Origin of the sequence: Pseudonocardia halophobica, from assembly GCF_027922425.1 — a bacterium.
Classification (GTDB): Bacteria; Actinomycetota; Actinomycetes; order Mycobacteriales; family Pseudonocardiaceae; genus Pseudonocardia; species Pseudonocardia halophobica.
In genome coordinates, this window is the sequence record NZ_BSFQ01000001.1 from 226,062 (window position 1) to 283,003 (window position 56,942).

Annotated in this window: 50 protein-coding genes and 7 pseudogenes (2 of these 57 cut by a window edge); 23 read left to right on the forward strand and 34 right to left on the reverse strand. The window is 74.3% G+C overall.

The annotated features are described in order from the left end of the window. From trxB to PKE99_RS01130, 6 genes are all read right to left on the reverse strand, one after another. Positions 1-91 carry the start of a thioredoxin-disulfide reductase gene (trxB, locus tag PKE99_RS01105; RefSeq protein ID WP_037042094.1) on the reverse strand. It extends 911 nt beyond the left edge of the window, so the window shows 91 of its 1,002 coding nt (coding positions 1-91); its start codon is at positions 89-91; its stop codon lies beyond the left edge, outside the window. A gap of 95 nt (positions 92-186) precedes the next feature. Next, the gene (locus PKE99_RS01110; protein WP_037042084.1) at positions 187-840 is read right to left on the reverse strand and encodes an RsmA family anti-sigma factor; all 654 of its coding nucleotides are present in this window, start codon (positions 838-840) and stop codon (positions 187-189) included. After that, positions 837-1,391, reverse strand: a complete 555-nt coding sequence (sigM, locus tag PKE99_RS01115) for an RNA polymerase sigma factor SigM (RefSeq protein ID WP_063739676.1) — start codon at positions 1,389-1,391, stop codon at positions 837-839. The genes PKE99_RS01110 and sigM overlap by 4 nt, the downstream gene beginning before the upstream one ends. Positions 1,392-1,471: 80 nt before the next feature. After that, on the reverse strand, positions 1,472-3,232 hold the full coding sequence (locus PKE99_RS01120; protein ID WP_037042082.1) for a protein kinase family protein: 1,761 nt from the start codon (positions 3,230-3,232) through the stop codon (positions 1,472-1,474). Between the two features lie 64 nt (positions 3,233-3,296). Then, positions 3,297-5,774 carry a DUF6049 family protein gene (locus PKE99_RS01125; RefSeq protein WP_037042080.1) on the reverse strand — a complete coding sequence of 826 codons (2,478 nt, stop codon included), beginning with the start codon at positions 5,772-5,774 and terminating at the stop codon, positions 3,297-3,299. After that, positions 5,771-6,265, reverse strand: coding sequence for an NUDIX domain-containing protein (locus PKE99_RS01130; protein WP_037042079.1), 495 nt, complete (start codon positions 6,263-6,265; stop codon positions 5,771-5,773). Before PKE99_RS01130 ends, PKE99_RS01125 begins: the two co-directional genes overlap by 4 nt. 142 nt (positions 6,266-6,407) lie before the next feature. On the opposite strand from PKE99_RS01130, the gene PKE99_RS01135 reads away from it, so the two are divergent. Beyond that, on the forward strand, positions 6,408-7,874 hold the full coding sequence (locus PKE99_RS01135; RefSeq protein WP_051736964.1) for a CCA tRNA nucleotidyltransferase: 1,467 nt from the start codon (positions 6,408-6,410) through the stop codon (positions 7,872-7,874). A gap of 16 nt (positions 7,875-7,890) precedes the next feature. On the opposite strand, the gene PKE99_RS01140 is transcribed toward PKE99_RS01135, so the two are convergent. Then, entirely contained in the window at positions 7,891-9,207 is a 1,317-nt protein-coding gene (locus PKE99_RS01140; protein WP_231498086.1) for an MFS transporter, read from the reverse strand. Positions 9,208-9,250: 43 nt separating this feature from the next. Here PKE99_RS01140 and PKE99_RS01145 point away from each other — a divergent pair, with 43 nt between their 5' ends. Both PKE99_RS01145 and PKE99_RS01150 read left to right on the forward strand, forming a co-directional pair. After that, entirely contained in the window at positions 9,251-9,844 is a 594-nt protein-coding gene (locus PKE99_RS01145) for a YqgE/AlgH family protein (protein WP_037042078.1), read from the forward strand. 262 nt (positions 9,845-10,106) lie between these two features. After that, positions 10,107-10,445 carry a DUF4333 domain-containing protein gene (locus PKE99_RS01150; protein ID WP_037042077.1) on the forward strand — a complete coding sequence of 113 codons (339 nt, stop codon included), beginning with the start codon at positions 10,107-10,109 and terminating at the stop codon, positions 10,443-10,445. Positions 10,446-10,944: 499 nt separating this feature from the next. Here the strand turns inward: PKE99_RS01150 and PKE99_RS01155 are convergent, their stop codons facing one another. Then, complete coding sequence (locus PKE99_RS01155) at positions 10,945-11,388, reverse strand: SdpI family protein (RefSeq protein ID WP_051736963.1); 444 nt, start codon at positions 11,386-11,388, stop codon at positions 10,945-10,947. A gap of 277 nt (positions 11,389-11,665) precedes the next feature. Here PKE99_RS01155 and leuS point away from each other — a divergent pair, with 277 nt between their 5' ends. Next, positions 11,666-14,512, forward strand: coding sequence for a leucine--tRNA ligase (gene leuS, locus PKE99_RS01160; protein ID WP_051736962.1), 2,847 nt, complete (start codon positions 11,666-11,668; stop codon positions 14,510-14,512). A gap of 7 nt (positions 14,513-14,519) precedes the next feature. Here leuS and PKE99_RS01165 read toward each other — a convergent pair whose 3' ends face one another. From PKE99_RS01165 to PKE99_RS01190, 6 genes are all read right to left on the reverse strand, one after another. Next, entirely contained in the window at positions 14,520-14,993 is a 474-nt protein-coding gene (locus tag PKE99_RS01165; protein ID WP_231498085.1) for a hypothetical protein, read from the reverse strand. Continuing rightward, complete coding sequence (locus PKE99_RS01170; protein WP_037042076.1) at positions 14,990-15,766, reverse strand: UPF0158 family protein; 777 nt, start codon at positions 15,764-15,766, stop codon at positions 14,990-14,992. The genes PKE99_RS01165 and PKE99_RS01170 overlap by 4 nt, the downstream gene beginning before the upstream one ends. An 81-nt stretch (positions 15,767-15,847) precedes the next feature. Next, positions 15,848-16,531 carry an SDR family oxidoreductase gene (locus PKE99_RS01175; protein WP_037042497.1) on the reverse strand — a complete coding sequence of 228 codons (684 nt, stop codon included), beginning with the start codon at positions 16,529-16,531 and terminating at the stop codon, positions 15,848-15,850. Positions 16,532-16,561: 30 nt separating this feature from the next. After that, positions 16,562-17,143: a C40 family peptidase gene (locus PKE99_RS38800; protein ID WP_063739675.1), complete on the reverse strand. Its 582-nt coding sequence runs from the start codon at positions 17,141-17,143 to the stop codon at positions 16,562-16,564. Positions 17,144-17,665: 522 nt separating this feature from the next. After that, positions 17,666-18,745: an inositol-3-phosphate synthase gene (locus PKE99_RS01185; protein WP_037042075.1), complete on the reverse strand. Its 1,080-nt coding sequence runs from the start codon at positions 18,743-18,745 to the stop codon at positions 17,666-17,668. A 30-nt stretch (positions 18,746-18,775) separates the two neighbouring features. Further along, positions 18,776-19,354 (reverse strand): PadR family transcriptional regulator, encoded by a 579-nt coding sequence (locus tag PKE99_RS01190; RefSeq protein ID WP_037042494.1) that lies wholly within the window; start codon positions 19,352-19,354, stop codon positions 18,776-18,778. Positions 19,355-19,550: 196 nt separating this feature from the next. Here PKE99_RS01190 and PKE99_RS01195 point away from each other — a divergent pair, with 196 nt between their 5' ends. From PKE99_RS01195 to PKE99_RS01210, 4 genes are all read left to right on the forward strand, one after another. Continuing rightward, on the forward strand, positions 19,551-19,955 hold the full coding sequence (locus tag PKE99_RS01195; protein WP_037042074.1) for a DUF5318 family protein: 405 nt from the start codon (positions 19,551-19,553) through the stop codon (positions 19,953-19,955). Between the two features lie 423 nt (positions 19,956-20,378). Further along, positions 20,379-22,622, forward strand: coding sequence for a transglycosylase domain-containing protein (locus tag PKE99_RS01200; protein ID WP_156067303.1), 2,244 nt, complete (start codon positions 20,379-20,381; stop codon positions 22,620-22,622). A 93-nt stretch (positions 22,623-22,715) separates the two neighbouring features. Continuing rightward, positions 22,716-24,206: a glycosyltransferase family 87 protein gene (locus tag PKE99_RS01205; protein WP_425566470.1), complete on the forward strand. Its 1,491-nt coding sequence runs from the start codon at positions 22,716-22,718 to the stop codon at positions 24,204-24,206. After that, a complete protein-coding gene (locus PKE99_RS01210) occupies positions 24,193-24,828 on the forward strand; it encodes an NUDIX hydrolase (RefSeq protein ID WP_081923862.1) in 636 nt (211 codons plus the stop codon). Before PKE99_RS01205 ends, PKE99_RS01210 begins: the two co-directional genes overlap by 14 nt. A 1,455-nt stretch (positions 24,829-26,283) precedes the next feature. On the opposite strand, the gene PKE99_RS01220 is transcribed toward PKE99_RS01210, so the two are convergent. Beyond that, positions 26,284-27,054 (reverse strand): deoxyribonuclease IV, encoded by a 771-nt coding sequence (locus PKE99_RS01220; protein ID WP_037042487.1) that lies wholly within the window; start codon positions 27,052-27,054, stop codon positions 26,284-26,286. 370 nt (positions 27,055-27,424) lie between these two features. Here PKE99_RS01220 and rpsF point away from each other — a divergent pair, with 370 nt between their 5' ends. The 5 genes from rpsF to dnaB all read left to right on the forward strand — a co-directional run bounded on the left by rpsF (position 27,425) and on the right by dnaB (position 31,148). After that, positions 27,425-27,763 carry a 30S ribosomal protein S6 gene (gene rpsF, locus PKE99_RS01225; protein ID WP_037042071.1) on the forward strand — a complete coding sequence of 113 codons (339 nt, stop codon included), beginning with the start codon at positions 27,425-27,427 and terminating at the stop codon, positions 27,761-27,763. 10 nt (positions 27,764-27,773) lie between these two features. Beyond that, a complete protein-coding gene (locus PKE99_RS01230; protein WP_037042069.1) occupies positions 27,774-28,292 on the forward strand; it encodes a single-stranded DNA-binding protein in 519 nt (172 codons plus the stop codon). A gap of 56 nt (positions 28,293-28,348) precedes the next feature. Then, positions 28,349-28,585, forward strand: coding sequence for a 30S ribosomal protein S18 (gene rpsR / locus PKE99_RS01235; RefSeq protein WP_037042067.1), 237 nt, complete (start codon positions 28,349-28,351; stop codon positions 28,583-28,585). Between the two features lie 20 nt (positions 28,586-28,605). Next, on the forward strand, positions 28,606-29,055 hold the full coding sequence (rplI, locus tag PKE99_RS01240; RefSeq protein WP_037042065.1) for a 50S ribosomal protein L9: 450 nt from the start codon (positions 28,606-28,608) through the stop codon (positions 29,053-29,055). A 671-nt stretch (positions 29,056-29,726) separates the two neighbouring features. After that, positions 29,727-31,148, forward strand: a complete 1,422-nt coding sequence (dnaB, locus tag PKE99_RS01245; protein ID WP_037042063.1) for a replicative DNA helicase — start codon at positions 29,727-29,729, stop codon at positions 31,146-31,148. A gap of 115 nt (positions 31,149-31,263) precedes the next feature. Here dnaB and PKE99_RS01250 read toward each other — a convergent pair whose 3' ends face one another. Then, a complete protein-coding gene (locus PKE99_RS01250; RefSeq protein ID WP_037042061.1) occupies positions 31,264-32,181 on the reverse strand; it encodes a cation diffusion facilitator family transporter in 918 nt (305 codons plus the stop codon). A 209-nt stretch (positions 32,182-32,390) separates the two neighbouring features. Between PKE99_RS01250 and PKE99_RS01255 the strand changes: the two genes are divergently transcribed. Next, complete coding sequence (locus PKE99_RS01255) at positions 32,391-32,723, forward strand: DUF3040 domain-containing protein (RefSeq protein ID WP_037042058.1); 333 nt, start codon at positions 32,391-32,393, stop codon at positions 32,721-32,723. Positions 32,724-32,737: 14 nt separating this feature from the next. On the opposite strand, the gene pcaD is transcribed toward PKE99_RS01255, so the two are convergent. The 3 genes from pcaD to PKE99_RS01270 are packed head-to-tail and all read right to left on the reverse strand — an operon-like array spanning position 32,738 to position 34,966. Then, positions 32,738-33,499 carry a 3-oxoadipate enol-lactonase gene (gene pcaD, locus PKE99_RS01260; protein ID WP_037042056.1) on the reverse strand — a complete coding sequence of 254 codons (762 nt, stop codon included), beginning with the start codon at positions 33,497-33,499 and terminating at the stop codon, positions 32,738-32,740. A gap of 13 nt (positions 33,500-33,512) precedes the next feature. Further along, positions 33,513-34,184, reverse strand: a complete 672-nt coding sequence (locus tag PKE99_RS01265; RefSeq protein WP_231498084.1) for a CoA-transferase — start codon at positions 34,182-34,184, stop codon at positions 33,513-33,515. Then, positions 34,181-34,966 (reverse strand): CoA transferase subunit A, encoded by a 786-nt coding sequence (locus PKE99_RS01270; protein ID WP_037042054.1) that lies wholly within the window; start codon positions 34,964-34,966, stop codon positions 34,181-34,183. Before PKE99_RS01270 ends, PKE99_RS01265 begins: the two co-directional genes overlap by 4 nt. Positions 34,967-35,084: 118 nt before the next feature. Here PKE99_RS01270 and PKE99_RS01275 point away from each other — a divergent pair, with 118 nt between their 5' ends. Further along, the gene (locus PKE99_RS01275; protein WP_037042052.1) at positions 35,085-35,984 is read left to right on the forward strand and encodes an aldo/keto reductase; all 900 of its coding nucleotides are present in this window, start codon (positions 35,085-35,087) and stop codon (positions 35,982-35,984) included. Between the two features lies 1 nt (position 35,985). On the opposite strand, the gene PKE99_RS01280 is transcribed toward PKE99_RS01275, so the two are convergent. Together PKE99_RS01280 and PKE99_RS01285 are read right to left on the reverse strand one after the other, a co-directional pair. Further along, positions 35,986-37,479 (reverse strand): SDR family oxidoreductase, encoded by a 1,494-nt coding sequence (locus PKE99_RS01280; protein WP_081923861.1) that lies wholly within the window; start codon positions 37,477-37,479, stop codon positions 35,986-35,988. Positions 37,480-37,536: 57 nt separating this feature from the next. After that, positions 37,537-38,841 carry an AI-2E family transporter gene (locus PKE99_RS01285; RefSeq protein ID WP_081923860.1) on the reverse strand — a complete coding sequence of 435 codons (1,305 nt, stop codon included), beginning with the start codon at positions 38,839-38,841 and terminating at the stop codon, positions 37,537-37,539. Positions 38,842-39,631: 790 nt separating this feature from the next. Here PKE99_RS01285 and PKE99_RS01290 point away from each other — a divergent pair. After that, positions 39,632-40,201 (forward strand): hypothetical protein, encoded by a 570-nt coding sequence (locus PKE99_RS01290; protein WP_197040503.1) that lies wholly within the window; start codon positions 39,632-39,634, stop codon positions 40,199-40,201. Positions 40,202-40,489: 288 nt separating this feature from the next. Here the strand turns inward: PKE99_RS01290 and PKE99_RS01295 are convergent, their stop codons facing one another. The 3 genes from PKE99_RS01295 to PKE99_RS01305 are packed head-to-tail and all read right to left on the reverse strand — an operon-like array spanning position 40,490 to position 43,702. Beyond that, the gene (locus PKE99_RS01295) at positions 40,490-41,746 is read right to left on the reverse strand and encodes a D-arabinono-1,4-lactone oxidase (RefSeq protein ID WP_037042049.1); all 1,257 of its coding nucleotides are present in this window, start codon (positions 41,744-41,746) and stop codon (positions 40,490-40,492) included. Between the two features lie 19 nt (positions 41,747-41,765). Next, positions 41,766-43,088: an amidohydrolase family protein gene (locus tag PKE99_RS01300; RefSeq protein WP_037042048.1), complete on the reverse strand. Its 1,323-nt coding sequence runs from the start codon at positions 43,086-43,088 to the stop codon at positions 41,766-41,768. Continuing rightward, positions 43,085-43,702, reverse strand: a complete 618-nt coding sequence (locus PKE99_RS01305) for an NYN domain-containing protein (protein WP_037042046.1) — start codon at positions 43,700-43,702, stop codon at positions 43,085-43,087. The genes PKE99_RS01300 and PKE99_RS01305 overlap by 4 nt, the downstream gene beginning before the upstream one ends. 86 nt (positions 43,703-43,788) lie before the next feature. On the opposite strand from PKE99_RS01305, the gene paaI reads away from it, so the two are divergent. Continuing rightward, positions 43,789-44,250: a hydroxyphenylacetyl-CoA thioesterase PaaI gene (paaI, locus tag PKE99_RS01310; protein ID WP_037042045.1), complete on the forward strand. Its 462-nt coding sequence runs from the start codon at positions 43,789-43,791 to the stop codon at positions 44,248-44,250. A gap of 7 nt (positions 44,251-44,257) precedes the next feature. On the opposite strand, the gene trmB is transcribed toward paaI, so the two are convergent. Genes trmB through PKE99_RS01325 form a run of 3 tightly spaced genes read right to left on the reverse strand, consistent with a single transcriptional unit; the run spans position 44,258 to position 46,792 of the window. Further along, positions 44,258-44,944, reverse strand: coding sequence for a tRNA (guanosine(46)-N7)-methyltransferase TrmB (trmB, locus tag PKE99_RS01315; protein ID WP_037042044.1), 687 nt, complete (start codon positions 44,942-44,944; stop codon positions 44,258-44,260). Next, positions 44,937-45,965: a glycosyltransferase family 2 protein gene (locus tag PKE99_RS01320; RefSeq protein WP_231498083.1), complete on the reverse strand. Its 1,029-nt coding sequence runs from the start codon at positions 45,963-45,965 to the stop codon at positions 44,937-44,939. Before PKE99_RS01320 ends, trmB begins: the two co-directional genes overlap by 8 nt. Before the next feature lie 47 nt (positions 45,966-46,012). Then, positions 46,013-46,792 carry a glycosyltransferase family 2 protein gene (locus PKE99_RS01325; RefSeq protein ID WP_051737013.1) on the reverse strand — a complete coding sequence of 260 codons (780 nt, stop codon included), beginning with the start codon at positions 46,790-46,792 and terminating at the stop codon, positions 46,013-46,015. 412 nt (positions 46,793-47,204) lie between these two features. Here PKE99_RS01325 and PKE99_RS01330 point away from each other — a divergent pair, with 412 nt between their 5' ends. Next, complete coding sequence (locus PKE99_RS01330) at positions 47,205-48,602, forward strand: DUF2339 domain-containing protein (protein ID WP_051736960.1); 1,398 nt, start codon at positions 47,205-47,207, stop codon at positions 48,600-48,602. Beyond that, positions 48,569-49,036 (forward strand): annotated as a pseudogene (locus PKE99_RS01335) (DUF2339 domain-containing protein); the annotation flags it as partial. The gene PKE99_RS01330 and the pseudogene PKE99_RS01335, both read left to right, overlap by 34 nt. Here the strand turns inward: PKE99_RS01335 and PKE99_RS01340 are convergent. After that, positions 48,950-50,683, reverse strand: coding sequence for a PH domain-containing protein (locus PKE99_RS01340; RefSeq protein ID WP_051736958.1), 1,734 nt, complete (start codon positions 50,681-50,683; stop codon positions 48,950-48,952). The pseudogene PKE99_RS01335 and the gene PKE99_RS01340 overlap by 87 nt on opposite strands. A 318-nt stretch (positions 50,684-51,001) precedes the next feature. On the opposite strand from PKE99_RS01340, the gene PKE99_RS01345 reads away from it, so the two are divergent. Together PKE99_RS01345 and PKE99_RS01350 are read left to right on the forward strand one after the other, a co-directional pair. Beyond that, a complete protein-coding gene (locus tag PKE99_RS01345) occupies positions 51,002-51,808 on the forward strand; it encodes a hypothetical protein (RefSeq protein ID WP_037042043.1) in 807 nt (268 codons plus the stop codon). Further along, positions 51,798-52,115, forward strand: coding sequence for a hypothetical protein (locus PKE99_RS01350; RefSeq protein WP_037042042.1), 318 nt, complete (start codon positions 51,798-51,800; stop codon positions 52,113-52,115). Before PKE99_RS01345 ends, PKE99_RS01350 begins: the two co-directional genes overlap by 11 nt. 265 nt (positions 52,116-52,380) lie before the next feature. On the opposite strand, the pseudogene PKE99_RS01355 reads toward PKE99_RS01350, so the two are convergent. The 6 genes and pseudogenes from PKE99_RS01355 to PKE99_RS01380 form a co-directional block, all read right to left on the reverse strand. Beyond that, a pseudogene (locus PKE99_RS01355) lies at positions 52,381-52,788 on the reverse strand (transposase); the annotation flags it as partial. A gap of 21 nt (positions 52,789-52,809) precedes the next feature. Further along, positions 52,810-54,066 (reverse strand): annotated as a pseudogene (locus PKE99_RS01360) (IS110 family RNA-guided transposase). Positions 54,067-54,304: 238 nt separating this feature from the next. Further along, a pseudogene (locus tag PKE99_RS01365) lies at positions 54,305-55,192 on the reverse strand (IS3 family transposase); the annotation flags it as partial. Positions 55,193-55,636: 444 nt separating this feature from the next. Continuing rightward, positions 55,637-55,960 (reverse strand): annotated as a pseudogene (locus PKE99_RS01370) (transposase); the annotation flags it as partial. Continuing rightward, complete coding sequence (locus tag PKE99_RS01375; protein WP_231498082.1) at positions 55,957-56,124, reverse strand: hypothetical protein; 168 nt, start codon at positions 56,122-56,124, stop codon at positions 55,957-55,959. The pseudogene PKE99_RS01370 and the gene PKE99_RS01375, both read right to left, overlap by 4 nt. Before the next feature lie 6 nt (positions 56,125-56,130). After that, a pseudogene (locus tag PKE99_RS01380) lies at positions 56,131-56,196 on the reverse strand (hypothetical protein); the annotation flags it as partial. Positions 56,197-56,248: 52 nt separating this feature from the next. Between PKE99_RS01380 and PKE99_RS01385 the strand changes: the two are divergent. After that, positions 56,249-56,391, forward strand: a pseudogene (locus tag PKE99_RS01385) (transposase); the annotation flags it as partial. Between the two features lie 379 nt (positions 56,392-56,770). Next, positions 56,771-56,942, forward strand: partial view of a JmjC domain-containing protein gene (locus tag PKE99_RS01390; protein WP_306470721.1) — the beginning only. It continues 851 nt past the right edge of the window; 172 of the gene's 1,023 nt are visible here — the first part of the coding sequence; it begins with the start codon at positions 56,771-56,773; the stop codon falls past the right edge of the window.

Genomic DNA, 56,942 nt, shown 5'->3' on the forward strand with positions numbered 1-56,942 from the left:
GCTGGGCGCGCGCGGCGTAGACCGCTGCGGTGTACCCCGCCGGTCCGGAGCCGATGATGATCAGCTCGTGGATCTTCTGCTCGGTGCTCACCGATGCCTCTCCTCCCGCTCTCCGGCCCAGTCAACACGATCCTAGGAGCGGGCATTCCCCCGGCGGAGCGGCGCACGGCAGGGCTGTGGCTCCGGTCACCCACCCGTGGTGAGGTCGGCCAGGACCGCGCCGCAGCCCTCGTCCGGGACGACGGCGCGCACCCGGCCGAGCACGCCCGTGCCGAGCACGAGCAGGGTCCCCCGCCGCCCCTCGACGACGACCGGGCGCCCGGCGAGGAGCGGGCCGCGAACGGGCGCGGCGCCGGCGCGGTCCAGGCAGGCCGCGAGGGCCGCCGGCTCCCGCAGCTCCCCGACGTCGAGGGTGCCCTCCGCGAGCACCCGTGCGGCGGCGGAGGCGGGGTCGACCGCATCGCCCGCCGGCTGAGCGGACGGCCCGACGATCGCGACGGCGACCAGCGCGGCGGCCGCGGCCGTGAGCAGGAGCGGACGCCGCCGCGGACCCCGTCGTGAGTGGTAATCGTCGCTATGACGACTATTGCCACTCACGGGGTCGTCCAGCGCGTCGAACCCCGCCGCCAGCCTCGCGGCGACGGCGGTGGGCAGGCGGACCGGCGGTACGGCGGCCAGTTCGGCGCGGGTCGTCGCGAGCGCGGCCAGCACCCGGTCGCTGCCCGGTCCGGCCGCCGCGATCACGCGGCTCGCCGCGTCCTCGTCGGGCAGACCGGCCTCGGCCTCGGCCAACCGGGTGAGCCAGCCGCCACCGGCCGCGAACCCCTCCGGACCGCTCATGCGCCCTCCTCCCGCAGGTGCCCGAGCAGCCCGGCGAGCCGGACCCGGCCGCGGGCGCAGCGACTCTTCACGGTGCCCGCCGGCACCTGCAGGATCGCCGCCACGTCGGCGACGGGATATCCCATCACATCGACGAGAACGACGGGAACGCGCTGGTCGGCGGGCAGATGGGCCAGCGCGTCGAGCACCGCCAGCCGGGTCGTGGCGCCCTCGGCGGGATCGCGCCCGACCGGCACCCGGTGGGTGCCCCCGTACCCGGAGGGCGGCCGCGCGCGGTCGTACCGGATCCGGTCGACGCACTTGTTCACCACGATCCGGTGCAGCCACGTGCTCACCGACGCCTCCCCGCGGAAGCCCGCCGAGCGGCGGTAGGCCGACTCGAGCGCGTCCTGCAGGACGTCCGCGGCGTCCTCCGGGTCGCGGAGCACCCGCAGCGCCACCGCCCACAGCCGGTCGCCGTGCCGGCGCACCAGCTCGTCGAACGCGCGGCGCTCGCCGGACCGGTGCGCCTCCAGCAGCTGCAGGTCGGACCGCGCGTCGAGCAGGGGCACGCGGCGGACGCTAGGAGCCGGGTGCCCCCGCGTGGTCCGGAACGGCGCAACCGTTCACAGGAGTGACTTCAGCAGCCTCCTCAGAGGCCCGCGCGGTAGAAGGTGAGCTCGTCGATCTGGCTCACGTTCGCGTCGCCCCCGCCGCCGAGCTTGGTGATCCACACCAGCACGTGCTGGGTCGGCTGGCTGTCGGCCAGCGAGATCGTGCTGGTGCCGGTGGTGAGGGTCTGCCTGGTCAGCAGCTGGGTGTCCTTGAGGTCGGCGTCGGCCGACGGCGCCGACCGGATCTCGACGACCGTCCCGGCGCTCGGCGACTGGACCGTGATCCGGGACAGCTGCTCCACCGAGGCGAAGGAAGCCATCAGGCCCACACCCGGCTTGAGCGCCGGCAGCTGCTGCTTGTACGTGAAGGTCGACCAGCTTGTGGTCGGGTTCCCGTCGACCGCCCGCTCGACGTCGACGGCGTTGTCCCGGTCCCCGGTGCGGTCGTACACCTCGAGCGAGACGCCGCTGACCGCCACGCTCGCGGCGGGGCCACCGGGGGCGGTCGGGTTGGGTGCGGCCGCCGCGTTGTCACCGACGACGATCGCCGGGCCGCTCGACTCCCCGAACATCGAGCCGAGCTGCACACCCAGGTACCCGAGCACCACGAGCACACCCGCGGCGAGCACGCTCAGCCCGATCAGCAGCTTTCGCCGCCGGTCCGGGTCCTGCGGCGTGGCCTTGCGCGTCTTGTTCTGCCAGACGTCGCCGGGCTCGGCGGGCACGCCGTCGTGCTCCGGCGGGAAGATCGCGCCCCGGTCGTCCTCGAGCACGACCTCGCCGATCATCTGCTTCACGGCGGCAGCGGTGTGCACGCGACCGACGGCGGGCCCCACGGCGTGCGACCCGAGTGCGGCCGTGCAGACGGCGTCGAGCTCGACGGGCACGCCGGGACGCAGCGCCGACGGCGGCACCGGGGCGCCGTGCTCGTCCCGCTCCGGGGAGGGCAGGCCGGCGCGCGCGGCGTCGGAGCCCGACAGCGGCCACCGCGAGGTCAGCAGGGTGTAGAGGACGGCGCCGAGCCCGCGGACGTCGTCCTCGGGCGTGAGGCCGGGCCGGGGCAGCACGAACGCGACCTGCGCCCGCCCGTCCCGGGTGACCCGGATCCGCTGCGGGTGGTCGGTGCCGAGGACCAGGCCCCGGCCGTGCGCCTCCTCGGCGGCCGAGGCGAGCTGCTGGACCATGCGGGCCGCGCGCAACGGCTTGATCAGCCCGCCCGCGACGGCCTCGGTCAGGCTGTGCTCGGCGACCCACTCGGTGACGGCCGCGCCGAGCACGTCCGACGGGACGCCGGGCGAGCCCGCGGCCAGGACGTCGAGCAGCCGGGCGCAGCCCGCGTGCTCGAAACCGCCGGAGCGCAGCGCACGGACGATCATCTCGCCGGCGCGGGCGGTGCCCTCCGGGTCCTCGTCCGCCTCGTCGGCGGGGAGCCGGCGCAGCACGGTGACGCCGACGTCCCGCTGCAGGATCGTGTCCTCGGCCCGCCAGAACTCGGCACCCGCGCTGAGGTCCGAACCGACGCGCAGGACGAGCCGGTAGCGGTTGCCGAGGACGGTGCCGGGGCCGGTCGCCGCCGTGGACCGGACGGCGCTCTCGGCGCGTCCGAGCGAAGCGCCGTTGACCGGCGGCGCGGACTGGACCGAGCGGACCGTGGCCGCGTCGGGCGGGACGGCGGGGCTCGGGATCGCGGTGCCGGGGACCGTGGGTGCGGCGGCGGTGGTCGAGGTGACGGATGCGGCGGATGCGGTGGCACCGGTGCCCGGGCCGGGCACAGGGCTCTCCTCCGTCTGCCCGCTCACCGGTCGCGACCTCCACCCCGTGCGCCACGCGCGACTGTCTGCCCCCTGCCGCCAGGTCGTCAGCCTACGGCAGATCGCCGTCCGGCGCGGTCACCCCGCGCCGTGACGCGCGCGGGAGTCCGGGCGGGAACTCCGCGGACCCGACGGACGTTCCCGCCGGCCGCTCGCCGGGACGAACCGCAGGTCGGGGACCTTCCGGACCGCCCGTGACCGGCGACTCGGGCACTCCGGCCGCGGGGCCGGCCGGCGGTCCGCCGTGCGGCGCGCGCACCGGGACCGGAGGTCGGACGGGCCCGGTCGGCGGGCCCGTGCCGGTTCCGTGCGGTCCGGTTCCCCCGTCCGGACCTGACCGGTCGCCCCGGATCCGCCGGACGATCCGACGGGCGGCGAGCAGCACGAGCAGCACGCCGGCGACCGCGGTGAGCCAGATCGTGACGGTGCCGTAGACCGTCGAGCGGACCTGCAGCCGGGTCGGCTCGCCGAGCGCGCCGCCGTCCGGCGTGCGGACCGAGGCCTCGACGGTGAACTGCCCCGCGCGCAGCACCTCGGCGCTGACCCGGACCTGCACCCGGCCGAGTGGGGGCACGCGCTGCACCGGGATCGGGGCGACCCGCAGCCCGGCCGTGCTGGCCAGCTCCACCCTGACCGTCATCGTGATGGGAAGTCCGTTGGCCACGGTCAACGGCACCGGAGCGTCCCGTGTACCCAGCGAGAACGGCCCCGGCGGCTCCAGCACCCGCACCGAGCCGACCAGCTCGTCGATCCGCGTCCCGACCAGGCCGGCCTGCACCCGGGCCGCGGCCGGGTCGCCGCGCCACCAGCCGGAGACCGCGCGCAGCATCCCGCGCAGCAGGGGGTCGAAGACCTGCTCCGGCGGCGCCCCGACACCCGTCTCGTAGTCGGCGGCCGCCCGCAGCCGCTCGACGTCGTCGCGGTCCTCGGCCACCGAGGCGACGACCGCAGGCGGGATCTCTAGTGCCCCCATCCGCACGGGGTAGGTGAGCCGCCGCCGATTCGCCCCGGGCGGGGCGCCCGCCGCGACCGAGGCCCCGAGCGCGCGCGGCTCGGCCAGCCCGGCCGTGATCAGTCGGGACGCGCCGTCGAGCAGGGTGTCCGCGCCGCGGCCGTCGATCGCCCACCGGTGCGGCGGGGCGAGGACCAGCGGCCCGCCGGCGCGGGCGCCGGACAGTGCCCGGAAGGCGAGCGCGCCGAGCGCGTCCTGCGTCCCGAGGGCCCCGGGACCGCCGGCCGGGCTGGTGCTGGTGGTCGACGCGCTGCTGCCGCCGGCCGCGAGGGTCAGCAGCGGGTCGGTGAGCACCCCGACCGTCGACGTGCCGCCCGCGGTCGGGTCGGCCAGCGGGACGACGCCGGAGACCTGCGTGGCGCCGGGCTGCTCGACCGAGTCGGCGGAGAGCACGGCGGCCGACGACCCGTCGCCGGCCTGGCCCACGTCCGCCAGGGTGGCCTCGTCGAGTGCCCCGTCGACCGGCCAGACGGTGTCGGCGAGCACCGGCGTCCCGAGCAGCCGCCCGGTGAGCTGCCGGCCGTCGTCGACGGCCCGCCGGGCGAGGTCCGACGCGCCGGACCGGACCAGGGCGACCAGGTCGGCGTCGTCCTGCGCGAGGGCGAGCACGCAGCTGCCCCGCAGGGTGGCGGAGAGCCGGGCGAGCCAGGCCCGGGCCGCGTCGGCGCCGGCCCCCGGCGTGACGGTCCCGTCCGGGGCGCGCACCTGGTAGCCGTCGGCCATCTGCGCGGCCGTCTCGACGAGGTCCGGGTCGATCGCGACGCACAGCCCGGCCCGCAGCGGCGAGCCGACGGGGGCGCGGGCGGCCAGCGCCTCGACCAGGCCGGCGAGCCGGCCGCCGGGGGCGAACGAGGCGGCGAGGCCGTCGTCGGTGAGGGTGACCGGCTCGCCGGGCACGGTCGGCAGCCGCCGCGGCGGCTCGACCATCGGATAGAGCAGCGTGAACGGCGTCGAGCCGGTCGGTGGCGCGGCCGGTCCCGCCGGGGCGCCCCAGGGCAGCGAGAGCACCGGCAGCAGCAGGCGCACCGCCGCCATCCGGGACCGGAGGCCGTCCCGGGTGCCGTTGACGTTGACCAGCAGGGCGTGCACCCCCGTGCGGGCCAGGGCCAGCGACGAGGTGGGCGGACCGGTGAGCGGCACCGAGAGCGTGACCGGCTCGGACGCGCCGGCGGCCAGGTCGGGCAGGTCGGTGAAGACGGGGGTGACGGCGTCGGCGGCGTCGTCGCCGGCCAGGGCCTCGCGCACCGCGGCCTCGCTGCGCAGCGGGTCGCTGCGCTGGACGCGGGCGCCGAGGCCGGTCACCGGGCTCGACCCGGTGTTGGTCAGCGTGCCGGTGAGGGTCAGGGTCGCGGGCCCGTCCGCGGTGACGACGCGGGGCGAGGCGGCCGTGACGTCGAGACGCAGGCCGGTGTCCGCGGCCGGGGGCGCGTCGGGCTGCGCCGCGGCCGTCCCCGCCGCCGCCCCGACCAGGGTCGCGAGCAGGGTGAGGATCGCGGCGGCCGCCGCGACCGCTCTCACGCGGTCTCCTCCAGCAGTTCGGTCGCCCGCCGGATCAACCGTCGCTCGTCGGCGTAGGCGAGCCGGCCCTCCAGCTCCCCGAGCGGCACCCACGCGACCTCGGCGACCTCGACGTCGTCGTCGCACAGGTCGCCGCCGAGGGCCCGCATCAGGAAGTGGTGCACGGTCTTGTGCACCCGGCGGTCCTCGGCGACGAACCAGAAGTCGATCGTGCCCAGCGGTGCGACCACGCGCCCGATGATGCCGGTCTCCTCCTCGACCTCCCGCACCGCCGCCTCCTCGGCGGTCTCCCCGGCCTCGATGTGCCCTTTCGGCAGGGACCACAGGAGCCGGCCGCGGCGGTCCAGACGGCCGATCACGGCCGCGCGGCCCAGCTCGTGGTCGACGACGAGGCCACCCGCGGACGTCTCGTCGACCGTCCGCAGGCGACGGCGCCGGTCGGCGGGCCTCCCCGCGCGGCGCCCCCCTGAGCGGCCGCGGGAGGAGGACATGTGGCGATGGTAACGAGGGGACGGTCCCGGGGCGGGGTTCTGCAGGACGCGCGTGCGTCACGCCCCGTTCGTCCCGCCGTCGGATCCCCCGGGCGGCGCCCACGGGCGCCGCCTACACTGGCCCGCCGTGTCTTCCCCGCTCGTGATCTCCGGTACCGCCGTGGCCGCGGCACCGGATCGGCCGGACGCACTCCGGCGCGCCCAGGAGAATGCGCTCGTGGAGCTGCTCGACATCCCCGCCGTCGCCGACGAGCTCGGCGACCGCTTCCGTGCGGCCGGGCACACGCTCTACCTCGTCGGCGGCAGCGTCCGCGACGCCCTGCTCCGCCGCGGCGGCGCGGACCTGGACTTCACCACCGACGCCCGGCCCGAGCGCATCCTCGAGATCGTCGCCGGCTGGGCGGACGCGACCTGGGACACCGGCATCGAGTTCGGGACCGTCGGCGTGCGCCGCGGCGACGACACCCTCGAGATCACGACCTTCCGGGCCGACGCCTACGACCGCGTCGGCCGCAAGCCGCTCGTCCGGTTCGGGGACTCGCTCGAGGGCGACCTGGTCCGCCGCGACTTCACCGTGAACGCGATGGCCGTCGAGGTGCACACCGCGCCCGGCGACCGCCGGTTCGTCGACCCCTACGGCGGCCTCGCCGCGCTGGCCGCCGGGGTCCTCGACACCCCGGCCGCGCCACAGGAGTCCTTCGCCGACGACCCGCTGCGGATGCTGCGGGCCGCCCGGTTCGTCTCCCAGCTCGGGTTCACCCCGGCCGCGCGGGTCACCTCCGCGATGTCGGCGATGGCCGGCGAGCTCACCCGGATCACCAAGGAGCGGATCCAGGCCGAGTTCTCCAAGCTGCTGCTCGGCGCGCACCCGCGGCGCGGGATCGAGCTGCTGGTCGACACCGGGTTGGCCGAGTACGTGGTGCCCGAGGTGCCGGCGATGCGGCTCGCGATCGACGAGCACATGCAGCACAAGGACGTCTACACGCACTCGCTCGTCGTCATGGAGCAGGCGATCGAGCGGGAGGAGAAGCCCGACCTGGTGCTGCGCCTCGCGGCCCTGCTGCACGACGTCGGCAAGCCGCCGACCCGGCGCAAGGAGCCGGACGGCCGGGTGAGCTTCCACCACCACGAGGTGGTCGGCGCGAAGATGGTCCGCAAGCGGCTCCGCGACCTGCGCTACCCGAAGCACGTGGTCGACGACGTCAGCCAGCTCGTCTACCTGCACCTGCGGTTCCACGGGTACGGCAAGGGCGAGTGGACGGACTCGGCCGTGCGCCGGTACGTCGCCGACGCCGGGCCGTTGCTCGACCGGCTGCACGCGCTCGTCCGCTCCGACTGCACCACCCGTAACCGGCGGCGGGCCGCGGCGCTGCAGCGCTCGTACGACTCGCTCGAGGACCGGATCGCCGAGCTGCGCAAGCAGGAGGAGCTCGACGCCATCCGGCCCGACCTCGACGGCAACGCGATCATGCAGATCCTCGGCATCCCGCCGGGCCCGCAGGTCGGCAGGGCCTACAAGCACCTGCTCGCGCTGCGGATGGAGAACGGGCCGATGAGCGCGGAGCAGGCCGAGGCCGAGCTGCGCCGGTGGGCCGCCGAGAACCTCTGAGGGATCGGCGCGGGCGTCAGGTGCGCCGGCGCAGCTGTGCCTCGTGCCCGGCGAGGCCCAGCAGGTAGACGACGGCGGCCGAGCCGAGCAGCCACGGGAAGTTCCCGTCGGGCGGGGCGAGGAGGGCCGCCGCGGCCACGGCCACGACGTAGCAGGTGTTGAACAGCGCGTCGTAGAGGGCGAAGACCCGGCCGCGGGCCTCGTCGGCCGTCTCCTGCTGGATGGCCGCGTCGGCGCACAGCTTCACCACCTGACCGGCGGTGCTGAGCACGAAGGCCGCGGCCAGCACCGTCGGGATCGTCGTGACGGCGGCGACCCCGACCTGCGCCAGCGCCGCGACGACGAGGCCCGTCCGGATCGTGGTCGCGCGGCCGAGGCGGTGGGTGAGCCACGGCGTGAGCAGCGCCGCCACACCGACGCCGGCGCCGGCGGCCATCACGACCTGCCCGACCCCCGCCAGCCCGGCCCGCCAGACACCGGCGTCGTGGAACGCGTAGCGGAAGAGCAGCAGCGACAGCAGCGTGCTCATGCCGAAGGCCAGCCGGTGCGCGCCGACGGCGCAGAACGCGGCACTGGCCGTGGGGACCCGCACCACCGCGCGGGCGCCGTCCAGCCACCCGCGCGCGACGGCGGCGATCCGGCTGCGCGCCTCGGTCCCGTCCGGCCCGAGCACGCCCCGGGCGAACCCGGCCGCCGCGAGGGCCGCGAGGAGCGAGCCGACGATCGCGAACGCCGTGGTCACCCCGGAGCCGGCATCGCCCGCCCCGACCAGCTCCCGGACGCCGATCGCCATGGCCCCGCCCAGCGCGGCCGAGGCGGCCCCGGCGGTCGACGCCACGACGTTGGCCTCGACGAGGTTGCGCGGCTCGACGACGTGCGGCAGCGCCGCGGACAGCCCCGCCCCCACGAACCGGCTCACCCCGACGACGGCGAGCGCGCCGAGGTAGAGCGGCGCGCCCGCCACCCCGGTCCCGACCGCCACGGCGACGATCGCGATCAGCACCCCGCGCAGCAGGTTCGCCAGGAGCAGCACCCGGCGGCGGTCCCAGCGGTCGAGCAGCGCGCCGGCGAAGGGCCCGATGAACGAGTACGGCAGCAACATCACCGCGAGCCCGGCCGCCACCGCGAGCGGATCGGCCTGGCGCTCCGGGTTGAACAGCACCGCGCCGCCCAGCGCGGCCTGGAAGAACCCGTCCCCCCACTGGGCCGGAACCCGCGACAGCAGCAGCCTGCGGAAACCGCGGCCCCGCATCAGTGCGCGGACGCCCACCTTCACGGCGGCCGCGTTCCCCGCCGCCGGCGTCAGGGGCGGAGCGGGGTTTGGGACGGACACGGGTGGAGCGTACGTCCCGGGGCGGGGGTGCGAATATGGGTGAGTGAGGGACGACCGCCCCGGCAGGCAGGCCACCGCTCCGGTCGGACCGGGCACCCTTCTGGTGGCCGCACCCAACCTCACCGATCCCAACTTCTCCCGCACCGTCGTCTACCTCGTCGAGCACCGGGAGCACGGCAGCCTCGGCGTGGTGCTCAACCGGCCGTCCGAGGCCTCGGTGCGGGACGTCCTCCCCCGCTGGGCGGCGCTGGCCTCCGGTCCCGGCACCGTCTTCGTCGGCGGGCCGGTCGACGGCACCACCGCGCTCTGTCTGGCCAGCCTGCGGCCGGGCCATCGGCCCGACGGGGTCGAGGGCGTCGTCGGGGTGAACGGGCCGGTCGTGCTCGTTGACCTGGACAGCGAGCCGGCGGCCGTCGCCTCGCAGGTCCGGGGGCTGCGGGTGTTCGCCGGGTACTCGGGCTGGGACTCCGGACAGCTCGCCGGGGAGATCGCGCGCGGGGACTGGTTCGTGGTCCCGGGCCTGCCCGACGACGTCACCACCGACCGGCACGCCGACCTCTGGGGCCGGGTGCTGCGCCGCCAGGGCGCGCCACTGGCCCTGCTCTCCACCTTCCCCGTGGAGATCGGGCTGAACTGACGCCGCGCGGTCGACCCCGGTCGGTCCGTCCGCCGGCTTCGATCGGCCTGTGGCTCCGGGGCGGCCCGTCGGCCGGTCGGCTGGTTGATCTCGGTCGGCTGGTTGATCTCGATGGGCTCGTCGGGCTTCGGTCGGCCGTTGGTCTCGGTGGGCCCGTCGGTTCCGGTCGGCCCTGCTCGGCAACGCGTTCGTGACCTGCGGGACCTTCCGCCGGTGCGGCCGTGCGGGGACCCTGGAGGCCCGCACGGACCGAGGAGGCCGGATGTCCGCCCGTCGTGCCCCGTCCCGCGCCGGCCTCGCCGTGGTCGCGGCCCTCGCGCCGCTGCTGGCCGCCTGCTCGGTCCTGGTGACGGGCACCCCGACGGCCGCCCCGCCCCGCACCCTCGACGGGGCGCAGGTCGAACGGGACGTGCGCGCGGTGCTGGCCGCGGATCCGTCGACCGCGGCGCTGGCCACGGCCCCGGTGCTGTGTCCGCAGCAGGTCGTCGTGTACCCGCAGCTCGTGCTGTTCTGCCAGGCCCACCTGGGCAACGTCATCCGCTCGATCCCGGTGACGGTCCTCGACCGGGAGGGGAACTACCAGGTCGGCAGGCCGTTCTGACGTCCGTATGTAATTAGACGTACGTCTGAGACGAACGTCTAGAAGCCCGCGAGTCGGGAGATCCGGCACCGCGAGTCGGGAGTTCTGGGCCCCGAGTCGGTTGCCGTGGCACAGCGAGTCGGGAGTCCGGCCCGTGCCGCTCCGCGCTTCGCGAGCACCTTCACGCCCGCCCTGGCCCCACGACACAACCGATCACCCCGTCCCACGCCCCGTCGACGACCTGCGGGACGTCACTTCGGGTGTGCCGGCTCGGTGCGAGTCGGCCACTGTCGACCCAGAGGCGGCCGCTGTCGGCCTCCGCCCGCGGGACCGTTCGACAGGGCGGCCGTCCGTCCCACTCCCCGTCGACGGCCCGCGCGACGCCGCTCCGGGTGTGCGAGCGTGCGAGGCGCAGCGGGAGCCCGCCGGACACCAGGGCAGCCCCGGACCCTTCCGCGCGCACATCCAGAACCGCGCGCCACACCCGTCGACCGGACGCGTCGAAACCGCGAGGAAGAGGTCAGCGCAGGGCGGTGCGGCAGCCCGCGACCAGATCACAACCCGCGCAGGAGCCCGTGCAGCCGTTGTCCGCCTCGGCCTCGGCGGCCCGGGTGGCGGTCTCGATCCGGCCGGCCCGGTCGCCGAGCGCCCCGCCGATCCCGGCGAGCACGAGCGCGCCGACGGCGCCGATCGCCGTGACGATCCAGCCGAGCGCGGCGGGCGGGGCGGCCAGCAACACGATCCCGGCGAACAGGCAGACCGCCCCGGCGGCGGCGAGCGGCGGGGCCGCCACGCGGTTCGCCGAGACCCAGGCGGGCGCGGACTCGAGGGTGGCGGCGGTGCGGACCCCGGCCCAACGGTTGCGCGGCAGCTTCGACCGCGCCCCCAGCACGGCGACCGTGACCAGCGCGACGCCGGCCAGGACGAAGAGCACACCGAGGACGAGGCGCAGGGTCGCGGGCACGTCACCAGGGTAGATCGGGCCTCCCCGCGTGCCGCGCGGCCCCGTCCCCGCGCAACCCCGTCGAAGCCCGTCGGCCAGCGGCGTTACCCTGGGTATCGCGTTCCACGGCCCGCCGGAAGCCCGGCCTCACCCGGCGCCGCGCCGAGCCGCACGCCGAACCGACCACCCGGGCCGACCGGGGCGGGCGCGCTCCGGCCGCGCGGCTCCCGGCGACCGCACCAGCAGGCCGACCGGCGAACCGTCGCGGGACGGTTCATCCTCGAGGTAGAGCGGGATCATGAGCACGGAGAGCACCACCATCGCGCCCGGAGACGCTCCCGCGTCCCCGCCCCACCGCTACGACGCGCGCCTGGCCGGCGAGATCGAGCGCCGCTGGCAGGACCGGTGGGAGGCCGAGGGCACGTTCCACGCGCCGAACCCGGGCGAGCCGGGCTCGGAGAAGCCCAAGGCGTACGTGATGGACATGTTCCCGTACCCGTCGGGCGCGGGGCTGCACGTCGGGCACCCGCTCGGCTTCATCGGGACGGACGTGCTGGGCCGCTACCTGCGGATGACCGGGCACAACGTGCTGCACCCGATGGGTTTCGACGCGTTCGGCCTGCCCGCCGAGCAGTACGCCGTGCAGACCGGCACGCACCCCCGCACGACCACCGAGGCCAACATCGCCCGGTACAAGCAGCAGCTGCGGCAGCTGGGCCTGGCCCACGACCCGCGCCGGTCGATCGCGACCACGGACGTCACGTACTACCGCTGGACCCAGTGGATCTTCCTGCAGATCGTCGAGTCCTGGTACGACACCGAGGCCGACCGCGCCCGCCCGATCGCCGAGCTGAAGGCCGAGTTCGGGTCCGGTGCCCGGCCCACCCCGGACGGGCGCCCGTACGAGGACCTCACCGAGGCCGAGCGCCGCGCGCTGATCGACTCCTACCGCCTCGCCTACATCTCCGAGGCGCCGGTGAACTGGTGCCCCGGCCTGGGCACCGTGCTGGCCAACGAGGAGGTCACGGCCGACGGCCGCTCCGAGCGCGGCAACTACCCCGTCTTCCGCCGCAACCTCAAGCAGTGGATGATGCGGATCACCGCGTACGCGGACCGGCTGGCCGCGGACCTGGACCGCGTCGACTGGCCCGAGTCGGTCAAGGCGATGCAGCGGAACTGGATCGGCCGCTCCGAGGGCGCCCGGGTCCGCTTCCCCGCCCCCGCCGGCGAGATCGAGGTCTTCACCACCCGCCCGGACACGCTGTTCGGCGCCACCTACATGGTCCTGGCCCCGGAGCACCCGCTGGTCGACCGGTTGACCCCGGCCGCGTGGCCGTCGGGCACGGACGTGCGCTGGACCGGCGGCGCCGGGACGCCCGCGGAGGCCGTCGCGGAGTACCGCGCCGTGGCCGCGCGGAAGTCCGAGCTGGACCGGCAGGAGAACAAGGAGAAGACCGGCGTCTTCACCGGCGCCTTCGCCGTCAACCCCGTGAACGGCGAGGAGATCCCGGTCTTCGTCGCCGACTACGTGCTGATGGGCTACGGCACCGGCGCGATCATGGCCGTCCCGGCCCAGGACCAGCGCGACTGGGACTTCGCCACGGCGTTCGGCCTGCCGATCGTGCGCACCGTCGACCCGGGTGAGGGCTGGCAGGGCGAGGCCTTCACCGGTGAGGGCGCGGCGATCAACTCGGCCAACGCGGAGATCAGCCTGAACGGGCTGGGCGTCACCGAGGCCAAGCGCGTGATCATCGACTGGCTGGCGGCCAAGGGGTTCGGAGAGGGCGTCGTCCAGTACAAGCTGCGGGACTGGCTGTTCTCCCGGCAGCGGTACTGGGGCGAACCCTTCCCGATCGTGTGGGACGAGCACGGCCCCGTCGGGCTGCCGGAGGACCAGCTGCCGGTCGTCCTGCCCGACGTCGACGACTACTCCCCCAAGACCTACGACCCGGACGACGCGGACACCGAGCCGGAGCCGCCGCTGTCGCGGGCCGACGAGTGGGTGAACGTCGAGCTGGACCTGGGCGACGGGCCGCGGAAGTACCGCCGCGAGACCAACACGATGCCGCAGTGGGCCGGCTCCTGCTGGTACTACCTGCGCTACCTGGACCCGGAGAACTCCGAGCGCTTCACCGGCGTCGAGGCCGAGAAGTACTGGATCGGCAAGGAGCCGGAGATCTCACCGGTCGACCCGGGTGGCGTCGACCTGTACGTCGGCGGCGTCGAGCACGCGGTGCTGCACCTGCTGTACTCGCGCTTCTGGCACAAGGTGCTGTTCGACCTGGGGTACGTGTCCAGCGAGGAGCCCTTCCGGAAGCTGTTCAACCAGGGCTACATCCAGGCCTACGCCTACACCGACTCGCGCGGGCTGTACGTGCCGGCCGAGGAGGTGGTCGAGGACGACAACGGCCGTTTCACGTGGAACGGCCAGCCCGTGAACCGTGAGTACGGGAAGATGGGCAAGTCCCTGAAGAACGTCGTCACGCCGGACGAGATGTGCGACCGGTACGGCGCGGACACCTTCCGGTTGTACGAGATGTACACCGGCCCGATGGAGGCCTCGCGGCCCTGGTCCACCCGGGACGTCGTCGGGCCGCAGCGGTTCCTGCAGCGGGTCTGGCGCAACCTGGTCGACGAGAACACCGGCGAGTCGCGGGTCGCGGACGTCGAGCCGGACACCGACACCCTGCGTGCGCTGCACAAGGCGATCGCGGGTGTGCGCGAGGACTACCCGGCGCTGCACTACAACACCGCCGCGGCGAAGCTCATCGAGCTGAACAACCACCTGACCAAGGCGTACCCGGGCGGTGCGCCGCGGTCGGTGGCGGAGCAGCTGGTCCTGATGCTGGCGCCGCTGGCCCCGCACATCAGCGAGGAGCTGTGGAGCCGGCTGGGCCACGGGTCCACGCTGGCCTACGAGACCTTCCCGGCGGCCGACGAGCGGTACCTGGTGCAGGACACGGTCGAGTACCCGATCCAGGTCAACGGCAAGGTGCGCTCGCGGGTCACCGTCCCGGCCGACGCCGACGGCGCAGCCGTGCAGGCCGCCGCGCTGGCCGACGAGAAGATCGTCGCCGCGCTGGACGGGGCCGAGCCGCGGAAGGTGATCGTGGTTCCCGGCCGCCTGGTGAACGTCGTCCGCTGACGGCGCGTCAGCCCGTCTCCGACGCCCGGCGCCGCTTGAGCGGCCGCACCGCCCGCCGCGTCGCCCCGGTCCGGGGCGGCGCACTGCGGGCCGGGTCGTCGAGCCACTCGTCGACCTCCTTGACGACGAGGCCGGCGTCGGCCAGCGCGGCCCGCGCCTCCTCGACCGGCACGGCCGCCCAGGAACGCTCGGCGAGCGCGGCGCGGTTGAGCAGCGAGCGGAGCTTCCGCCCGGTGACCGGGTCCATCGCGCGCTCGCGGACCACCCGGCGGACGTAGGCCGAGACGACGTCGGACGGCTGGTCGCGGGTCTCGTCGAGGGCCGCCAGCGCCACCTGGGCGGACTCGAGCGCGGCGCGGGCGGCGGCGACGACCGCCTGGCCGGCGAAGCCGTTCCCGGCGAGGAGCTCGGCGGCCGCCAGCTCCCGGCGCGCCCGGGCCATGCCCGGCCGCGGGCCGGGCGAGGGTTCCACCGCGTTCACCGCAGCCGCACCGCCTCGGCGCGGGCGCGGACCAGCCACGGCTCCTCGGGACGCGACAGCTGGGCCTGGGTCACGGGATAGGCGCACACGGTGATCCCGGAGCGCTCGGTGTGCCGCCACAGCACGGACTCGACGGCGCGCAGCTCGCCCCACGGCGACTCCAGGTCGTCGAGCACCAGGAGCAGGTCCAGCTCGGACTCGACCGACCCCTCGCCGCTGGCCCACGGCCCCACCAGCAGGACCTGGTGCAGACGGTCGCCGTAGTGCGTCGCGAGCTCCGCGGCGACGGCGGCGGGCAGGTCCTCGTTCTCCGGGGCCGGGTCGGGGTAGCCGGCCGCCGCCTGCTCGGCGGCCTCCGGGTCGACGAGCCCGGCGTCGGCGAGCCAGTCCAGCGCGCGGCGGCGGGCCCGGGCGTCGCGGAACCGGAACCACTGGTCCCGCACCTCGGGGAACTCGAAGAGGGTGTTCTTGAAGCGGCGGAAGGCACCGCGGCCGTTGAGCGCGCGGTCGAGGAGCTCGGCCGCCCGCCGGTGCTGGACGCCGGCGGTGAAGTCCGCCATGTCCTGGTAGCCCTCGCGGGAGCCGGTCTGCTCGATCGCGACCCAGCCCTGCTCCTGGAGCTCCTCCGAGTCGTCGGGCTCGCCGGAGTAGATCTCGGGCACCGTCGAGACGATCCGGCCCGTGCGCGGGTCGATCCACCACTGCACCTCGGGGGTGCGGTCGTCGAGGGCGTCCGCCAGCTCGCCGAGATCGACCTGCGCCGGATCGAGCATGGCTCGCACCCTACCCAGGCACGGGCCGCGCGAACCCGTCGTCGCCCGGCCGGATCAACGCGCCGGATCGGAGGGACCCGGTCAGCGGGGTCGGATGACGATCTCGGGCAGGTGCGCGTCGGCGCCGGCGGTCACCGCGGCGAGGATCGCGGCGGCGACGCTCTCGGGCCGCAGGAACTTCGACCCGTCGTACTCCCCGCCTTCGTGCGCGACGACGGACCGCTGCATGTCGGTGTCGACGCGGCCGGGGTGCACGGAGGTCACCCGCAGGTCCGGCTCCTCTGCGCGCAGCGCGTCGGCGAAGGCGCGCAGCGCGAACTTGCTGGCGGCGTAGGAGCCCCAGCCGGCGCGGGCGGTGAGCCCCGAGCCGGAGTTGACCAGCACGACGTCGCCGCGGGCCGCCCGCAGCGCGGGCAGCAGCAGCCGGGTCAGCCCGGCCACCGCGACCACGTTCACCTCGAACTGGTGCCGCCAGGTGTCCGGCTCGGTCTCCTCGATCGTCCCGAGGAGACCGACGCCGGCGGAGTGCACCAGGACGTCGAGGCGCGGCAGGTCGAGCCCGGCCACGGCCGCGGCGACGGACCCGTCGTCCGTCAGCTCGACCGGCCAGGCCCGCGCGCCGTCGAGCTCGGCGGCGAGGGACTCGAGCGCCACCGCGTCGCGCCCGCCCAGCACCAGGTCGTGCGTGGGGGCGAGGGCGCGGGCGACGGCGGCGCCGATCCCGCGGGAGGCACCGGTGACGAGGGCGAGCGGCCGGGAGTCCACGGCCGCCACCCTAGATCGCGGACCGTCGGATCAGACCCGGCGGGCGCCGCTGAACGGCATGGCGTTCAGCGAGCTGATCTTCACCGGCTGGCCGCTGGTGCTCGCGTGCACGACCTGGCCGTTGCCGATGTACATGGCGACGTGGCTGACCGGCTTGTAGAAGAACACCAGGTCACCGGGCTGCAAGCTGCCCTTGGACACCGGGGTGCCCACGCCCGACTGGGCGCGGCTGGTGCGCGGGATCGACACGCCGGCCTGCTTGAACGCGAAGCTGGTCAGGCCGGAGCAGTCGAACGCCGACGGGCCGGAGGCGCCGTAGCGGTAGGGCTTGCCGACCTGGGCGAGCGCCGTCGACAGCGCGGAGGCGCGCTTGGCGGCGGGCGAGAGGCCGGCCGAGGCGGCCTCGACGGCCTGGGCGGGGGCGGTGAACGCGACCGTCCGGACCGCGGCCTCGACCGGGGCGGCGGGGGCGGCGGCGGGAGCGGCCGCGGTGACGGCCGGGGCCTCGGCGTCGGCCCCGGTGGAGGCGGGCGCCAGGGAGAAGAAGGCGGCCGCCGCGGCGGTGGCGGCGACCAGGGTGGAACGGAGCAGCGCAGGTTTGTGCTCGGGCACCGGTGTGCATCCTCGTGAATCGCACCGCCCCACGGCCGCCGGCGTGCGCTCGGGGGAGAGCGGGCAGCCGGTGCGACGGGTGCGGTGGGGAGTACTCCGGCCCTGCTGAGGGAGCTTGCTGGGAGCCCGGGCCGGCGACGCACCCGCCCGTGGGGGCGGTGACCTCGTGCCCGTCCTCCCGGGTGGAGGGCGGTGGCGCGAGGCCGCGAAGGAAATTACGAACGCATTAAGGTCGCCGCCATGACGCAGATTACATTTCCGCCCGGAAAATCGGGTGACCGTGCTCACCGAATTGGTGACACGTTCGGCGCAGTGCTGGCGTGATCAGCCCGTGATAGTGCGCTCAAACTCGTCGATGCAGGTGAGGCCGACTGAGCTTGGTCACGTGATGCTGTCGTGATGACTCCGTCCGGGTGAAACCATTTCCGGTTCGGAAGCTCCGCGAACATTTCCGGAAAGGAAGCAAAAAGGAACCCCGGCCGGAGACTGGCTCCGACCGGGGTTCCGACGAGGGGTGGAGGCTCAGCGCTCCCGCTCGCCCCGGATGAACTCCTCGACCGCGGTGCGGGCCTCGGAGTCGCTGTACTGCTCCGGCGGGGACTTCATGAAGTAGCTCGACGCGGAGAGGATGGGACCGCCGATCCCGCGGTCCTTCGCGATCTTCGCGGCGCGCACGGCGTCGATGATGATGCCCGCGGAGTTGGGCGAGTCCCAGACCTCGAGCTTGTACTCCAGGTTGAGCGGGACGTCGCCGAACGCGCGGCCCTCGAGCCGGACGTAGGCCCACTTGCGGTCGTCGAGCCAGGCGACGTAGTCCGACGGGCCGATGTGCACGTTGTCCTTGCCCATGTCCCGGTCGACCTGGCTGGTCACCGACTGGGTCTTGGACACCTTCTTCGACTCGAGCCGCTCCAGCTCCTTCATGTTCAGGAAGTCCATGTTCCCGCCCACGTTGAGCTGCATCGTGCGGTCGAGCTGCACGCCGCGGTCCTCGAAGAGCTTCGCCAGCACCCGGTGGGTGATCGTCGCGCCGACCTGGGACTTGATGTCGTCGCCGACGATCGGGACGCCCGCGTCGCGGAACTTCTGCGCCCACACCGGGTCCGAGGCGATGAACACCGGCAGGGCGTTCACGAACGCCACGTTCGCGTCGATCGCCGCCTGCGCGTAGAAGCGGTCGGCCGCCTCGCTGCCCACCGGGAGGTAGGAGACGAGCACGTCCGCCTGCGTCTCGCGCAGGACCGCCGCGACGTCGACCGGCTCCTCGTCCGACTCGGTGATCGTCTCGCGGTAGAAGCGGCCCAGCCCGTCGAGGGTGTGGCCGCGCTGCACCGGGACGCCGAGCGGCGGCACGTCGGCGATCTTGATGGTGTTGTTCTCGCTGGCCGTGATGGCCTCCGAGAGATCGCGGCCGACCTTCTTCGCGTCGACGTCGAACGCGGCGACGAACTTCACGTCGCGCACGTGGTAGCCGCCGAAGTCGACGTGCATCAGGCCGGGGACGCGGGCGACCGGGTCGGCGTCCGCGTAGTACTGGACGCCCTGGACCAGCGACGCCGCGCAGTTGCCGACGCCGACGACGGCGACTCGCACCTCACTCATGCCGGCTCTCCTTCTTTCTCCGTCGGGACTTCAGGCCTCGGGAAGGCCTCGTGGACCGGCCTCGTCGCCGGGGTGACGCTCCCGCTCGATGAGCTCGTTCAGCCACCGCACCTCGCGCTCGGTGGTGTCCAGCCCGAGCTCGTGCAGCTCGCGGGTGTACCGGTCGATCTGCTCGCCGGCCCTGGCGAGCGCCGCGCGCAACCCCTCGCGGCGCTCCTCGACCGCCCGGCGCCTGCCCTCCAGGATCCGCATCCGGGTCTCGGCCGGGGTGCGGGAGAAGAACGCCAGGTGGACGCCGAAGCTCTCGTCGTCCCACGTCTGGGGGCCGGACTCGGCCAGCAGCTCGGCGAACCGCTCCTTGCCGTCGGCGGTGATCCGGTAGACGCGCCGGGCGCGCCGGGACCAGCCGCCGCCCGTCGCCGGGGGGCTCCCGGACCGGTCGGGATCCTCGACGATGAGGCCCGCGCGGACGAGCCTGCGCAGCGCCGGGTAGAGCGAGCCGTAGGAGAAGACGCGGAACCCGCCGAGCCGCAGCCCGAGCTGTTTGCGCAGCTCGTAGCCGTGCATCGGGGCTTCCAGCAGCAGCCCGAGGATGGCGAACTCGAGCATCCGCCTCCCTTCCCCCACGTGCCGCCCGGGGACCCCGATGTCCCCGGCGATCGGTCGGATCACTATATCGGCTCGATACATCCGCGTGCAGTGCCGAGATTCCGGTCACGCTCCCGACCTGCGGGTGCGCCCGGCGGTCCCGCCCGTCCGGGCGGTTCGGGAACCGCACGGGCGGGTGGCTGAGTACCCTGGTCGGGTGCTCACCCCGCGACAGGTCGTCGACTACGCGTTGCAGCGCCGTGCGCTGCTCGCGGACGTCTACGCCGGTCGGGTGGGAACCGCGGAGGTCTGTGACGCGAGCCCGTACCTGTTGCGGGCCGCTCGGTTCCACGGCCGGCCCACGCAGCAGCAGTGCCCGGTGTGCCGCAAGGAGCGGCTGACCCACGTGTGGTGGGTGTTCGGCGAGGAGCTGCGCCAGGTGTCCGGCTCGGCCCGCGACCCGGATGAGGTCGAGGAGCTGGCGGCCCGGCACGGCGAGTTCTCCGTCTACCTCGTGGAGGTCTGCCGCACGTGCAGCTGGAACCATCTGGTCCAATCGTCGGTGCTGGGCACCGGTGCCCGGCCCGACCGCCCGCGTCGCCGGAGGACCGCCGCCGAGTGACCACCTCCGCCCGATGAGCCCCGACCCCGTGAGCCGTACAGCGCCTGCACCCCACGCCCCAGCCCGGTCCGCCCCTGCTCCCCGCCGGCGGACCGGAGAAGCACGGAGCCCGCGGTGACCGATCAACGCAGCGACCGACCCGCAGCCGGCGGCCCGCCGCCCCGGCCCGGAGTCCCGGACGTCTGGGACATCCGCCCCACACAGGGCCCCCCGCCACCCGGCGCGGGGCCCTGGCGCGGTCGCGCGTCCCGGTCCGGTCCGCCGCAGCAGGGTCCGCACCAGGGCCCGCCGCCCGGCCCGCCGCAGGGTCCGCCGCCCGGGGCGCGTCCGGGTCCGCCCGCGCAGCAGGGGCCCTACGGCCCGCCGAACCGGCCGATGCCGCAGCGCGTCGGGCCGGGGCCCCAGGGTCCGCAGGGTCCGCCGATGTCCGGCCCGCCGCCCCTGCTGACCCACGACCCGAGCACGTCCGGCCCCGACGACCGGCCGACCTCGCTCGCCCTGGCCGACCCGCCCGGTCCCCCGCCGCGGCGGCCCGGCACCGGCGGGGGCGGCGACGGCGACGGCGGTGGTCGCCGGCCCGGAGGACGGAAGCAGCTCGTGCGCAGGATCGTGCTGTGGAGCCTGGCGGCCCTGATCGTCGGGCCGTTCCTGGCGTTCGCCATCGGCTGGGTGGCGTTCAAGGTGCCCAGCGCCGACGACGTCGCCAACACCCAGGTGGCCACGTTCACCTTCGCCGACGGCAGCCCGCTGGCCACGGTCCGGCCCAACAACATCAACCGGGTCAACGTCACCCTCGACCAGGTGCCCGAGCCGGTGCAGCACGCCGTGCTCTCCGCCGAGGACCGCTCGTTCTTCTCGAACCCGGGCTTCGACATCTCCGGCATCGGCCGGGCGGTGTGGAGCCAGCTGACCGGCGGCATCGGCGGCGGATCCACGATCACCCAGCAGTACATCAAGGTGACCACCGGCCAGGACCAGTTCTCGCTCTGGCGCAAGTACAAGGAGATCGTGCTCGCCGCGAAGATCTCCAAGGAGCAGACCAAGCAGGAGATCCTCGAGAACTACCTCAACGCGATCTACCTGGGTCGCGGTGCCTACGGCATCCAGGCCGCCAGCCAGGCGTACTTCGGCAAGGACGTCCAGCAGCTGAACGCCTCCGAGGGGGCGATGCTCGCCGGGCTGATCCAGTCGCCGTCGCGCTGGGACCCGGCGAAGAACGAGGACAAGTCCCGCGAGCGGTGGAACTTCGTGCTCGACGGCGAGGTCCAGATGGGCTGGATGACCCAGGCCGAGCGGGCACAGCAGCAGTACCCGCAGTGGGTGCCGCCGTCGTCGGCCGAGGGCGGCATCCCCGGGGACGCCAACGGCCACATCTACAACCAGGTCCGCGCCGAGCTGGAGCAGAACGGGATCTCCGAGGCGGAGATCAACACCGAGGGCCTGACCGTGCAGACCACGATCGACCCGGACAAGCAGAAGGACGCCGTCGACGCGGCCAACCAGGTGCTGAAGGGCCAGCCGGACAACCTGCGCACGGCGTTGGTGTCGGTCGACCCGAAGACCGGCGCCGTACTCGCCTACTTCGGCGGCAACGACGGCGTCGGCCTCGACTACGCGCAGGCCTCCAAGCAGCCCGGGTCGTCCTTCAAGCCGTTCGTGCTGGCCGCGGCCCTGCAGCAGCCGGACCCGATCGGCCTGGGCACGCAGTACGACGGCTCCTCGCCGCAGACCCTGGCCGGCCAGAAGGTGTCCAACTCCGAGGGCGTGAGCTGCGGCCGGTGCTCGGTCAAGACGGCGATGACGCAGTCGATCAACACCGTCTTCTACAAGATGGCGCTCGACATCGGCCCGCAGAAGGTGGCCGACGCGGCGATCAAGGCGGGCATCCCGGCCGCGCCGCTGGCCAACCCGACCGGCGGCATCTCGCTCGGCGACAAGAACGTCACCACCGAGAACATGGCGGCGGCCTTCGCCACCTTCGCGGCGGACGGCGTCGCCCGGCAGCCGTACCTCGTCGCGAAGGTGACCACCAGCGACGGCCGGGTCATCTACGACCACGGCGCCGGCTCCTCCGCCGGGACCCAGGCCTTCAGCCAGCAGGTCGCGCGCAACGTCACGGAGTCGATGACGGACGTGGCGAGCTCGTCGCGGATCGGGCTGCGGGACGGCCGCCCGGTCGCCGCCAAGACCGGCACCGTGCAGAGCAGCATCGAGGGCCAGAACAACGACGCCTGGACCGTCGGCTACACCCCGCAGATCGCCACCGCGGTGTGGGTCGGCACCGACGACAACTCGCCGATCAAGAACTCGGCCGGCCGGCCGGTCTACGGGCGCATGCTGCCCGGCTCGATCTGGCAGCAGTACATGTCCGACGCGCTGCGCGGGACGGACGTCGAGCCGTGGTCCAAGTTCACGCCGATCGGGCAGGCCCCGGTCTCCGACTACGCCGGCCAGTCCCCCGCGCCCACGCGGTCCGCCGGCTCGAACGACGACGGCGAGGACGGCCAGCAGCCGCGCAACCGCGACAGCGGGGACAACGGCGACAGCGGGAACAGCGGCAACGGCAACTCCGGCCGCGGCAACAACGGCAACGGCAACGGGAACGGCGGCGACTCCGGGGACAGCGGCGACTCCGGGGACAGCGGCGACAGCGGCGGCGACGGCTAGGTGACGCCGCGGCCGGTCGCCCCCGAGGACACCCGGTCCTCCGCGGCCCGGCGGCCGACGCGCCGGCCCGAGCCGCCGCGCGGACCCGCACGGGTGATCCCGACATGGACCGAGCCGCTGGTCGCCGCCGCGAGCCGGGTCGTCGGCGGGCCGCTCGGCCGGCACGCCCTCGTGGGCCGCGCCGCGTTCTGGACCCCGCTGCGGGTGGTGCTGCTGCTCGCGGTGGTCACGCTCGCCCTCGGTTGGCTCGGCAAGTCGCCCTGCCTGCAGCAGTACCGCACGGACGACGGGCAGCTGGCGCTCGACTGGCAGAACAACCGCCAGTACGTCGCCATGTGCTACTCGGACACGGTCCCGCTCTACGCCATCGAGCGGCTCGACGACCCCTCGGCGGTGCCCTACCGGGACTCGTGGACCGACTCCCCCTCGGGCGGCGTCGCGCAGACGCGGTACATGGAGTATCCGGTGCTCACCGGCTTCTACCAGTGGGCGGCGGCGCGGCTGACGGACGGGTGGCAGGCCGCGGCCGCGGTGCTCCCGCTGCCGACGGCGCTCCCGGTCGTCGTGTACTTCGACCTCGTCGCGTTCGGGCTGGCCCTCGCCTGGATCGTCGCGGTGTGGGCCGTGGTCCGGCTGCGGCCCGACCGGCCGTGGGACGGTGCGCTGGTCGCGATCTCCCCGCTCGTCGCCGTGCACGCCTTCACCAACTTCGACGCGCTCGCCGTCGCGGCGGCCTGCGCCGGGCTCCTCGCGGTCGCCCGGCGCCGGCCGGTCCTCGGCGGGGTGCTGCTCGGGCTCGGCGGTGCGGCCAAGCTCTACCCGCTGCTCCTGCTGCTGCCGGTGCTGCTCGTCGCCGCCCGGCGCCGCGAGCTCGGCACCGCGTGGCGGACGATCGGCGCCGCCGTCGTCACGTGGCTGGCGGTGAACCTGCCGGTCGCCCTGGCCTGGCCCACGGGCTGGTGGGAGTTCTTCCGGCTCAACCGGACACGCCCCGCCGACCCCGACTCGCTCTACTACGCGCTCTCGTACTTCACGGGCTGGAGCGGGTTCGACGGCCCGCTGCACGCCGACCAGGCGCCGAACACGCTCAACGCCGTCACCGCCGCCCTGCTCGTGATCGCCTGCGCCGGCCTGGTCGTGCTGGCCGCCAAGGCACCCCGGCCGCCGCGGCTCGCGTCCCTGGCGTTCCTGATCGTCGCCGCGTTCCTGCTGGCCAACAAGGTGTGGAGCCCGCAGTACTCGCTCTGGCTGGTGCCGCTGGCCGTGCTCGCGCTGCCGCGCTGGCGGCTGCTGCTCGCGTGGATGGTCGTCGACGCCCTGGTCTGGGTGCCGCGGATGTTCTTCTACGTCGGCACGGACAACAAGGGCCTGCCCCCGGACTGGTTCCTGGGCGCGGTCCTGCTCCGCGACGCCGTCGTCGTGCTGCTCTGCGTGCTCGTGGTGCGCTCGATCCTGCGGCCCTCGCGGGACCCGGTGCGCGCCGGCGACCCGGACCGCGACCCCGACTGGGCGGTGCGACGGCGGTCACACGGACCCGCGCACCGCGTGCCGGTCAGGCAGAGTCCGGAGCATGGCACCGGGTAGTGGTCGCGTCGCGGAGCTGCGCGCGGCCGTCGAGCAGCGGCTGGCGGGGTTCGAGCGGCGGGCGGTCGAGCGCCCGGACCTGAAGCGCTCCGCCGTCACGATCACGCTGGTCACCACGGGCGGCGCCGGCCTCGCCGACGGGCTCGCCTTCCTGCTCACCCGGCGGGCCGCCACCCTGCGCCGGCACGCCGGGCAGTGGGCGCTGCCCGGCGGCCGCTCCGACCCGGGCGAGACCATCACCGAGACCGGCCGCCGCGAGCTGCTCGAGGAGATCGGGCTCGCGTTGGGCGAGGACGCCGTGCTCGGGCTGCTCGACGACTACCCCACCCGCTCCGGGTACGTGATCACGCCGGTCGTGCTCTGGGGCGGCGAGGTCGGCGAGCTCACCCCGAACCCCGACGAGGTCGGCGAGCTCCACCGGATCCCGCTGGCCGACATCGACGTGGAGCCGCGCTTCCTGACCATCCCGGAGTCCGAGGCGCCGGTCATCCAGGTGCCGCTGTTCGACCGGTTCGTGCACGCGCCGACGGGGGCGGTGCTGTACCAGGTCCGGGAGCTGCTGCTGCACGGTCGTCCGACGCGGGTGGACCACCTGGAGCAGCCGGTGTTCGCCTGGCGGTGAGGCCGCCGGTCTCCCGGGCGTCGACCGTGCCGGGCACGCGCAGGAACAGCACGAACAGGATCGCGAGCAGGGCCGCCCTGCCCCACACGCCGAGCACCACGGACTGGGCGGCGAAGCCCGCGGCGACCCCGGCGTCGGCCCGGACGTCGAGCAGGTAGAACCAGCGGAAGATCCCGACGCCGATCAGCGCGTCCGCCGTGAGGTACGCCGCGATCCAGCCCCACCGGACGCGCAGCAGCACCAGGAACGGCAGCAGCCAGAGCGTGTACTGCGGCGAGTGCACCTTGTGCAACAGCAGGAACCCGCAGAGCATCGCGCCGCTGACGCCGATCCACGGGTAGACCGCGCCCCGCCGCCACCGCAGCAGGCCGACCCCGGCGGCGACCACGAAGGACAGCAGCACCAGGGCCGGCGACAGCACGTCGGACGCCGGGGCGAAGAACTCGCCCAGGCCCAGGTCCGCCATCAGCGGCCGGACGCCCCAGAACCAGATCGAGTTCGTGCTGACGTCGATCGGCCGCTCCTGCTGGAACGTGAACGACGCGGCCCAGCCGGGGAAGCCGAGCACGGCGAAGGGCAGGTTCGCGGCGGCCGCCGTGAGCGCGCCCGCGAGGCACACGCGGACCGCCCCGGGGACGTCGAGGCCGGCACCGGGCGGGCGGCCCCGGGTGAGGACGTACAGCGCCAGCGGCAGCAGGAAGGCCCCGGGATAGAGCTTCACCGCGAAGCCGAGGCCGAGCAGCACCGCGGCCACGGTCGCGCGGGTGCCGAGCGGCACCTCCCGGCGCAGCCCGTGCATCACGAACACCGCGCCGACCGCGCACGCGACGGCCGGCAGGTCCCAGTTGTGGAAGGCGTAGAGCACCAGCGGTGGGCCGAGCGCCCACAGCAGCGCCCGCCAGCGCGCGAGCCGGCCCAGCATCCAGGCGGTGACCAGGCCGAACGGGGCGAGGATGAGCGCCGAGACGAGCAGGAAGTCGGCGTCGGTCGACGCGCCGAGCGCGCCCAGCCACATCAGCACGCCGGTGAGCACCGGGTACTCGACGGTGCCGCCCTGCAGCTGCCCGTCCGGTGTGATCGAGCCGTGGACGTACGGGAAGACGTGCTGGTCGACGTCCCGGCCCAGCCACAGCTTCTGGATGTCCGAGTAGCAGACGTCCCGGTACTGCCGGACCGTGTGGTCGGGACCCGACCGTCCCGCCGCGTCGAACTCCGGCCCGGTGCAGCGGGCCTTGTTGGCGTAGCCCAGCAGCAGGGTCAGCCCGGTGAGCAGGACGATCAGGACCAGGCCCGCGGTGCCGAGCGGGCGTCGGATGGTGCCGTCGGGTGTGGCGGTGTCGTCTGTGGGCCGCGCGGGTGGTGTGGTGTCGTGCGGGGCGGTGGGTGGTGTCCCGGTGTCGTGCGCGGCGGGGCCGGCGGGCCGCGCGGCCGGGGAGCCCGCGGCCGCGCTCTCGCTCACCGTCCGAGCTTCTCGCGCAGGAACGCGATGTCCGCCGCCTGGCCCTCGGCGGGGGTCTCCACGACGACCGGGGCGCCCGCCGCGGCGCACACCGCGGCCAGGACCGCGGGCTCGATGGTCCCGGAGTCGACGTTGGCGTGCCGGTCGCGGGCGGAGTCGAACTCGTCCCGCGAGTTGTTCAGGTGCACCAGGTCGATCCGGCCGGTGATGGCCTTCGCCCGGTCCACGACGTCGACCAGGTCCTCGCCGGCGGCGAAGGCGTGGCAGGTGTCGAGGCAGAAGCCGACGCCGAACTCGCCCACCGCGTCCCACAGCCGGGCCAGCGCGTCGAACTTGCGGGCCATCGCGTTGTCGCCGCCCGCGGTGTTCTCGATGAACACCGGCACCGCGAAGCCGCCCTCGTCCTGCTGGCGCTCCACGAACTTGCGCCAGTTGTCGACGCCGACGGCCGGGTCCTCGTCCTTCGTGACGTGCCCGCCGTGCACCACCAGCCCGATCGCGCCGACCGCCTTCGCGGCCTCCGCGTGCTGGACCACGAGCTTCCGGGAGGGGATGCGGATGCGGTTGTTCGGCGAGGCCACGTTCACGACGTACGGCGAGTGGACCACCGTGGCGACCTCCGCGGCCGCGAGGGCCTCGGCGTGCGGGTGCGGCTGCGGCTTCTTCCACCCCTGCGGGTCGGCGAGGAAGAACTGGACGATCTCCGCCCCCCGCTCGGCCGCCGCGGCGAGGGGGTCGTCGTCGCGGACGTGGGCACCGATGAGCATGCCGACGAGGGTAGTGACCCCCACCGACAGTCCCGCACTCCCGCAGTCCGGCGAGCGTGCGTCGCCCGACGAGGCGCGGATCCGTCGGCGGCTCCCGGCACCCCCACCCGCGCCCACCGCGGTTCCCGGTGCCGGATCACACCGGATCCTCCACACCCGGGAAGGATCGCGGGGGCGGGGCCGGAGCGGCGGAAACGCGCTGGTAACCTCGTGTGCAACCGCTCCGACCGGTGGCCACCCGGGCCGCCGCGACGAGCCGGACCGCGGACCCCGTGTCCCGCGGCCGGCCCGATTCTGTCGGTGCGGGGTGAGAACCTCCTGCCGCGGAAGCGCCGCGGCCGTTCCAGTCCACAGGAGGTGAGTGGTTCTCATGCGTCACTACGAGCTCATGGTCATTCTCGACCCGAGCCTGGACGAGCGCACGGTGCAGCCGTCGCTGGAGACCTTCCTGAACGTCGTCCGCTCCGACGGCGGTTCGGTGGAGAAGGTCGAGGTCTGGGGCAAGCGTCGCCTCGCCTACGAGATCGCCAAGAACGCCGAGGGCATCTACGCGGTGCTCGAGGTGCAGGCGGAGCCGGCCACCGTGGCCGAGCTCGACCGCCAGCTGGGTCTCAACGAGTCCGTCCTGCGCACCAAGGTGCTGCGCAAGGAGCCCAAGAAGGCCGCGAAGGCCGCCCCCGCGCGCACGCCCGCCCCCGCCGCGAGCTGAGGAGGCCCCCATGGCCGGCGAGACTGTGATCACCGTGGTCGGCAACCTCACCGCCGACCCGGAGCTGCGGTTCACCCCCTCCGGGGCGGCCGTCGCCAACTTCACGGTGGCGTCCACGCCGCGCACCTTCGACCGCCAGTCCGGCGAGTGGAAGGACGGCGAGGCGCTGTTCCTGCGCTGCAACATCTGGCGCCAGGCCGCGGAGAACGTCGCGGAGACACTCACCCGCGGTGCGCGCGTCATCGTGCAGGGCCGGCTGCGGCAGCGGTCGTTCGAGACCCGCGAGGGTGAGAAGCGCACCGTCATCGAGATGGAGGTCGACGAGGTCGGCCCCTCGCTGCGGTACGCCACGGCCAAGGTCAACAAGGTCAGCCGCGGCGGTGGCAGCGGCGGCTTCGGCGGCGGCGGTGGCGGCGGCGGTTTCGGTGGCGGCGGCGGCCAGGGTGGCGGCGGCGGCTACGACGACCCGTGGGGTTCCGCCCCGCCGGCCGGCAGTGGCCCCGCCGCGGACGACGAGCCCCCCTTCTGACCTCGATCCACACCCCTGCGTGAGCGCGGGGACCAGTACATCCAGGAGCACCAGCAATGCCCAAGCCCGTCCTGCGCAAGCCGAAGAAGAAGGTCTGCGCGTTCTGCAAGGACAAGGCCCAGGAGATCGACTACAAGGACACCGGCCTGCTGCGGAAGTTCATCTCCGACCGCGGCAAGATCCGGGCCCGCCGCGTGACCGGCAACTGCCGGCAGCACCAGCGGGACGTCGCCGTCGCGGTGAAGAACAGCCGCGAGGTCGCCCTCCTGCCGTACACCTCGACCGCTCGTTGACCTGAGGAAGGAGTAGCACCGTGAAGCTCATCCTCACGGCCGACGTGCCGAACCTGGGCGCGCCCGGCGACATCGTCGAGGTCAAGGACGGCTACGGCCGCAACTACCTGCTCCCGCGCCAGTTCGCGATCGTCGCGACCCGGGGCGCCGAGAAGCAGGTCGAGCAGATCCGCCGCGCCCAGAAGGCCCGGCAGATCCGCGACCTGGGCCACGCCCAGGAGGTCGCCGGCTCGCTCAAGGAGCTGTCGGTCACCGTCAAGGCCAAGGCCGCGGGCGACTCCGGTCGGCTGTTCGGCTCGGTCACCTCGGCCCAGATCGTCGACGCCGTGCGCGCCGCCGGCGGCCCGGCCCTCGACCGGCACGCGGTCGAGATCGGCGAGCAGATCAAGTCGGTCGGCACCCACCCGGTGAAGGTCCGCCTGCACCCGGAGGTCACGGCCGACCTGCAGGTGGCGGTCGTCGCCGCCTGACATCCGGCATCGGCGGACCCCGGTCCGTCACGCTCCGTCACGAGGGCGGGATCGCGGTCGAGTCGACCGGGTCCCGCCCTCGCGGCGTTCTCGGGCCGCGGATCGCGCTCGGTGTCGATCGCGGAAGGGGGCTCCGGGACTGCTCGCGGCGAGCGGCGGCACACCGACCGTCCGGCGCGTGGGAACGACACGCAGAGGTTGCGCCCGCGTCGCTCGGTGACATCCCGGATGCGCCGGGTGGACGCGCGCCGGAGGGTCCCGACACGCCCGTCACGGGACGCGCCGGGCCGATCGGAAAGAAAGTTGTCCACACCGGTCACCCTACGTCTGAACTGCGGAAAGACGCACTGAGCAGGGGTTGTCCCCACGGTGTCCACAGCTCGGTGGGGAGGGCCGCCTGCCCTGTCCCCGATCCGTCCCCACGCCCTCCCCAGGGTTGTCCACACGCCGGTTTGGGCCCTGGCGCGGACTGGCCTAGCGTCACGTGCCCGGGCCGCGTGGACGATCGCCGTCCGCCCCGCAGACCGTTCGTCGCACGCCACCCGAGGGCGTGACCCCGGACGGGTCCGGGTCGGGGTGGGGCGTTCGCCGCGCGGCCGGGAGAACCGGCTGCGGATCGAACTCATGTTCGATACCATGAGGCCACGTGGTGACAGGGGGTGACGTCGGGCATGGCGGTGACGGATGACCGTCCCAATCGGCCGCGAGCCGTCCGCGAGGGCGAGGGCCGGCAGGGCGGGGACTCCGCGGGCGGGGCCGTCCCGAACCCGTTCGACCGTCAGCCCCCGCAGGACCTCACGGCCGAGCAGTCCGTGCTGGGCGGGATGCTGCTGAGCAAGGACGCGATCGCCGACGTGGTGGAGGTGCTGCGGCCGGACGACTTCTACCGGCCCGCGCACCAGACGGTCTACGACTGCATCCTCGATCTCTACGGCCGGGGCGAGCCGGCGGACGCGGTCACGGTGTCGGCGGAGCTGCAGCGCCGCGGCGAGCTGATCCGGCTCGGCGGCGCGCCGTATCTGCACACGCTGATCGCCACGGTGCCCACGGCGGCGAACGCGGCGTACTACGCCGAGATCGTCGCGGAGAAGGCCACGCTGCGGCGGCTGGTCGAGGCGGGCACGCGGATCGTGCAGCTGGGTTACCACGGGGCCGAGGGCGCGGAGGTCGAGGAGGTCGTCGACCGGGCCCAGGCGGCGATCTACGAGGTCACCGAGCGGTCCACGAGCGAGGACTACGTCCCGCTCGAGGAGCTGCTGCAGCCCACGATGGACGAGATCGACGCGATCGCCTCACGCGGTGGTGTCTCGCTGGGTGTGCCCACGGGGTTCCAGGACCTGGATGCGTGCACCAACGGGCTGCACCCGGGGCAGATGGTCGTGGTGGCGGCCCGGCCGGGTCTGGGCAAGTCCACGCTCGGGCTGGACTTCGCGCGGTCGTGCTCGATCAAGCACCAGATGACCAGCGCGGTGTTCTCGCTGGAGATGAGCAAGACCGAGATCGTGATGCGGCTGCTCTCGGCGGAGGCGCGGATCCGGCTGGCGGACATGCGGGCGGGCCGGATGAGCGACGACGACTGGACGCGGATGGCGCGGCGGATGTCGGAGATCTCCGAGGCGCCACTGTTCATCGACGACTCGCCGAACCTCACGTTGATGGAGATCCGGGCCAAGGCGCGGCGGCTCAAGCAGCGCAACGACCTGAAGCTGATCATCCTGGACTACCTGCAGCTGATGACCTCGGGCCGCAAGGTCGAGTCCCGCCAGCAGGAGGTCTCGGAGTTCTCCCGGCAGATCAAGCTCCTCGCGAAGGAGCTCGAGGTGCCGGTGGTGGCGATCAGCCAGCTGAACCGTGGCCCGGAGCAGCGCACGGACAAGCGGCCGATGATCTCGGACCTGCGTGAGTCGGGCTCGATCGAGCAGGACGCGGACATGGTCATCCTGCTGCACCGGCCGGATGCGTTCGAGCGGGACGACCCGCGTGCCGGCGAGGCCGACCTGATCCTGGCCAAGCACCGTAACGGCCCCACCAACACCATCACGGTGGCCCACCAGCTGCACTACAGCCGCTTCGCCGACCTCGCGCACGGCTGATCCCCGAGCCGCATTATGGAACCACAATGCGCGAAATCCCGGCTCAGAATCGCGTTATGGAACCATAATGCGTTCAACGTGGACCAGAAACCGCATTATGGTTCCATGATGCGGGTCAGTGGCAGGTGTGCTCGTGGCCCACGTGGGCGTGCTGCTCCAGCTGCAGGGTGCTGTGGCTGAGGCCGAAGCGCTCCCGCAGGGCGGCACCGGCGCGGTCGAGCACGGTCGCCCCGCAGCCCGTCGCGTCCTCGGCCTCCTCCGTGACCACCAGGTGCGCGGACATGGACGGCGTGCGGTCGTTGATGGCCCACACGTGCAGGTCGTGCACGTCGGCGACGCCGGGCACGGCGAGCAGCGAGCTGCGGACCTCGGCGACGTCGATCCCCGCCGGCGCGCCCTCCAGCAGCACGTGCCAGACCTCGCGCAGCAGGCCGATCGCCCGGGGCAGGATCAGCGCGGCGATGAGCAGCGAGGCGAGCGTGTCGGCGTAGGGCCAGCCGGTGGTGACGAGCACGATCGCCGCGACCATCACCCCGACCGAGCCGAGCGCGTCCCCCAGGACGTGGAGCATCGCCCCGCGCAGGTTCATGTTGCCGCGGTCCCCGCCGGCGAGGATCGCCAGCGACACGAGGTTGCCCGCGAGCCCCGCCGCACCGATGACGAGCAGCGGCAGCCCCGGGATCTCCGCGGGCTCGAACAGCCGGGCCACGCCCTCCACGGCCACCCACACCACGACGGCGACCAGCGCCACGGCGTTGAGCCCGGCCACGAGCACCTCGACCCGGCCCAGGCCGAAGGTCCGGTGGTGGCAGGCGGGCCTGGCCGCGAGCACCGACGCGACGACGGCGGCGGCGAGCGCTCCGGCGTCCGTGAGCAGGTGGCCCAGGTCCGCGAGCAGCGCGAGCGAGCCGGTGAGCAGGGCGCCGACGCCGCCGAGGACGGCGCAGGCCAGGGTCACGAGCAGGGCGGCGACCAGCCGACGGCGGTCGCTCCCCGCGCCGTGGCCGTGCCCGTGTCCGTGACCCGTTCCCATGGCCCGCACGCTACCCATGCGTGATCGCGCATGTAAAGGGGAAGGGTCCCCTCACCCCGCGCGGTGGCGATCACATCCCTGGTCCCGTCACAACCCTGTCCAAGGTCACGATTCGGTCACCTACACTGGTGGGTGGTGCACCCGGATCAACGGCGAGCGGGACGCCGTTCCCCAACCAGGCCTTCGCGAACCCGGGGGTAGCCCGAACGATGCTCAGCGACCGCGAGCGAAGCCAGTTCGCCCTGATCGAGCAGGGCCTCATGTCCGGCGATCCGCTGTTCGTGGCGCGGTGCAGCGCGCTCGGGCGGAAGGTGCGCCGGCACCGGCCACCGCAGAGCCGCACCGCCCGCCCCGCGGACCGCCGCTCGGTGCACGCCGCGGGCCTCGTGCCCACGATCCTGCTCGGCGGCGGCCTGCTGCTGCTGGTGCTCGGCGGGGCGGCGGCCGCGGTCCCCATCGTCGTGGCCGGGATCCTCATGGCCATGGCCGCGCTCGGGCTGGCCCTGACCGCGCCCCAGCGGGCGCGGCCCGACACCCCTTAGGTCACCGCCACCCCTCAGGTCAGGTGCCCGAGGAGGAGGTGGTTGGCCTCCTCCGTGCTCTGCATCGTCGCGAGGTGCCCGCCGTGGATCACCTCCAGGTGCGCCCCCGGGATGCCCGCGGCGATGGTGCGGGCGTGCGGCTCGACGGGCGTCGGCTTGTCCTCGTCCCCCGCGATCACGAGCGTCGGCGCGGTCACGGCGCCCAGCCGGTCGCGGTGGTCCCACACCTCGATGGCCTCGCAGCAGGCGATGTAGCCGTCGTCGGGGGTGTCGGAGACCCACCCGACGGCCCGCTCGACGACGTCGGGGTGCTTCTCCGCCCACTCCGGCGTGAACCACCTCTCGACGACGCCCGGCGCGATGCCCGCCGTGCCCCCGGCTCGCACGGCCTCGATGCGCTGCCGCCAGACCGAGGGGTCCGGGAAGTTCGAGGAGGTGCAGCACAGCACCAGCCGAGCGATGCGGTCCGGGTGCTCGGAGCCCAGGTACATCCCGACCATGCCGCCGAGCGAGAGCCCGCACCAGTGCACGCGGTCCGCGCCGAGCGAGTCGAGCGTGGCGAGGACGGCCTCGCCCAGGGTCCGCATCGTGTAGGGGCCGGGCGGGTTGGGCGAGGCGCCGTGTCCGAGGTGGTCCATGCGGATGACCCGGAAGTGCTCGGCGAGGGCCGGGAGGTTCGGCTCCCACATCTCGAGCGTGCTGCCGAGCGAACCGAGCATCACGAGCACGGGCCCGTCCTCGGGCCCGTCCGTCCGGGTGTGGAGCAGGTCGGTCATGGGCCCGATCCTGTCATCCGGCCCGCAGCGCGGCGACCTCCTCGGCGGTGGCCGGTTCCGTGACCCCCACCTCGTCGGCGACCTCGAGCGGCCAGCCGGTCTCGGCGCGCACCCGGTCGACGGAGACGCCCGGGTGGACGTCGGTGAGCACGAGCTCGGCCGTGGCCGGGTCGGGCCGCAGGATCCCCAGGTCGGTGACGACGGCGACCGTGCCCACCCCGCGCAGGCCCAGCTGCGCGCGGTCCAGCGGTCCGGCCAGGGCACCGGGCGCCGTCACGAAGTCCACGCGCACCACGAACGCCGACAGTCGGTGCGGCAGCAGCACGACGACCCGCCCCGCGCCGGCCGCGATCTCCGCGGCCGCGCCGACACCGGCGAGCCGTGTCGTCGGCTCGTCGTACTCGCCGAGGACGGTGGTGTTGACGTTGCCGAAGGCGTCGACCTGGTCGGCGACGAGCACGCCGACGTCGACCCGCCCGCCCTGCAGCCAGTAGGTCGTGTCGGCGACCCCCGCGGTCGCGGCGGGCACACCGTCGACGGTGCCGTCGTCGCCGAGCACGGTCAGCCCGGGCGCGTGCACGGCACGGGCGAGCCTGGCGGCGCGCCGGGCCGCGCCGCAGCCGGCCACACACACCTCGCCGTCGGCGAGCAGCCGGGCGGCGGTGACGAGCATTTGGTCGCTCACGCGCGGATCCCCTCCAGCCAGCTCGTGAAGCGGGCCCGGTCGCCGGAGACGCCCGCCCAGGAGCGCCCCACGGTGTCGTCGCACGGGTCGGCGCGCGGATCACCGTCCGGCGCGGCGGCGGGCACCACCGCGATGCGGGTGACCGTGAACGCGGGGAGGACGACCGCGCCGTGCTCGGGCTCGAGCTCGTCGACGACCTCCTCGACCGTGACGAGGGCGCGGCGGGCGGCCAGCACGGCCTCCTTGCGCAGCCCGGGCACCCCGCGGAGCTGAACGTTCCCGGCCCGGTCGGCGCGCTGCGCGTGCACCACGGCGAGATCGGGGCGCAGCGCCGGCAGCGCGGTGAGCTCGGCGCCGGTGAACGGGCAGCGGACCGTCGCAAGGTGCGTGACGGCCGCGAGATCGGTGCCGGTGTAGCCGTCCCGGACCGTCCCGAAGGGCAGGCCGGAGGCGCCCGCGACGTACCGCGCGGCCATCCCCGCCTGGGTGTGCTCCTCGATCTCGAGCGGCGCGGGCCAGCCGGTGACCAGTGCGTCCCGGATCCGGTGCAGGCCCGGGTCGAGCCGGGAGAACACGAGTTTCCGCACGCATCCCGCGCCGACGAGCTGGTCGCCGGCCGGGCCGGGTGCGGTGCCGACGAGGGTGAGGTCGCGCGGCCTTCGTCGCAGGATCGCGTGGGCGGCGGCCGCGGGGACCGACGCGCCGAGCCCTTCGAGGGCGATCTCCGCGCCGTCGTGCACCAGTGCGTCGACGGCGTCGGCCAGCGGCGAGATCGTGGCCACGGCGCGAAGTTAACGGGCGGCGGCAGGGGCGGCAACCGGACGCAGTGACCGCCGTGACCCCTGCGGTGCTGGTCACGATCGGGGGCGACGCGGACACCGACGGTGCCACCCTCGTGCCATGACCAGCGTCATCTCGCAGAACGAGGCCGCCGAGGGCGCCGGCCCCGCGGCTGCCGCCGGCACGTTCCGGATCGGCGAGGGGCCCGTGGTCCGCCGCCTGGGGTTCGGGGCGATGCGGATCACCGGGCCCGGGGTGTGGGGCCCGCCCGCCGATCCCAAGGCCGCGATCGACGTGCTGCGCCGCGCCGTCGACCTCGGCGTGAACCTCGTCGACACCGCCGACTCCTACGGCCCGGAGACCTCCGAGGAGCTGATCCGCGAGGCCCTGCACCCGTACGACGGGCTGACCATCGCCACCAAGGCGGGCCAGCTGCGGCCGGGGCCGGGGCAGTGGACGCCGTGCGGGCGGCCCGAGTACCTGCGCCAGCAGTGCGAGCTGAGCCTCCGCCGGCTCGACGTCGAGCGCATCGACCTCTTCCAGCTGCACCGCGTGGACCCGACGGTCCCGGCCGCGGACCAGTTCGGCGTGCTCGCCGAGCTCAAGGCCGAGGGCAAGATCGCCGAGGTCGGGCTGTCCGAGGTCTCCGTCGAGACGATCGAGCAGGCCCGCGGGATCGTCGAGGTCGCGACGGTGCAGAACCGCTACAACCTCGTCGACCGCGCGAGTGACGACGTCCTGCGCCACTGCACCGAGAACGGCATCGGCTTCATGCCGTGGCACCCGGTCGCGGCCGGCGCCCTCGCCGAGCCCGGAGGCGCCGTCGCCGAGATCGCCTGGGCCCACGGCGTGACCGCGCCGCAGGTCGCGCTCGCGTGGCTGCTGCAGCGCTCGTCGGTCATGCTCCCGATCCCGGGCACGGCGGACCTCGCCCACCTCGAGGACAACTGCCGCGCCGCGGAGCTCGAGCTCGATCTCGCCGAGATCGACCGCCTCGACGCGGGCCTCACCGAGCTCTGACCTACGACGCCCGCCGCTCGGCCCCGGTGGCCGCCGGGGCCGAGCGCTCGGCGGTGCGGGTGATGTTGCGGACCATGCCGCCGAAGACGATGCCGTGGAAGGGCGCGACCGACCACCAGTAGAGGTGGCCGGCGAGCCCGTGCGGCACGAAGACGGCGCGCTGGGTGTAGCGGGAGCCGCCGGGGTCGGGGCCGACGCCCATCTCCAGCCAGGCCAGGCCGGGCACCTTCATCTCGGCCCGCAGCCGGAGCAGCGTGCCCTCCTCGAGCTCCTCGACCCGCCACCAGTCCAGGGCGTCGCCGGTGTGGAGCCGGTCGGGGTCGCGCCGTCCGCGGCTCAACCCCACCCCGCCGACGAGCCGGTCCATCCACCCGCGCACCGACCAGGCGAGCGGGAACGAGTACCAGCCGCGCTCGCCGCCGATCCCGGTGACGACCCGCCACAGCTCCTCGGGCGGCGCGGAGCAGGGCTGCTCGCGGTCGTCGGTGTACACGCTGCCGCCGGACCAGTCCGGGTCGCTCGGCAGCGGGTCCGACGGCGCGCCCTCGACGGCGGCGCCCGACCAGTGGGTCTCGACCTCGCCGGACCGGATCCTCGTCAGGGCCAGCTCGACGGCCCGGTCGTAGCCGATGCGGCCCTCGGGCGGGTCCGGTACGTACTTCAGGATGTCCTGCTCGCGGCACACCACCTCGTGCACCAGCGACTCGATCAGCGGCGCCGCGATGCCCTTCGGCACCGGCGTGACGATGTTGACCCAGTGCGCCGAGAGCCGCGGCGTGAGCACCGGCACGCCGACGACCCGTCGCCGAGGCAGCCCGGCGACCGTCGCGTACCGCTGCATCATGTCCAGGTAGGTGAGCACCTCCGGGCCGCCGATGTCGAAGGTCCGGTTGACGTCCGGCGGCAGGTGGGCGGCACCGATCAGGTAGCGCAGGACGTCGCGCACCGCGATGGGCTGGATGCGGTTGTGCACCCACCGCGGCGTGAGCATCACGGGCAGCCGCTCGGTGAGGTAGCGCAGCATCTCGAAGCTCGCCGACCCCGACCCGAGGATCACCGCGGCCTGCAGCGCCGCCGTCGGCACCCCGCTGCGCAGCAGGATCTCGCCGACCTCGGCGCGCGAGGTGAGGTGCTCGGACAGCGGCCCGTCCGGGTGCAGGCCGCCCAGGTAGACGATCCGGCGCACGCCCGCGGCGCGCGCGGCCTCGGAGAGGATGAGCGCCGCCCGCCGGTCGATCGAGGAGAAGTCCCGGTCGGCCAGAGAGTGCACGAGGAAGTAGACGACGTCGACGCCCTCGCACGCCCGCCGCACGCTCTCGGCGTCGAGCAGGTCGCCCTGCACGATCTCCGCGTGCCGGGCCCACGGCACGTCGCGCAGCTTGCCGGGATCGCGGACCAGGCAGCGCACCGCGGAGCCGGCGCCGCCCTCCTCGATCAGCCGGGGGGCCAGCCGTCCGCCGATGTACCCGGTCGCACCGGTGATCAGGTATCGCACCCGCCCGATCCTCCCGCTGCCGGGCCGGATCGGCACGTCAGGCCGCGCGCCGTGGCCTCAGCCGGAGCGGCGCAGCCGGCTCTGCACCCGGCTCCACCACGACGGCACCCGGATGCGGTGCGCGGTCTCGGCGTTGGCCTCATGCGGGTCGACGGCGTTGATCGTGCGGGCCGGGGGCTCGTCGTCGCGCACGAAGGAGCGGATCGCGGCGCTGAGCACGGCGAGCAGCGGCACCGCGAGCAGGGCGCCCGGGATCCCCGCGATGACCACGCCGCCGGCCACGGCCAGCACCACCGCGAGCGGGTGCAGCCGGACGGCCCGCCCCAGCAACAGCGGCTGGAGCACGTGCCCCTCCAGCTGCTGCACGGCGATGACGACGGCCAGGATGATCACGGCGGGGATCGGTCCGTTGGCCACCAGGGCGATGAGCACCGCGACCGCGCCGCTCACCACCGCGCCGACGGTCGGCACGAACGCGCCGAGGAAGACCAGCGCCGCCAGCGGGACGACCAGTGGCACTCCGACGGCCCAGAGCCCGATGCCGATGCCGATCGCGTCGACGAAGGCCACGAGCACCGTGGCGCGGGTGTAGCCGACGAGCGTCGCGAAGGCCCGCCGTCCGGCGATGTCGACCTTCTCCCGCCGGGCGCGCGGCGCGGCCTTGAGCAGGAACGCCCAGATCCGCCGGCCGTCGTACAGGAAGAAGATCAGCGTGAAGATGGTGAGCGCGAGCCCGGCGCCGACCTCGGTGATCGTCGCGGCGGTCGTGAGGGCGCCGGACGTGAGGTTGGCCTGGTTGTCCGTGATCGCCTGCCCGATCTGCGCCGGGATGTTCCGCAGCTGCTCGGAGCTGAGGTTGAACGGCGGCCGCGCCAGGAACTGCTGGATCGACGTGAGGCTCGCGGTGAGCTGCTGCTGCAGCTGCGCGAAGCCGCCGATGAACGTGTTGACCACGAAGGACAGCAGCCCGCCGATGATGCAGAAGCCCGCGACGATCGTGATCGCCACGGCCGGCCCGCGCGGGACCCGGCGGGCGACGAGCCAGTGCACGACCGGGGCCATGAGCGCGGAGATCAGGGTCGCGATGGCCACCGGGATCACCACGACCCGGAGCTGGATCACGAGGAAGACGAGCAGGCCGGCCGCGGCGGCGATGATCAGGCCCCGCGCCGCGACCTCGGAGGTCACCCGCAACGGCGTGGGCACGTAGGAGGCCGCGTTCCGTCGGCTGCGCTGCTCGGGGACGACCGGGGACGGCGGGGGGACGGGGGTGCCCGCGGGTTCCGGGGTGCGGGGCGCCGCCTCGGGGTCGGTCCGGTTGTCGATCCCGGGGCCGGTGGCGGCCGCCCGATCGTCGGTCATCCGCGAACGGTAGCCCTTCGTCGATCGCGGCGCGGGCCGATCGGGCATGACGCCGTCGGAAGAGGCCCGCTGCTCCGTTCCGGTGGCCGGGAGTAGCAGTGTCCACCGCGTTGGCCTAGTGAGGTTACGGATCGTCGAATTACACCCGTGTAGTTGACCGCCTCCTGAGCGGGTACTGAATCATCCGAGTGAGAGCGTGGTGACGCTCCGGAGCACTCGGTGGTTGCGGTGACAGGCAGAACCGTAGTGATCTTGGGTTCGGGGCCGCCCGGGCGACACGCCGGACGACGTCGATCACGCCCGATGGTGTGGTGGCCGCCGGGGCCCGGGTCGATCTTGTCGGTACTGCCGGTACCAGCGGGGACGGGGCCGGCCGGAGCCGGCGCGGGCGCGCGGGCCCGGGCCCCGTGAAGATCGTCGGGGCGGGCCGGACGATCGCCCGCGGAGCCGTCCGTCCCGAACGGGTGAGGTCGGGGCGGAGATGCAGGTCCCGAGGTCCCGCCGGGCGCCTCGGAGGCTCCGCAAGCCCCGGCAAGGCGTCACTGAGCGTCTCGAAAGTGGCTCAGCCGGAAGCGGAGAGCGACGATCGGTGCACCGTGGCACCGCCACACCACCCGAACGGCTGGAGATGGCCCGAAAGCGGGTAACGGCTGCTTCCGACCCGTTTCCCCGAGAAGGTGACCCCGTTGTGGGTGGTGTGTGGCCGAACGGCCCTGTGGGGACAGGGCCGATGGCAGCATCGCGCGGCACACGGACGACGCGAGTTACAGAGATGACGGAGGTGCGGGGCGTGACCGACAGGGAGCGAGCCCTCGACGGGGCGGTCGGCCGGCGGAAGGCCACGGTGCGGGTGCGGGGCGTCGAGGACACCGGTCCCTTCCCGGGCCGCCACGCGAGCCGGACCGAGATCGCGGCGGAGACGCCGATCTTCCACGCCCTCACGGTCGGCGGCTGGCGCGGCCGGCAGAGCGAGCAGACCCCCCGGCAGGCCCCGGCCCGCCGGCCCGGCCGCCGCTCGGCCGAGGCGCTCGACGACTTCCGTCGCGACCCGCTGACCGCGCCGATCCCGGTGCAGGCCTACTCCACGCTGACGGCCCGCCCCGCGCCGCCCGCCCCGGCTGCTCCGGTCGCGCCGCCGGCGCCGCCCGTGCGGCAGCCGGAGCCCGCCCCGGTGTCCGCGGGCTACGACCGCGCGCCGCTCTACGCCGCGCACGTGCCGACCTACGCGCCGGCCGCCCCGGCGTACACCTCGCTGACGGACACCGGCCCGCAGGCGCTGGGCGAGCTGTCCTCGCGCACGGGCCGCCACCACCGCCGGGCCGTCGGCTCCGGGTCGGGGCACCACCACCTGGCGTACTGACGCCGGGACGCAGGACCCCGGGGCTGGGGAGCCCCGGTGAGGGAAAGAGAGAACGGACCGCGGCAGCTTCGGGCCGCGGCGGACGTCGGTCGGCTGGGGAGCGGATCGGCGTCGACCAGGGGCCGGTGGCCCGGGGTCCGGGGGAGTGACCGGATCGCGGAACCACCGGCCCTCGTCGTGTCCGCAGTACGGAACCACAACGCGTCGAAAGGGGCTCCCGAGCCGCATTATGGTTCCATAATGCGCAGAAAGGGTCCTCGGAAGCGCATTATGGTTCCATAGTGCGATTCAGGGGCCGAGCAGGGCCTCGAGGTGGTCGCCGTTGAAGAGGCGGTCGGGGTCGAGCCGGTCCCGCACGGCGAGGAAGTCCGGCAGCGCCGGGTAGGCCACCGCGACGTCGGCCGCGGTCCAGTCGTGCCGGCCGCCCCAGTGCGGCCGCCCGCCCATCCCCTCCAGCACCGAGCCGACCAGCCGGAAGAGCGGCCCGTGGTCGTCGCCGCGGTGGGTCCGCACGGTGATCCAGGCCGTGGCGCGCCCGTGGGCGGGATGCAGCCAGCCGGTCTCGGCGGGACCCGTCCGCACCTCCACCGGGCGCCGGATCTCCTGGTCCCGCGCCGTCGTCGCCGCCCCGAGCGCGCGGATCGCGTCCGCGAGCGCCTCGCGCGGCAGCGCCCACTCGGTGAATCCGCCCCGGACGGGGTGCGGGTCGGGCAGCAGCTCGTGCGGCGGCCCGGTCACCACGCCCTCCCAGCGCGGCGCCGGCCGCGAGCGCTGCGCCGACCACTGCGCCGACGCTGTGTGCCCCAGCCGCGTGACGACGCGGCCGAGCGCCTCCACCGGCCCGCCGGGCACGGCTTCGGGCTCCCGGTCGACGACCGGGCCGGCCCATCGCAGCAGCGCCTCGCCGCTGGGCAGGTGCAGCTCCACCGCCGCGAAGCGGTGCGCGTCGAGGGGCCCGTCGACCGCGAGGGCCTCCTCGGCCACGACCGGCTCCTCGTGCGCCTCCACCTCGGTCGCCGGCACGGTCCGCAGCTCCACCTCGGTGACGACGCCGAGGGCCCCGAGACCCGTACGCACGGCGTCCAGCTCCCCGACGTCCCCGTTCTCACCGGCCTTGCGCACCCGGCCCGTGCCGTCGACGAACCGCATCCCGACGACCTGGTCGGACAGCGAGCCGATCCCCGCGCCGCCGCCGTGGGTCCCGGTCGCGATCGCGCCGGCCACCGTCGCCAGGGGCGCGTGCGCGACGGGCGCGAGCGCCCGGCCCCGCGGCGCCAGCGCGGCCTGCACCGACGCGAGCGTGGCGCCCGCGCGGGCCCGGACCGTGTCGGAGGTGATCGCGGCGACGCCGGTGAGCGCCGAGCAGTCGACGTGCACGTCGTTGGTGAGGGTGAGGGTGCTGTCCGAGCGGCCGGAGCCGAGCGGGCGGACGGTCAGGCCACGTTCGGCGGCGCGGCGCACGGCGGCGACGACCCCCGCCTCGTCGAGCGGCCGGTCGGTGCGCCGGGGCCGGCACTGCTGCCCGCCCCACCAGTTCACCCACATCGCGTCGACGATAGGAGCCTCACGTGTGCAGCCGGGCGGCGACGGCGCGCAGGTCGGCGCGGGCGCGCTCGGCGTCGACCTTGACCGGCTCGCCGTCGTCGATCACCCGCTCCCCCGCGACCCAGACGTCCCGGACCAGCCGGGACCCGCCGGCCCAGACGAGGTTGGACAGGAGCTGGGCGTCGTCGTCGGGGTCGACGAAGGCCTGGTCGTCGAGGTCGACGTGCACGAGGTCCGCCCAGCGGCCGGGCTCCAGGACCCCGATGTCCGCCCGGTCGATCGCCTCGGCGCCGTCCCGGGTGGCCATGAGCAGCACGTCCGCGGCGGTGAGCGCGGCGGCGTCGTCCTCGCGTACCCGCGCGAAGAGGGCGGCGAGCCGGGCCTGGTGCCAGAGGTCGAGGTCGTCGCCGGAGGCCGGCCCGTCCGTGCCGAGTCCGATGCGGACACCGGCGCGCCGCAGGTCGCCGACCGGGGCGAGGCCCGCCGCGAGCTTGGCGTTGGACCCGGGACAGTGCGCCACCGCGACGCCGTGCCGCCGGTAGAGCCCGATGTCCTCCGCGGACACCTGCACGGAGTGGGCGGCGAGCACCCGCCCCCCGAGCGCGCCGACGGCCTCGAGCTGGGCCGGTACGGAACCGAACTCCTCCCGCTGCGCGAGGTCCTCCTGCCGGGACTCGGCGACGTGCACGTGCAGCAGCGCGCCGCGTTCCCGGGCCGCCTCGGCCGTCGTGGTCAGCGCCTCGGGCGGCAGCGTGTACGCGGAGTGCGGCCCGTACCCGAGCTCGACGCGCTCGTGCGGGCCGGACCGCAGCCCGCCGGCGTCGATCCGGGCCGAGACGCCGTCGCGCATCTCCTCCCAGGTGCCGAGCCGGTCCCAGCCGGGCGCGGCGATGATCCCCGGGGTGAGCAGCACCCGGGAGCCGGCGGTGAGCACGGCCTCGATCACGGCGTCGGCGACGAAGTACATCTCCACCGAGGTGGTGCAGCCGGTCCGCAGCAGCTCCACGGCACCGGCGGTCATCCCGATCCGGACGTCCTCCTCGGTGAACCGCGCCTCGGCCGGCCACATGACCTCCTGCAGCCAGGACATCAGCGGCAGGTCGCCGCCCATCCCGCGCAGCGACAGCATCGGCGTGTGGCAGTGGGTGTTGACCATGCCGGGCATGAGGAGACCGGGCAGCGCGTGCACCGGCCCGTCGAGTTCGGGGGCGTCCGCCCGGGGGCCGACGTGGGCGATCCGCCCGTCCGGCCCGACGTCGACGACGCCGTCGCGCAGCACGGGGAACCCCGCGCCGCAGGTCAGGACCACGGGCGCGGTGAAGCGTTCGCCCCCGGTGGTCACCGGCGCGGATCGAGCAGCGAGCGCAGGGACCGGAAGGGCGGGAGCCAGGCGCCGGTGTCCGGCAGGGTCTCGAGGGTCATCCGCGGCAGCGGCTCGCGGAACACGCCGTCGATGTCCTCGAGGTCGAGGAAGGAGATCGTCTCCGAGTTCAACGCGAAGTTCGCGTACTCGCGGAACCCGATCACCGTGACGTCCGTGTGCTGCTCGATCAGCTTCTCGAGCGGCTCGCGGAAGGCCCGGCCGTCGCCGGACGCCACCACGACGTGCCGGAGGTGGCCCTCCTGCTCCCGCATCTCGATGTGCCGGAGCATGTCGTCGTCGATGTCGGAGTCCTCGGTGACCTTCGGCTTGGCGAAGACCGCGAACCCGACGTTGCGCAGCGCCTCGACCCACGGCCGCACGACCTCGGTCGACCCGGGCACCACGTTCGTGAACACGCACGCCTCGGCGACGGCCTCGGGGCCCGCGAGGTCGAGCAGCCAGCGGCCGACCGCGTCGAACCGCGGGCGGAAGGCGGAGGTGGGCCGCGCGCCCAGCAGCGAGCCGAGGCTCATGTCCATGTTGGGCGCGTCCCAGACGAGCAGCACGCGCGGGAGGGGGCCGGTCGACGTCACGGGGTCCGGGTCTCCCGAGGCTGGGTGCGCATGTCCGTGACCCTATCCCGACTCCGACGCCGGTGGCGGCCCGTCACACTGACCGGGTGAGCACGAACGGAGCGGACGATCCCGCGGCGGATCCCCAGGCGACGGCGGAGCGCGTCGCGAAGGCGATGGTGCACCACGACGAGGCGATCCGCGGCGCCGGCATCCGGCTCGTCGACGTGGGGCCGGGGCGGGCGCGGACCGCGCTGACGATCGAGGAGCGGCACGTCAACGGGCACGGCATCGTGCACGGCGGCTACCTGTTCTTCCTCGCCGACGCCGCCTTCTCCTTCGCCTGCAACAGCCACGGCGTCTCGACGGTCGCGTCCGGCGGCGACGTCGCCTTCCTGCGCGCGGCCCGGGTCGGCGAGGAGCTGGAGGCCGAGGCGGTCGAGCGGGCGCTCGTCGGCAAGTCCGGGCTCTACGACGTGACGGTCCGGACCGCGGCCGGCCAGGTCGTGGCCGAGTTCCGTGGCCGGTCCCGCGCGGTGCCGCACCTGCCGGCGCCGACCCTCGACTAGCCGGCGCCTAACGCACGTACAACAGGTCCCGGATCGCCCGGCCCTCGCGCTCCGCGCGCTGCTCGAACTTCGTCAGCGGGCGCGAGTCCGGGCGGGGCAGCCACCCCTCGGGCCCGGCCGCGGGGGCGCGGTGCAGCAGCGGGCAGGCGTCGCACACCTCGCGCATCTGCAGCGCGTAGTGCTCCCAGTCCGTGGCCAGGTGCAGCCAGCCGCCCGGGCGCAGCCGGGAGGCGGCGAGCGCGACGAACCCGGGCTGGACGAGCCGGCGCTTGTGGTGCCGCCGCTTCGGCCACGGGTCCGGGAAGAAGATCCGAATGCCCTCGAGCAGGCCCTCGGGGACCGCGCGGTCGAGGAGGTCGACGGCGTCGCCGCGCAGCAGCCGCAGGTTCTCCAGCCCCGCCTCCTGCCGCAGCATGAGCAGCCGGGCGAGCCCGGGCTCGTAGACCTCGACGGCCAGGTGGTCCACCTCGGGTGCGGCGGCGGCCATCTCGGCGGTGGCGTCGCCCATCCCGGAGCCGATCTCCAGGACCACCGGCGCCGTGCGACCGAAGAGGGCCTCGGGCTCGAGCCGTTCGACCTCGGCGACGTCGCCGCCGTACTCCGGCCACCACCGGTCCCACGCGTGCTGCTGGCCCTCGCTCAGCCGGTTGCGCTGGTGGACGAACGAGGGGATGCGGTGGTGTGTGTCAGGCACCGTCGGCCGCGGGCAGGGAGACGTGCGAGGTGGCGCCGGGCAGCTTGCCGCGGACGTAGCCCGCGGTGGTGAACCCCAGGCAGACGACGACGGCGGCCGCGGAGGCCGGCCGCTTCGCCTTCACCTCGCGGATCAGCGCCCTGGGCAGCACGGTGGCGACGTAGCCGCGCTCGGTGGACAGCGCGTCGTCCGTGCCGACCAGCTTGGAGACGGCGGCCTTCGACAGCCCCTCCGCCCAGCTGCGGCGGCGCAGGTAGGACCAGTCGACCCGGTCGTCGGAGACGCGGTGGTCGACCTCGGCGCGCGGCTCGAAGAGGATCTTCACCTCGCGCCCGTCGGCCTTGTAGGCCTGCCGGGCCCGGATGCAGAGCTCGGTCTCCTCGCAGCCCAGCGGGTTCTTGCCGATCCGGCCGATGTCCTCGGCGAACCCGCCGACCCGCTTGAACACCTCGCGGCGCAGGGACATGTTGCAGCCCATGAGGTTGCGGACCTCGGCCTGCTCGGTGGGCTGGCCGGTGTAGGTGCAGCCGACGACCCAGTCGAGCTCGCCGGTCGCGTCCCGCCCGCCGGGCGCGCCCGGGAGGGTGGCGGGCCGGCCCGAGTCGTCGACGGCGGCCCGGGCCACGGGCCAGCGGGGGTGCGCCACGCCGCCGACGCCGATCACCGCCGGGTCGGCGTAGGGCGCCAGCAGGGCGCGGAGCCAGCCGGGGCGGGCGGAGGCGTCGTCGTCGAGGAACACCACGACGTCGCCCGTCGCCATCTCGACCGCGGTGTTCCGCGCGCCCGACAGGCCCTGCTTGTGCGCGTTGGGCACCACCTGCACCCGCGGGAACGCCTCGCGCGCCCGCTCGAGCAGCCCCTCGTTGTGGTCGACGACCACGATCGTCTCCACCGGCAGCACGTCCTGCGCCGCCACCGACTCGACGGCGGACACGATGTCGGCCCACCGCTTCTCGGTGTAGACGCAGACGACCACGGTCGCGGTGACCGGCGGCTCGGGTGCGGGCTCGAACAGGTTCACGGGGCGGGGTCCTCCGGGTGCGGTCCGCCGGCGGCCGACTCCTGCGGTCAGCTCTTGCGCTTGTCGGCGCGCCGGTGCTCGGACAGCAGGGTACGCAGCACCCGGGTGCCGTCCGCGAAGGTCCGCAGGTTCGTCTCGCCGAACATGCGCTGCTTCTCGACCGACGGCACCTCGGTGATCTTCAGTCCGGCGGCGGCGATGCGGCAGTTGAGCACGGTCTCGATCTCGAACCCGTCGCCCCACAGCATCGTGCCGTCCTCCGGCTGCGGTTCGCCCGGGTCCGGCAGCTCCAGCAGCGGGAGCAGGTCGGCCCAGAAGGCGTTGTAGCCGTAGCACAGGTCGGTGTACGACGTGCCGAACAGCGCGTTGGCCACGGAGTTCAGCCCGGCGTTCCCGGTGCGGCGCAGCAGGGTGATGTCGTCGCTGCCGCCGCCCGCCGCGAAGCGGGTGCCCTTGGCGAAGTCGGCGCCGGCGACGAGGGCCGAGACGAACGCGGGGATCTCCGCCGGGTCGGCCGAGCCGTCCGCGTCGAACATCACGACGACGTCGCCGGTGGCCGCGGCGAACCCGCACGCCATCGCGTTGCCCTTGCCCTTGCGGGTCTGCGTGATGCACCGCACCCAGGGCAGTGTGCGACGCGCCGTGCCGATGGTGTCGTCCGTGGAGTTGCCGTCCACGACGATGATCTCGTGCACCGCGGGGCGCACCGCCGCGATCTGCGGCAGGACGACCTCGAGGTTGCGCGCCTCGTTGCGGGTCGGCACCACGACCGTGACGGCCGGGTTGGCCGAGCGCCGCGGCGAGGGCCGCGGTCGCGGCCTCCGGATCCCGGCCGGCGGACCGGCGGGCGGCGCGAAGGGGCCGGGCGGCATCGCGCCGGGCGGCACGGCCCCGGGCGGGGGCCGGTACCCGACGGGCGGGGGCCCGTAGGGACCCGGACGCGGGCCCGGTCCGGGGTGCTGCCCGGGGCCGCCGGGCCGAGGTCCGCGGTACGGCGGCGCACCGGGCGCCCCGGGGGGCACCGGCGACGAGGCCGGACGGGCGGGCGTTACGGCGCTCACACAACCTCCAGACAGGTCCGCTCCAATCGGGACAACGAGTCACCGCGACCCCCGGTTACGGGTGATCGCGATCTCACTCGCCGGGGATCGGGTCGGTCGGGGAGCGTGACCGTGTCGTGACTCGATCCTCGTAGTCGTACGCATCCTGACGCGTCCGATCGGCGGCATGCTCAGCGGTATGTCCGAACCGACCGGTCGTCCGCCCGCGCTCGACGAACGGCTGCTCTCCGTGGCCGTCGAGCTGACCCGTCTCGGCAGGCGGGTCGACGAGCTCGGCGGCACCGTGAACGCGCTGGTCACGGAGCTGCGCGGCGGTGCGGCGGACGGCATCCCGGACGGGGCCGCGGTGGGGGCCTCGGCGGGCCCTGCGGAGGCCTCGCGACCGTCCGCCGACGCGTCGGCACCGTCCGTCCCGCCGCGCGTGTCGCGGCACTACACCACCGATCCTGTGGCCACGCTGTGGACGCCCCGGTCGGGTGTGTCGCCGTCGCCCGCGGGTGGACCGTGGGGGCCGTTCCCGCCGGGCGTCGCCATCGGTCCCCACCAGGCGTTCCAGTACGCCGCGCCGATCGGCCCGCGCCGGCCCAGCCTGGTGGAGCGGCTCCGGGGCCGGTTCTCCGGCCCCGCCCTCCTGGCGGTGACCGGTGCGGCGGTGACGCTGCTCGGTGTCGTCCTGCTGCTGGTGCTGGCCGCCTCGCGGGGCTGGTTCTCCCCGCCCGGCCGCGTGGCCGCGGGGGCCCTCCTCGGGGCCGTCCTGGTCGGGCTCGGGATGCGGCTGCACCGCCGGCCCGAGGCGCGGACCGGGGCGCTCGCGCTGGTCGGCACCGGGGTCACGGCGCTGTACCTGACGGTCGCGGCCGCCACCGCGCTGTACGGCCTCCTGCCCGCGGTCGCCGGCCTCCTCGCCGCCCTCGTCGTCGCCGCGGGCGGGGTGGCCCTGGCCGACCGCTGGCGGTCGCAGGCGCTCGCCCTGGGGTCCGTGGTCGGGGCGGCGCTGCTCGCGCCGTTCGTCGCCGACGGCCCGGGACCGCTGCTCGTCGCGCTCGTCGTGGTGCTGCAGGCCGCGGCGGTGCCGGCGGTGGTGCGCCGCGGCTGGGGCGTGCTCGCCGCGACGGCGGCCGGCGCGCCCGCGCTTACGGCTTGGTCGGCCCGTACGCCGAACCGCTCGTCCCCGCGATCGCGGCCGCGGCCGCCGCGCTGGTCGTGGGGCTCGTCCCGACGCTCCTGCTCGACCGTCCCGGCACCCGGCCGGCGCCGCTCGCCCTGGCCTGGGTCGTCGCGGCCGCTCCGCTGCCGCTGCTGGCGCTCGCGACCCGGACCGGTCCGTGGCCGGGCGCGGGGCTGGCGCTGCTCGCGGCGGTTGCCCTTCTCGCGCTGGCGATCCCGGCCGGGCGCGCCGCCGTCCGGCTCACCGCGCTGGTGGCCGGCTCGGTCGCCCTCCTGGTGGCGACCGTCGTGGCGTTCGACGGCGGCACCCTCGACGCGGTCCTGCTCGGCGAGGGCGTCGTGGTCCTGGTCGCGGCTGCGGTGCTGCGCAGCCGGGTGGGGTTGCTCGTCGGTGGCGGCTTCGCGCTGATCGGCTACCTCGGTGCGCTGGCCGGGGCGCTGCCCGACCCGACCTCGGTCCCCGCCCTGCCCGTCCCCTTCCGCGGTCTCGTACTCGCCGTCCTGGTCCTCGCCGCGGCGGTCGCGGCGCTCGTCGCCGCAGGGCGGACCGGGCTGATCAGGGCCGACGCCCGCACCGCCGTGCTCTGGGTCCCGCTGGCGCTCGTCGCGCTGCACGGCGCCACCACCACGGTGGTGACCGCGGCGCTGCTCGTGTCGCCCGACCGCACGGGCTTCCTCGCCGGGCACGCGCTCGTCACGGTGTCGTGGACGGTCGCGGCGCTGGTCCTGCTGGCCCGCGGGATCACCCGGCCGGCGCTACGGGCGGCGGGTGCGGTCCTGGTGGCGGCAGCGGTCGGCAAGCTGGTGCTGTTCGACCTGCTGGCGCTCGACGGCCTCGCCCGCGTCGCGGCCTTCCTCGGCGCCGGGCTGGTCCTGCTGGCGGCCGGACACCGCTACGCGCGGCTGGTCGCCCGCGGCACGGGGGACGGGGCCGGGAACGGGACCCGAGACCAGGAACGGCGCGAGGAGTGACGGCGTGGCCTCGCCGGCCAGCCGCAGCGCCTCCCGGCCGTCGACGTCGTGGGCGTGGAAGGCGCCCCGACCGGCCGCCGTGGTCGCCCCGAGGGTGACGAGTCCGTTGCGCCGCTGCAGGATCGTCTGCCGCACGGTCCAGCCGATCACGCCGTCGAGGTGCAGCGCGACGGTGCTGCGGCGCAGCGACCCGGCGCGCACCACGAGGTAGCCGCCGACCACGGCGTGGCCCAGCCCGCGGTAGGTGTCGAGCGCGATCGCCGCGCCGACCGGGGCGCCGACGGCGGCCAGGACCACCGCGACGAGCACCGGCCACAGCGTCCCGGTGACCACCCCCGCCGCGACGAGCACCACCACCGGCGGCGTGACGACGAGTGCCGCCCGCCGCAGCCGCCGGCGGCGCGCGGCGGGCGGGTGCGGGCGCAGCGCGGCGGCCGTGGGCGAGCGGGACTCGCCGAGGATCACCGCGGCGACGCGCTCGGCGAGCCGGCGCGGCGCGGTCGGCAGCAGGGTGCGGTGCTCGGTGCTCTCGGTGCCGCTGCCCACGAGCAGCCCGCTCGCGACGGCGTCGACACGCGCGGCCCCGGCCAGCCGCACCCCCAGCGGCTCGACGAGCTCGACGCCGGTCAGGCGCCGCTCCTCCAGCGAGATCGAGCGGGTGGTGAGCACTCCCCGCCGGACGCGCAGCGTGCCTCCCGGCTCGCGGTCCAGCCGGAACCCGCTCCACGTCTCGGCGTACACCAGGAACGCGACGACCGTGCCGGCCAGCAGGATGCCGAGCACGACCAGCACGATCCGGGCCGCCGGCGGCGCCACCCGCAGCAGCGGGCCGAGCGGGCGGTCGACCAGCGCGAGGACCACGGCCAGCACGGCGATCCCGAACAGCGGGGTGGCGGCGGTGAGCACGCCGTAGCGCAGCCACCGCGGGTCCAGCTCGGCGATGCGGCCGTCGGCGGGGCCGGCGGGCGGGCCGCCCGCGGAGCGCATCCGGTCGAGCAGCAGCGTGCGCAGCCGGTCGGCCTCCATCCGCTCGACCGGGCGCAGCCGCAGCGTCGCCTCCCCGCGGCCGCGTTGCTGGCCCGTGCCCACGCGCAGGGTGACCAGGCCGAACGCCCGCAGGACCGGGCCCGCGGCCACGTCGACGGTCCGGACGCGCTCGATCGCCATGCTGCGCGCCCGCCGGACGATCACGCCGGTGCGCAGCTCGACCCGATCGGCGGTGACCCGGTAGCGCGAGCAGCGCCACCGCGCGTAGGAGGTGGCGACGGCGAACCCGACGAGCAGCAGCGAGACCGCGAGCGTCCACAGCGCGACCGGCCCGGCGAGCTCGGGCTCGCGGGCGGCGACGACGACCACGGCCGTCGCGCCCAGGACGGCGACGGTGACGGTCGTCAGCACCCCCGCGACCGGTACACCGCGCTGGTCCAGCCCGGTCCAGCCGGCCGGGTCGGGCTCGAGGTCGGGGCTCCCGGCGAGGTCGGCGGCGAGGCCGGCGCCGGGGGGCGCGCCGGGCCTCACCGGCCCGCTCCCCCACCCCGTCGGCCCACGATCGTTTCCCCCCGGTCGCGTCGTCCCGTCCCGTCCTCGACGTTCCACTCTGACGTACCGACGGCCCGCGGGCGAGGGGCGGGGTGCGATCGGGCGGAACTCGTGCAGGTCGCGTGCGAGCGTGCGGCGGTGCCGCGCCGGACGGGCCCCGGGGAGGATCCCCCGGCGGGGGTGAGCCGCGGTGGTCGCGCGGGACGACCACGCGGCGCCGGAGGCGTCCGTTCACGCGCGTGAAGGGTTCCGCCGATCCATCCCGCGGGCCGCCCCCGGTCGGCGAGGCTGCCCGCCGTGACCACGACCGCAGCCCTGCCTCCGCTGACCCGCCGGCACGCCGAGGCGTTGCGCGCCAGGCGGACCGAGGTCGCCGCCGCACTGGCCGAAGTGGACGGACGGCACCGGGCGCGGCTGCGCGGTGATCTCGCCCTCGTCCGGCTCCGCGCGACCGCCGACCTCGCGGCCGCCCTCCGTGACCTGCGCACCCTGAGCGCCCCGTGGATCAGCGGCCCGCGCTCGTCGCTGCCGGACGTGCTGGAACCCGCGATCGGGCGCGCGACGGCCACGCTCCTCGCCCGCAGCAGGGGAGAGGCCGAGGCGGCGGTGCGGCGCGCGGCGGGCCGGATGCTCGGCCCGCTCCCGTTGCCGCCCGAGCTCGTCCCCCGGCCGTCGAGGGAAGCGGGCGCGATCACGGCGCGGCTGCCCGACCCCCCGGGGCGCGTGGGGTGGCTGGACGCGGTGGTGCGCACCGGGTCCGGCACCGCCGTCGTGCGGTTGGCGCTCGTCCTCGTCGCGGGCGCACCCGCGCTGGGGTTGTCCGTGGCGGGTGGCCGCACCCTCCTGCCGGCGGCGATCGGGCTGGCCGTGGCCGCGGTGGTGCTGCTCGCGCGGCGCCGGCGGGCGGCCGTCGAGCGCGAGGAGTGGGGGTACTGGCTCGACACGGCGCTGCGCGACGCCGAAGCCGCGACCGTGTCGGCGTTGTCCGCCTTGCTGATCGACCTCGAGCGGCGGGCCACCGAACTGCTCGACCGCACCGCCGCCGAGCGCCGCACCGCGCTCACCGCGGAGCTGAGATCGCTGGGAGGTCCCGGTGCGCGCTGAGCCGGACGGGGACGTCGACGCCCCGGTGCGGGCCGAACCCCTCGGGTACGACCCCTCCGTGCCGATCCGCGTCGCGGTCGGCGCCGACGATCTCGACACGGACGCCGACGGCCACGCCGACTCCGCGGTCCTCGCGGACGGGCCGGACCTCGTGCTGCACACCGACTTCGACGGCGACGGCCTCGCCGACCGCGTCCTCCGCCTCGGCCCGACGACGCTCCCCGCGCACCCGGTCCGTCCGTCCACCGTGGAGCCTCCGGGCGAGGTGCACTGGTGGGCGCCGTGGACCTGGTTCGCCGACCCCTGAGTGACAGCACCCGACCGGTCTAGCTACAGCCGACCGAGTTCGGATGGGTCTGGATGGGAGTCGAAATCCGTCTGATTGCGTTGTGGCATCTCGAATCGCGATGCTGCCTCATAGGACGGTGTAGATCGTGAACGGCCGCGGTGTTTGTCGCCGAGGTCGGCGCAACCCCGTTGCCGTAGCGCACCATGCCGCCCAGACCTTCCGGCGCGGCGAAGGGATGACCGGCAGCGGGCCTTGACCCCGGTTCATGGACACAGGGGTGGGATTACGCGGCTGCCGGGACGGTAGCTGCGTGGGCCTTCTCGTAGCCGTTCGGGGTCTGGTAGCGGCACCAGGAGTGCCGGCGTCGGGTGTTGTAGCGGGTCAGCCAGCGGAACAGCTCGCGCCGGCAGGTGGGCTCGTCGGGCCAGGTCGAGGCGTCTTGGAGGACCTCCCGTTTGACGGTGGCGTTGAACGACTCGGCCAGGGCGTTGTCGGTGCTCGACCCGACCGCGCCCACGGACTGGGTCACCCCGAGCTCGTCGCAGAGCCGGGCGTAGACACGGGAGGTGTAGACCGACCCGTGGTCGGAGTGGAAGATCGCCCCGCCGAGGCTGCCGCGGGTCGCGGCGGCGCGCAGGGCGTCTTCGACCAGCTCAATGCGCATGTGGTCGGCGACCGCCCACCCGGTCAGACATCCCATGGCGTAGCGGTGTCAAGCGGCGGCGGTGAAGCGGTGGGCCCAGGCGGTGGTCTCGTCGTAGGTGGTTCGGGTCTTGAGGCAGCCGTGCAGGATCCCGACGAGCCGGTTCCCGAGCTGGCGTAGGGCGGCGTGGTGACCGACTTTGCGGGCTCGGAGCTGGTCGTAGTAGGCGCGGGCGCCTGGTGAGTTCGTGAGCGCGTAGAAGGCCCATTGGTGGACGGCGTCGCCGAGGCGTTTGTTGCGGGCGTAGCGGGCCAGCACGACGGTGCGCCGTCCGGAGGCGCGGGTGATCGGTGAGGTTCCGGCGTAGTTCTTGCGGGCTTTCGCGTCGCGGTAGCGGTGCGGGTCGTCTCCGAACTCGGCGAGCACCCGGGCCCCGAGGATCGCACCGAGGCCGGGTTGGCTGGTGTAGATCTCAGCGTCCGGGTGCCGGCCAAAACCCTCGCCCAGCACCGCCTCCAGCGGCGGGAGCTGGGCGATGATCCCGGCCAGCAGCCGGATCTGAGTGCCCGCGACGACTGCGTAGGCCGACTCCAACGCCGCCGGCTGGCGCAGCGCCGGGGCCCGCAGCGCGGTCTGGATCAGCTCGGCGCGGGCCTCGACATCACGCCGTCGGGCCCTCTTCAAGATCGCAGCGATCTTCGACCGTGACAGCCGGGCCGCCCGGTCCGGGTCCCCGGCTCGCTCGATCAGCTCGAGGGCGTCGGGGTCGGTGAGCTCCAGGCGGCCCGCCGTGATCACGTCCAGGGCGGCGGGGAAGTACTCCCGCAACGCCTGCCGCAGCCGCTGAGCATGTCGGGTGCGGTCCCAAACCAGACTCTGGTGCGTGCGGGCGATCATCTTCAGGCCCTCGACCTGCGCGGAGTCCCCGGCCACCGGGCGGTGATGGGCCCGGTCGAGGCGCACGATCTCGGCCAGCACGTGGGCGTCGCCCGGGTCGGACTTTGCTCCCGAGGTGGAGTGCCGTTCCCGATAGCGGGCCGCCGACAGCGGGTTGATCGCGAACACCTCATACCCGGCTGCGACCAGCGCCGCGACCCACGGACCGCGGTCGGTCTCGATCCCGACCACCACAGCCCCGGCCGCGAACATCCCGGTCTCCGGGTCGACGTCGGCGTCGTCGAGGTGCTCGGCGATCATCTCGTGCAGCCGGGTCATCCCGGCCATGCCGTCGCCCAGCCGGGCCCGGCCCAGACGCCTCCCGGTGTCGTCGAGCAACTCGACGTCGTGGTGATCCTCGGCTCAGTCATCACCCACGAACACCGTCATCCGGCCTCCCGCGCACTCCATCAGCAACAACGGCAGCGAGAGGAGACCACTGCGCTCTAATGGTCAAGTGCTCACCCACCACACGTCGCACGCGGGGGCACGTCATCCCATCAGCAGTCTCAGTCCCTCACGACCAGCGGGCGCACGGTCTGACCGTAGAGCTCGACGCTCGGAGGTCGGGAGTGCTGACCCGCTGGCCGCTACCGGAGCCAAGCCTGGCACAACCAAGCCCGACAGGACCCATTAGATGTCGGGAACAGCAGTCGATGACCGTGGCCAGGTAGAGATTGCCGCCGTCGGCCAGCGGCAGGTAGGTGATGTCCCCGACGTAGACGCGGTTCGGCGCCTCGGCGGTGAAGTCGCGCCCGAGCAGGTCGGGCACCGCGCCCTCGGCGGGCTCGGGGATCGTGGTGCGGACCTTGCGGCGTCGGCGGTAGCCGTGGATGCCGTGCGCGCATGATTCGGGCGATCCGCTTGTGGTTGACCCGCCGCTGCGGTGGCGCTTCGTCGCCCCGCTCGGCGGTGATCCTGGGCCGCCCGCAGGTGCTGTCCGCGGCGTGCACCGTGCGGATCCGCTGCGCGAGCGTGGCATCGGCAGCGGCGCGCGCGGCCCGGGCCGCCGCGGTGGCCTTCCAGGCGTAGAACGAGGAACGTCGCACGTCGAGCAGGGCGCACAACCGCTTCACGCTCCAGCCGGGGCTGCAGGTGCCGGAGTGGTCGGCGACGAACTGGAAGCGGTTCACCAGTTCGTCTCCCCGGCGAAATACTTGGCCGCCGCGCGCAGGATCTCCCGCTCGGTGACGAGCTTGGCCTTCTCCGCCTGCAACGCGGCGTTCTCGGCCTCCAGCCGTGCCAGTCGCTGCTCCGCGGTCTCCGGCTCACCGGTATCGGACCCGGCGCCACCGGCACATGGTCGATGCGAGGAGCGGGGTGTGAGCGGGCTACGGGCCGCGGTGCCGTCCGCGGCGGTCTTGCGGCCGGTGCCGAGCCGCTCGAGCCACATCCGAAGGGTGCCCCGCTCGATGCCCAGGTCCTCGGCGATGCCGCGCACCGTCGCGCCCGGCGTGGACTCGTACAACTCCACGGCCTGCCGACAGAACTCGTCGGAGTAGTTCTTGCGGGCCATGGTCGTGGGTCATCTCGCTTCGCCCGCAATGCGGGGATCAGCGTGTCCATGAACCGGGGTCAGGGCACCACCTCGCCAGTCTCCTTGCTGATTCAGCGCCTCTGCCAGACCCAGGCCGATTCACCACCGACGCCCAAAACGCCAACTCCGGGCCCAGGTGATCACCGCACCGGACCCAATGCGGGCCTCGGTCCCGCGGTCAACGCCCGGTGATGATGATCGCCACCGCGGCCCGGCTGCGACCCACCGCCACGGATGTGCACGTGTTCACCATGCTGACCACCCTGCGGGCGCCGGCCCGGCGGATCCGGATGCTGCGGGGGAAACCGACGCCCACGAGCGGGCGATCCGCGCGATCGTGCGCGCCTGGCGCCCGGACCTGCTCGCGATCTCCGGGGTCGGGCCCATCGTCGCCGCGGTCGTGCTCGCCGCCTGGTCGCACGCGACGAGCTTCTCCATCCGCCGTGTGGAGACCCCCGAGCAGACAGCAGGTCGCGACCAGGTGGTCAGGGCGCGTTCGGCGCGGCGGCGCCGCTCGAGGAGCCAGTCCGGGAAGTACGAGCCGTTGCGCAGCTTCGGAATACCCACGTCGATCGTGCCGGCGCGGGTGTCGAAGTCGCGGTGCCGGTAGCCGTTGCCGGTGTTCGTGCGGGACTCGGAGCGTTCGCCGTAGCCGGCGCCGCACTCCGCGTCGGCCACGGCGGACATCAGCGTGTGGATGAAGGTCGTCAACATCTGCCGCAGCAGGACGCTCCGATGGATCGTCAACCCGTGAGCGGCGGGTTTTCGAGCTGTCGGTAGAGCTGTCCGGTGATGTAGTGCTTGAGGCAGCGTTTGATCTCGTGGTCGGTCTTGCCCTTGGCGCGGCGGCGTTCGGCGAGGTCCCGGGTGGTCGGGTCGTAGCGCAACCGGGATAACGCGACGGTGCTCAAGGCGCGGTTGAGTTGGCGGTCGCCGGCGCGGTTGAGCCGATACCGGTCGGTCTTGCCCGAGCTGGCCGGGATGGGGGGCGGTGCCGGTGGCCGGGTGCGGAGTTCGGCGACTTGCGCGTCGACCCTCGACCAAGGCCCCTACACCTTCGTCACCGCCGACGCGCTCGTGCTCAAGGTCCGCGAGGGCGGGCGAGTGGTCAACGTCCATGCCCTGCTCGCCACCGGGGTCAACGCCAGGGGCACCGACAGACCCTCGGGCTGCAGGTTCCTGGAGGGATGACTCAGGCGAACGTGAACTTCGGGGCCTCGTCTCGACGAAGCGCCGCCATTCAATGCCTGAGGACCGCCAAGTCTCGTCGTCCCATGAGTGCGCCGGCCAGTGGCTCACACCTGTCACGCTTCGGCTGGCCGTCCTTCCTGATCTCCTATATATTGGAAGAGGAACTCGGTGAGCGAAATGAGTAGGTGAAGTTTGCAGAGCTTCTCAGACATGATACGCCCGGCGGATCCAGAACAATTCTTTCGAGAGGTTCTCAATCGACGTCCCTGGTACCAGCCTGCGCAGTCGTCGGATCGCTTCAGTAGACTCGTCGATTGGGCTACAGTCGACAATATCCTTATCCGTCCTGATCTCGATTTTCCTCAGGTGAAGTTTGCAAGTGATGGGCGCATCTTTTCGGCGGGACTGCTGGACCAGCAGAAGGAAGCGCGAACCCCTGAGGCGTTTCATGAGGAGTTGCGCTCCGGATCGACCCTGATTATCGACTCGTTCGAGAAGTTGCATAGGCCTGTCGCAGACGTGTGTCGCTTCACTGCAG

Bases quoted from the DNA above. Each gene is read 5' to 3' on its own strand.
- PKE99_RS01285 (WP_081923860.1), bottom strand. From the start codon at position 38,841: ATGACCGACGATCGGGCGGCCGCCACCGGCCCCGGGATCGACAACCGG.
- PKE99_RS01185 (WP_037042075.1), bottom strand. From the start codon at position 18,745: ATGAGTGAGGTGCGAGTCGCCGTCGTCGGCGTCGGCAACTGCGCGGCG.
- PKE99_RS01250 (WP_037042061.1), bottom strand. From the start codon at position 32,181: ATGGGAACGGGTCACGGACACGGGCACGGCCACGGCGCGGGGAGCGAC.
- PKE99_RS01230 (WP_037042069.1), top strand. From the start codon at position 27,774: ATGGCCGGCGAGACTGTGATCACCGTGGTCGGCAACCTCACCGCCGAC.
- rpsF (WP_037042071.1), top strand. From the start codon at position 27,425: ATGCGTCACTACGAGCTCATGGTCATTCTCGACCCGAGCCTGGACGAG.
- PKE99_RS01190 (WP_037042494.1), bottom strand. From the start codon at position 19,354: ATGCTCGAGTTCGCCATCCTCGGGCTGCTGCTGGAAGCCCCGATGCAC.
- rpsR (WP_037042067.1), top strand. From the start codon at position 28,349: ATGCCCAAGCCCGTCCTGCGCAAGCCGAAGAAGAAGGTCTGCGCGTTC.
- PKE99_RS01150 (WP_037042077.1), top strand. From the start codon at position 10,107: ATGTCCGCCCGTCGTGCCCCGTCCCGCGCCGGCCTCGCCGTGGTCGCG.
- PKE99_RS01220 (WP_037042487.1), bottom strand. From the start codon at position 27,054: ATGCTCATCGGTGCCCACGTCCGCGACGACGACCCCCTCGCCGCGGCG.
- PKE99_RS01170 (WP_037042076.1), bottom strand. From the start codon at position 15,766: ATGCTCGATCCGGCGCAGGTCGATCTCGGCGAGCTGGCGGACGCCCTC.
- PKE99_RS01295 (WP_037042049.1), bottom strand. From the start codon at position 41,746: ATGTGGGTGAACTGGTGGGGCGGGCAGCAGTGCCGGCCCCGGCGCACC.
- PKE99_RS01130 (WP_037042079.1), bottom strand. From the start codon at position 6,265: ATGTCCTCCTCCCGCGGCCGCTCAGGGGGGCGCCGCGCGGGGAGGCCC.
- PKE99_RS01200 (WP_156067303.1), top strand. From the start codon at position 20,379: ATGTCCGGCCCGCCGCCCCTGCTGACCCACGACCCGAGCACGTCCGGC.
- PKE99_RS01110 (WP_037042084.1), bottom strand. From the start codon at position 840: ATGAGCGGTCCGGAGGGGTTCGCGGCCGGTGGCGGCTGGCTCACCCGG.
- pcaD (WP_037042056.1), bottom strand. From the start codon at position 33,499: ATGACCGACCTGCTCCACACCCGGACGGACGGGCCCGAGGACGGGCCC.
- PKE99_RS01330 (WP_051736960.1), top strand. From the start codon at position 47,205: ATGTCCGAACCGACCGGTCGTCCGCCCGCGCTCGACGAACGGCTGCTC.
- leuS (WP_051736962.1), top strand. From the start codon at position 11,666: ATGAGCACGGAGAGCACCACCATCGCGCCCGGAGACGCTCCCGCGTCC.
- dnaB (WP_037042063.1), top strand. From the start codon at position 29,727: ATGGCGGTGACGGATGACCGTCCCAATCGGCCGCGAGCCGTCCGCGAG.
- PKE99_RS01255 (WP_037042058.1), top strand. From the start codon at position 32,391: ATGCTCAGCGACCGCGAGCGAAGCCAGTTCGCCCTGATCGAGCAGGGC.
- PKE99_RS01210 (WP_081923862.1), top strand. From the start codon at position 24,193: ATGGCACCGGGTAGTGGTCGCGTCGCGGAGCTGCGCGCGGCCGTCGAG.
- PKE99_RS01275 (WP_037042052.1), top strand. From the start codon at position 35,085: ATGACCAGCGTCATCTCGCAGAACGAGGCCGCCGAGGGCGCCGGCCCC.